The 53,101-nt window shown below is 64.8% G+C and carries 66 protein-coding genes (1 of these 66 cut by a window edge); 18 read left to right on the forward strand and 48 right to left on the reverse strand.

The window, feature by feature from the left end; all coding sequences use genetic code 11:
* From KAK11_RS15295 to KAK11_RS15430, 28 genes are all read right to left on the reverse strand, one after another.
* Positions 1-1,548, reverse strand: a 1,548-nt coding sequence (locus KAK11_RS15295) for a phage tail tape measure protein (RefSeq protein WP_210810086.1), incomplete at its 3' end; no start/stop codon positions are given.
* Positions 1,541-2,167 (reverse strand): hypothetical protein, encoded by a 627-nt coding sequence (locus KAK11_RS15300; RefSeq protein WP_210810087.1) that lies wholly within the window; start codon positions 2,165-2,167, stop codon positions 1,541-1,543. The genes KAK11_RS15300 and KAK11_RS15295, both read right to left, overlap by 8 nt.
* Before the next feature lie 168 nt (positions 2,168-2,335).
* Positions 2,336-2,698: a hypothetical protein gene (locus KAK11_RS15305; RefSeq protein ID WP_210810088.1), complete on the reverse strand. Its 363-nt coding sequence runs from the start codon at positions 2,696-2,698 to the stop codon at positions 2,336-2,338.
* A gap of 39 nt (positions 2,699-2,737) precedes the next feature.
* The gene (locus tag KAK11_RS15310; RefSeq protein ID WP_210810089.1) at positions 2,738-4,237 is read right to left on the reverse strand and encodes a phage tail protein; all 1,500 of its coding nucleotides are present in this window, start codon (positions 4,235-4,237) and stop codon (positions 2,738-2,740) included.
* Between the two features lie 48 nt (positions 4,238-4,285).
* Complete coding sequence (locus KAK11_RS15315) at positions 4,286-4,522, reverse strand: hypothetical protein (RefSeq protein WP_210810090.1); 237 nt, start codon at positions 4,520-4,522, stop codon at positions 4,286-4,288.
* A gap of 21 nt (positions 4,523-4,543) precedes the next feature.
* Positions 4,544-5,140, reverse strand: coding sequence for a hypothetical protein (locus KAK11_RS15320; RefSeq protein ID WP_210810091.1), 597 nt, complete (start codon positions 5,138-5,140; stop codon positions 4,544-4,546).
* On the reverse strand, positions 5,137-5,577 hold the full coding sequence (locus tag KAK11_RS15325; RefSeq protein WP_210810093.1) for a phage virion morphogenesis protein: 441 nt from the start codon (positions 5,575-5,577) through the stop codon (positions 5,137-5,139). Before KAK11_RS15325 ends, KAK11_RS15320 begins: the two co-directional genes overlap by 4 nt.
* A complete protein-coding gene (locus tag KAK11_RS15330; RefSeq protein WP_210810094.1) occupies positions 5,577-6,167 on the reverse strand; it encodes a phage protein Gp36 family protein in 591 nt (196 codons plus the stop codon). The genes KAK11_RS15325 and KAK11_RS15330 overlap by 1 nt, the downstream gene beginning before the upstream one ends.
* 14 nt (positions 6,168-6,181) lie before the next feature.
* Positions 6,182-7,996 carry a hypothetical protein gene (locus KAK11_RS15335; protein ID WP_210810095.1) on the reverse strand — a complete coding sequence of 605 codons (1,815 nt, stop codon included), beginning with the start codon at positions 7,994-7,996 and terminating at the stop codon, positions 6,182-6,184.
* Between the two features lie 62 nt (positions 7,997-8,058).
* Positions 8,059-10,533 carry a phage head spike fiber domain-containing protein gene (locus KAK11_RS15340; protein WP_210810096.1) on the reverse strand — a complete coding sequence of 825 codons (2,475 nt, stop codon included), beginning with the start codon at positions 10,531-10,533 and terminating at the stop codon, positions 8,059-8,061.
* A gap of 6 nt (positions 10,534-10,539) precedes the next feature.
* Positions 10,540-10,848 carry a hypothetical protein gene (locus KAK11_RS15345; RefSeq protein ID WP_210810098.1) on the reverse strand — a complete coding sequence of 103 codons (309 nt, stop codon included), beginning with the start codon at positions 10,846-10,848 and terminating at the stop codon, positions 10,540-10,542.
* Positions 10,841-11,362: a hypothetical protein gene (locus KAK11_RS15350; protein ID WP_210810099.1), complete on the reverse strand. Its 522-nt coding sequence runs from the start codon at positions 11,360-11,362 to the stop codon at positions 10,841-10,843. The genes KAK11_RS15345 and KAK11_RS15350 overlap by 8 nt, the downstream gene beginning before the upstream one ends.
* Before the next feature lie 93 nt (positions 11,363-11,455).
* Complete coding sequence (locus KAK11_RS15355) at positions 11,456-12,424, reverse strand: major capsid protein (RefSeq protein ID WP_210810100.1); 969 nt, start codon at positions 12,422-12,424, stop codon at positions 11,456-11,458.
* 42 nt (positions 12,425-12,466) lie between these two features.
* Positions 12,467-12,841, reverse strand: coding sequence for a DUF2190 domain-containing protein (locus tag KAK11_RS15360; protein WP_210810101.1), 375 nt, complete (start codon positions 12,839-12,841; stop codon positions 12,467-12,469).
* Between the two features lie 41 nt (positions 12,842-12,882).
* On the reverse strand, positions 12,883-14,103 hold the full coding sequence (locus KAK11_RS15365) for a hypothetical protein (RefSeq protein ID WP_210810103.1): 1,221 nt from the start codon (positions 14,101-14,103) through the stop codon (positions 12,883-12,885).
* 195 nt (positions 14,104-14,298) lie between these two features.
* Positions 14,299-14,805, reverse strand: a complete 507-nt coding sequence (locus KAK11_RS15370) for a hypothetical protein (protein ID WP_210810104.1) — start codon at positions 14,803-14,805, stop codon at positions 14,299-14,301.
* A gap of 26 nt (positions 14,806-14,831) precedes the next feature.
* The gene (locus KAK11_RS15375; protein WP_210810105.1) at positions 14,832-15,332 is read right to left on the reverse strand and encodes a regulatory protein GemA; all 501 of its coding nucleotides are present in this window, start codon (positions 15,330-15,332) and stop codon (positions 14,832-14,834) included.
* Positions 15,332-15,610 carry a hypothetical protein gene (locus KAK11_RS15380; RefSeq protein WP_210810106.1) on the reverse strand — a complete coding sequence of 93 codons (279 nt, stop codon included), beginning with the start codon at positions 15,608-15,610 and terminating at the stop codon, positions 15,332-15,334. Before KAK11_RS15380 ends, KAK11_RS15375 begins: the two co-directional genes overlap by 1 nt.
* Positions 15,611-15,745: 135 nt before the next feature.
* Complete coding sequence (locus KAK11_RS15385) at positions 15,746-16,369, reverse strand: DUF3164 family protein (RefSeq protein WP_210810108.1); 624 nt, start codon at positions 16,367-16,369, stop codon at positions 15,746-15,748.
* Positions 16,362-17,093: an HI_1489 N-terminal domain-containing protein gene (locus tag KAK11_RS15390; RefSeq protein ID WP_210810109.1), complete on the reverse strand. Its 732-nt coding sequence runs from the start codon at positions 17,091-17,093 to the stop codon at positions 16,362-16,364. Before KAK11_RS15390 ends, KAK11_RS15385 begins: the two co-directional genes overlap by 8 nt.
* The gene (locus tag KAK11_RS15395) at positions 17,084-17,320 is read right to left on the reverse strand and encodes a hypothetical protein (protein ID WP_210810111.1); all 237 of its coding nucleotides are present in this window, start codon (positions 17,318-17,320) and stop codon (positions 17,084-17,086) included. Before KAK11_RS15395 ends, KAK11_RS15390 begins: the two co-directional genes overlap by 10 nt.
* Positions 17,307-17,510: a hypothetical protein gene (locus tag KAK11_RS15400; RefSeq protein ID WP_210810112.1), complete on the reverse strand. Its 204-nt coding sequence runs from the start codon at positions 17,508-17,510 to the stop codon at positions 17,307-17,309. The genes KAK11_RS15395 and KAK11_RS15400 overlap by 14 nt, the downstream gene beginning before the upstream one ends.
* Positions 17,507-18,529 carry an AAA family ATPase gene (locus KAK11_RS15405; RefSeq protein ID WP_210810113.1) on the reverse strand — a complete coding sequence of 341 codons (1,023 nt, stop codon included), beginning with the start codon at positions 18,527-18,529 and terminating at the stop codon, positions 17,507-17,509. Before KAK11_RS15405 ends, KAK11_RS15400 begins: the two co-directional genes overlap by 4 nt.
* Positions 18,529-20,175 (reverse strand): Mu transposase C-terminal domain-containing protein, encoded by a 1,647-nt coding sequence (locus KAK11_RS15410; RefSeq protein ID WP_210810114.1) that lies wholly within the window; start codon positions 20,173-20,175, stop codon positions 18,529-18,531. The genes KAK11_RS15405 and KAK11_RS15410 overlap by 1 nt, the downstream gene beginning before the upstream one ends.
* Before the next feature lie 94 nt (positions 20,176-20,269).
* Positions 20,270-20,560 (reverse strand): hypothetical protein, encoded by a 291-nt coding sequence (locus KAK11_RS15415; protein ID WP_210810116.1) that lies wholly within the window; start codon positions 20,558-20,560, stop codon positions 20,270-20,272.
* Between the two features lie 16 nt (positions 20,561-20,576).
* Complete coding sequence (locus KAK11_RS15420) at positions 20,577-21,617, reverse strand: DUF1192 family protein (protein WP_210810117.1); 1,041 nt, start codon at positions 21,615-21,617, stop codon at positions 20,577-20,579.
* Positions 21,618-21,633: 16 nt separating this feature from the next.
* Positions 21,634-21,921, reverse strand: a complete 288-nt coding sequence (locus tag KAK11_RS15425) for a hypothetical protein (RefSeq protein ID WP_210810118.1) — start codon at positions 21,919-21,921, stop codon at positions 21,634-21,636.
* Positions 21,918-22,157: a BcepMu_gp16 family phage-derived protein gene (locus KAK11_RS15430; protein ID WP_310737816.1), complete on the reverse strand. Its 240-nt coding sequence runs from the start codon at positions 22,155-22,157 to the stop codon at positions 21,918-21,920. Before KAK11_RS15430 ends, KAK11_RS15425 begins: the two co-directional genes overlap by 4 nt.
* Before the next feature lie 210 nt (positions 22,158-22,367).
* Between KAK11_RS15430 and KAK11_RS15435 the strand changes: the two genes are divergently transcribed.
* From KAK11_RS15435 to KAK11_RS15445, 3 genes are all read left to right on the forward strand, one after another.
* Complete coding sequence (locus KAK11_RS15435) at positions 22,368-23,081, forward strand: XRE family transcriptional regulator (RefSeq protein WP_210810119.1); 714 nt, start codon at positions 22,368-22,370, stop codon at positions 23,079-23,081.
* Between the two features lie 142 nt (positions 23,082-23,223).
* Complete coding sequence (locus tag KAK11_RS15440) at positions 23,224-23,700, forward strand: hypothetical protein (protein WP_210810120.1); 477 nt, start codon at positions 23,224-23,226, stop codon at positions 23,698-23,700.
* Entirely contained in the window at positions 23,697-23,897 is a 201-nt protein-coding gene (locus tag KAK11_RS15445) for a hypothetical protein (protein WP_210810122.1), read from the forward strand. Before KAK11_RS15440 ends, KAK11_RS15445 begins: the two co-directional genes overlap by 4 nt.
* Here KAK11_RS15445 and KAK11_RS15450 read toward each other — a convergent pair.
* The 7 genes from KAK11_RS15450 to KAK11_RS15480 all read right to left on the reverse strand — a co-directional run bounded on the left by KAK11_RS15450 (position 23,887) and on the right by KAK11_RS15480 (position 27,816).
* Positions 23,887-24,486, reverse strand: coding sequence for a formyltransferase family protein (locus KAK11_RS15450; RefSeq protein ID WP_210810123.1), 600 nt, complete (start codon positions 24,484-24,486; stop codon positions 23,887-23,889). The genes KAK11_RS15445 and KAK11_RS15450 overlap by 11 nt on opposite strands.
* Entirely contained in the window at positions 24,477-25,610 is a 1,134-nt protein-coding gene (locus KAK11_RS15455; RefSeq protein WP_210810124.1) for an ABC transporter ATP-binding protein, read from the reverse strand. The genes KAK11_RS15450 and KAK11_RS15455 overlap by 10 nt, the downstream gene beginning before the upstream one ends.
* A complete protein-coding gene (locus KAK11_RS15460; RefSeq protein ID WP_210810483.1) occupies positions 25,607-25,804 on the reverse strand; it encodes a hypothetical protein in 198 nt (65 codons plus the stop codon). Before KAK11_RS15460 ends, KAK11_RS15455 begins: the two co-directional genes overlap by 4 nt.
* The gene (locus tag KAK11_RS15465; RefSeq protein WP_210810125.1) at positions 25,752-25,964 is read right to left on the reverse strand and encodes a Com family DNA-binding transcriptional regulator; all 213 of its coding nucleotides are present in this window, start codon (positions 25,962-25,964) and stop codon (positions 25,752-25,754) included. The genes KAK11_RS15460 and KAK11_RS15465 overlap by 53 nt, the downstream gene beginning before the upstream one ends.
* A gap of 118 nt (positions 25,965-26,082) precedes the next feature.
* Complete coding sequence (locus tag KAK11_RS15470) at positions 26,083-26,985, reverse strand: phage Gp37/Gp68 family protein (protein WP_210810126.1); 903 nt, start codon at positions 26,983-26,985, stop codon at positions 26,083-26,085.
* Positions 26,985-27,374: an ASCH domain-containing protein gene (locus KAK11_RS15475; RefSeq protein WP_210810128.1), complete on the reverse strand. Its 390-nt coding sequence runs from the start codon at positions 27,372-27,374 to the stop codon at positions 26,985-26,987. Before KAK11_RS15475 ends, KAK11_RS15470 begins: the two co-directional genes overlap by 1 nt.
* A gap of 1 nt (position 27,375) precedes the next feature.
* On the reverse strand, positions 27,376-27,816 hold the full coding sequence (locus tag KAK11_RS15480; protein WP_210810129.1) for a hypothetical protein: 441 nt from the start codon (positions 27,814-27,816) through the stop codon (positions 27,376-27,378).
* Positions 27,817-27,987: 171 nt separating this feature from the next.
* Between KAK11_RS15480 and KAK11_RS15485 the strand changes: the two genes are divergently transcribed.
* From KAK11_RS15485 to KAK11_RS15540, 12 genes are all read left to right on the forward strand, one after another.
* On the forward strand, positions 27,988-28,341 hold the full coding sequence (locus tag KAK11_RS15485) for a putative holin (protein ID WP_210810130.1): 354 nt from the start codon (positions 27,988-27,990) through the stop codon (positions 28,339-28,341).
* Position 28,342: 1 nt separating this feature from the next.
* The gene (locus KAK11_RS15490) at positions 28,343-28,951 is read left to right on the forward strand and encodes a transglycosylase SLT domain-containing protein (protein WP_210810131.1); all 609 of its coding nucleotides are present in this window, start codon (positions 28,343-28,345) and stop codon (positions 28,949-28,951) included.
* A complete protein-coding gene (locus tag KAK11_RS15495; protein ID WP_210810133.1) occupies positions 28,948-29,544 on the forward strand; it encodes a hypothetical protein in 597 nt (198 codons plus the stop codon). Before KAK11_RS15490 ends, KAK11_RS15495 begins: the two co-directional genes overlap by 4 nt.
* A gap of 69 nt (positions 29,545-29,613) precedes the next feature.
* Positions 29,614-29,904 (forward strand): hypothetical protein, encoded by a 291-nt coding sequence (locus KAK11_RS15500; protein WP_210810134.1) that lies wholly within the window; start codon positions 29,614-29,616, stop codon positions 29,902-29,904.
* A 28-nt stretch (positions 29,905-29,932) separates the two neighbouring features.
* Entirely contained in the window at positions 29,933-30,430 is a 498-nt protein-coding gene (locus tag KAK11_RS15505) for a DUF1804 family protein (RefSeq protein WP_210810135.1), read from the forward strand.
* On the forward strand, positions 30,427-32,082 hold the full coding sequence (terL, locus tag KAK11_RS15510) for a phage terminase large subunit (RefSeq protein ID WP_310737817.1): 1,656 nt from the start codon (positions 30,427-30,429) through the stop codon (positions 32,080-32,082). The genes KAK11_RS15505 and terL overlap by 4 nt, the downstream gene beginning before the upstream one ends.
* 14 nt (positions 32,083-32,096) lie before the next feature.
* Positions 32,097-33,701 carry a phage portal protein family protein gene (locus tag KAK11_RS15515; RefSeq protein WP_210810136.1) on the forward strand — a complete coding sequence of 535 codons (1,605 nt, stop codon included), beginning with the start codon at positions 32,097-32,099 and terminating at the stop codon, positions 33,699-33,701.
* On the forward strand, positions 33,698-34,012 hold the full coding sequence (locus KAK11_RS15520; RefSeq protein ID WP_210810137.1) for a DUF4406 domain-containing protein: 315 nt from the start codon (positions 33,698-33,700) through the stop codon (positions 34,010-34,012). The genes KAK11_RS15515 and KAK11_RS15520 overlap by 4 nt, the downstream gene beginning before the upstream one ends.
* Positions 34,012-35,202, forward strand: a complete 1,191-nt coding sequence (locus KAK11_RS15525; protein WP_210810138.1) for a phage head morphogenesis protein — start codon at positions 34,012-34,014, stop codon at positions 35,200-35,202. The genes KAK11_RS15520 and KAK11_RS15525 overlap by 1 nt, the downstream gene beginning before the upstream one ends.
* Positions 35,203-35,614: 412 nt before the next feature.
* Positions 35,615-35,989, forward strand: a complete 375-nt coding sequence (locus KAK11_RS15530; RefSeq protein WP_210810140.1) for a hypothetical protein — start codon at positions 35,615-35,617, stop codon at positions 35,987-35,989.
* 88 nt (positions 35,990-36,077) lie between these two features.
* Positions 36,078-37,457 carry a sensor histidine kinase gene (locus tag KAK11_RS15535; RefSeq protein WP_210810141.1) on the forward strand — a complete coding sequence of 460 codons (1,380 nt, stop codon included), beginning with the start codon at positions 36,078-36,080 and terminating at the stop codon, positions 37,455-37,457.
* Positions 37,454-38,848, forward strand: a complete 1,395-nt coding sequence (locus KAK11_RS15540; RefSeq protein WP_210810142.1) for a sigma-54-dependent transcriptional regulator — start codon at positions 37,454-37,456, stop codon at positions 38,846-38,848. The genes KAK11_RS15535 and KAK11_RS15540 overlap by 4 nt, the downstream gene beginning before the upstream one ends.
* Here KAK11_RS15540 and KAK11_RS15545 read toward each other — a convergent pair.
* Entirely contained in the window at positions 38,842-39,795 is a 954-nt protein-coding gene (locus KAK11_RS15545; RefSeq protein ID WP_210810143.1) for an NAD-dependent epimerase/dehydratase family protein, read from the reverse strand. The two genes, KAK11_RS15540 and KAK11_RS15545, sit on opposite strands and share 7 nt — an antisense overlap.
* Before the next feature lie 11 nt (positions 39,796-39,806).
* Positions 39,807-41,009, reverse strand: a complete 1,203-nt coding sequence (kbl, locus tag KAK11_RS15550) for a glycine C-acetyltransferase (protein ID WP_210810145.1) — start codon at positions 41,007-41,009, stop codon at positions 39,807-39,809.
* Positions 41,010-41,180: 171 nt separating this feature from the next.
* Between kbl and KAK11_RS15555 the strand changes: the two genes are divergently transcribed.
* Complete coding sequence (locus tag KAK11_RS15555; RefSeq protein WP_210810146.1) at positions 41,181-41,762, forward strand: helix-turn-helix domain-containing protein; 582 nt, start codon at positions 41,181-41,183, stop codon at positions 41,760-41,762.
* 13 nt (positions 41,763-41,775) lie between these two features.
* Here the strand turns inward: KAK11_RS15555 and KAK11_RS15560 are convergent, their stop codons facing one another.
* The gene (locus KAK11_RS15560; protein WP_210810147.1) at positions 41,776-43,011 is read right to left on the reverse strand and encodes a YihY family inner membrane protein; all 1,236 of its coding nucleotides are present in this window, start codon (positions 43,009-43,011) and stop codon (positions 41,776-41,778) included.
* Between the two features lie 10 nt (positions 43,012-43,021).
* Between KAK11_RS15560 and KAK11_RS15565 the strand changes: the two genes are divergently transcribed.
* Positions 43,022-43,468 carry a DUF2069 domain-containing protein gene (locus KAK11_RS15565; RefSeq protein WP_375140691.1) on the forward strand — a complete coding sequence of 149 codons (447 nt, stop codon included), beginning with the start codon at positions 43,022-43,024 and terminating at the stop codon, positions 43,466-43,468.
* Positions 43,468-44,874, forward strand: coding sequence for an FAD-binding oxidoreductase (locus KAK11_RS15570; protein ID WP_210810148.1), 1,407 nt, complete (start codon positions 43,468-43,470; stop codon positions 44,872-44,874). Before KAK11_RS15565 ends, KAK11_RS15570 begins: the two co-directional genes overlap by 1 nt.
* 66 nt (positions 44,875-44,940) lie before the next feature.
* Here the strand turns inward: KAK11_RS15570 and KAK11_RS15575 are convergent, their stop codons facing one another.
* From KAK11_RS15575 to nuoH, 10 genes are all read right to left on the reverse strand, one after another.
* Positions 44,941-45,411: a DUF1178 family protein gene (locus KAK11_RS15575; protein WP_210810149.1), complete on the reverse strand. Its 471-nt coding sequence runs from the start codon at positions 45,409-45,411 to the stop codon at positions 44,941-44,943.
* Between the two features lie 9 nt (positions 45,412-45,420).
* Positions 45,421-46,011: an NUDIX domain-containing protein gene (locus KAK11_RS15580; RefSeq protein ID WP_210810150.1), complete on the reverse strand. Its 591-nt coding sequence runs from the start codon at positions 46,009-46,011 to the stop codon at positions 45,421-45,423.
* Positions 46,004-46,315, reverse strand: a complete 312-nt coding sequence (locus KAK11_RS15585; RefSeq protein WP_210810151.1) for a DUF2818 family protein — start codon at positions 46,313-46,315, stop codon at positions 46,004-46,006. The genes KAK11_RS15580 and KAK11_RS15585 overlap by 8 nt, the downstream gene beginning before the upstream one ends.
* A gap of 13 nt (positions 46,316-46,328) precedes the next feature.
* On the reverse strand, positions 46,329-47,828 hold the full coding sequence (nuoN, locus tag KAK11_RS15590; protein WP_210810152.1) for an NADH-quinone oxidoreductase subunit NuoN: 1,500 nt from the start codon (positions 47,826-47,828) through the stop codon (positions 46,329-46,331).
* A gap of 18 nt (positions 47,829-47,846) precedes the next feature.
* Positions 47,847-49,322, reverse strand: coding sequence for an NADH-quinone oxidoreductase subunit M (locus KAK11_RS15595; protein ID WP_210810153.1), 1,476 nt, complete (start codon positions 49,320-49,322; stop codon positions 47,847-47,849).
* 21 nt (positions 49,323-49,343) lie between these two features.
* Complete coding sequence (nuoL, locus tag KAK11_RS15600) at positions 49,344-51,365, reverse strand: NADH-quinone oxidoreductase subunit L (protein WP_210810154.1); 2,022 nt, start codon at positions 51,363-51,365, stop codon at positions 49,344-49,346.
* Between the two features lie 22 nt (positions 51,366-51,387).
* On the reverse strand, positions 51,388-51,702 hold the full coding sequence (gene nuoK / locus KAK11_RS15605; RefSeq protein WP_210810155.1) for an NADH-quinone oxidoreductase subunit NuoK: 315 nt from the start codon (positions 51,700-51,702) through the stop codon (positions 51,388-51,390).
* Positions 51,699-52,337: an NADH-quinone oxidoreductase subunit J gene (locus tag KAK11_RS15610; RefSeq protein WP_210810156.1), complete on the reverse strand. Its 639-nt coding sequence runs from the start codon at positions 52,335-52,337 to the stop codon at positions 51,699-51,701. Before KAK11_RS15610 ends, nuoK begins: the two co-directional genes overlap by 4 nt.
* Before the next feature lie 65 nt (positions 52,338-52,402).
* Positions 52,403-52,900: an NADH-quinone oxidoreductase subunit NuoI gene (nuoI, locus tag KAK11_RS15615; protein ID WP_210810157.1), complete on the reverse strand. Its 498-nt coding sequence runs from the start codon at positions 52,898-52,900 to the stop codon at positions 52,403-52,405.
* Positions 52,901-52,916: 16 nt separating this feature from the next.
* Positions 52,917-53,101 carry the final stretch of an NADH-quinone oxidoreductase subunit NuoH gene (gene nuoH / locus KAK11_RS15620; RefSeq protein WP_210810158.1) on the reverse strand. 883 nt of this gene lie beyond the right edge of the window, so 185 of the gene's 1,068 nt are visible here — the last part of the coding sequence; its start codon lies off the right edge, out of view; its stop codon occupies positions 52,917-52,919.

The following is a 53,101-nucleotide window of genomic DNA, read 5'->3' on the forward strand; positions in this document are numbered from 1 at the left end:
GCTCGCCCCAGCGGCACCAGCGCCCGCGCCGGCTGCGGCGCCGGCCGCCGCTGCGGCCCCGCGCCCGGCCAGCAGGCCGCCCACTGCCCCGCCGCCCAAGGCGGCAGCGGCGGTGGCGAAGGCGCCCGTCAGGCCCACCGTGGCGGCGGCCAGGTTGGGGAACATGCGGGCCACTTCAGAGCCGCTCTCAAAGATGCCTTTGAACACCGGCTCCACGGCCTTGAAGGCGGTGTCTTGCGCAAAGGCCAGCTCGTTGGCGGCCTGCTGCTTAGCGAAGCCTGTCTCTTGGCTCATCACGCCAAAGGCGGTGTTGATGGCGCCGGTGTCTGCGCGGCTGCGCTGCATCACGCTCTTGATGTAGTCGCGCTGGCCCAGCTCGGCCACCAGGGCCATCAGGGCTTGGCGGTCCTGGATCACCTGCCCCACGGCCTTGCCCTGCAGCAGCTGCAGCACCGAGTTGGCGGCGTCGGCCTTCTCGCCCGCCGTGCCCGCTGCGGCCAGCTTGCGCTTGGCTTCGACAAAGGCCTTGTCGCGGCTGGCGACCTCGTCGACCAGGTCAACAAAGGCGTCCAGCGCGTTCACGCCCTGGCCCCGAGCCTTGGCCAAACGGCCGGTGAGGTCGATGCCTTGCTTGCTGAAGTCGTTGGCGGTGTCGCGGCTGTTGATCTTGGCCAGCAGGTTCACTAGGTTGTTTCCGGCCTCGTCCTTGGTGCCCGCCGTCGTCACTCCGGCCTGCATGCTGGCGAGCAGCCTGCGGAAGTCCCCCATGCCGCCCATGCCCGCAGTGCCCGCAGCGGCCATGGTTTGAGGCAGCCACTTGGCCATGTCGCGCAGCTCAAAGCCACCGGCTTGGCCTGCGGCCATGGCCTCATTGAGCACCTGGTCCATCTGCTCCATGGGGATGCGGAAGCTCTGAGCGCTGCGCACGCCGATCATGCCCAGCTCTGTGGGCGTGGCGCCGCTGGCGGTGCTGCCCTTCATCAGGCGTGGCAGCAGCGTGATGGCTTGCTGTGGGCTCATGGTGCCGCTGGCGATCAGCGCGTCCAGGGCCTCGGCGGCGCTGTCGCGGCTGCCGCCGCCCACGCGCACAGCCGCGCGGATGGCGGCGTCCAGCGTTTGCTTGCCGTAGATGCGCCCGGCCACGTCGCGCTGCGCGAAGGCGGTGTTTGACATCTGCGCCAGGCGGGTGGAGTAATCCATCGGCCGCTGGGTCATGGCGCCCACGGCATAGGCCCCGGCCGCGCCCCCGGCCATCACTTGCGGCGCAGCCTTGGCGGCGGCTTTGGCATAGCGCTCGGCGGCGCTGGCCACTTGGTCATAGCGCACGGCCAGGCGGGCCAGCACCATGGCCTGGCGCTCAGCGCTGGCGGTGCCCGCACCGGCCACGCGCAGCAGCACCTTTTCAAGGCGGCCCACTTTGCCCTCGGTGTCGCTCAGGGCCTTTTGCACGCGCTGCTGCGCCTCGACCATCGCCTTGGCGTCTTTGCCGCTCTGGGTCTCCAGGTTGCTCAGAAGCTGGATGACGTAGCGCAGCTTTAGATCACGCATGGCCTGCCCCGGCGGTCAGGGCTTGCTCTTGAGGCGCTGCAGCTCCGCCGCCATGGCCCGCAGCCGCGCCGTTGGCAGGCCCTCCAGCGTAGTCGGCGAGCAGCTCAGGGCCAGGCTGAGCCGCAGCAGGAACCCGTCCCACTCCCTCAGCCTGGCCCAGGGGCTGTGGGGCTTCTTTGCCCTTGCTGCTGGTGCCCGCCACGATGGCGTCAAAGTCTGCCTGGCTCATCAGGCCGTTGCGCACCTCGGCGGCCAGGGTCAGCAGGAACACCCGTTTCTCAATCAACCCCAGGTCATAGCTGCTGAGCTTGTCGATCAGCGGCAAGTCGATGATGTCTTGCCCAATGCGCACGCCGTCACACTCGAAGCACTCGATGTGCCGCACCGTGAGTGCGTGCTTGAAGTCCTCTTCACTCACCAGCAGCTTGGGCACGCCACCCACGGTGACCACCCGCTCTGCTTGGCGGCAGGCCCAGCGCTCGTCGCCCACGTTGGTGTCACGCAGGCGCACCAGGCGGTATTTGATGGCCTTGCCGCCGTGCGTGGTGGCGGGCAGGCCGTGCTTTAGCTCCAGGGTGTAGAGGTCAAGGCTTGGCGGGGTTTGTGTGTGTGCATCCATGCCCCGCATCTTCTTCGCCGGGGGGCACGCAGGCCCCTGTGAAGTGGTTCACAGCCCACCCTTGGGGCAGCCGAGCAGGCACAAAAAAGGGGCCAAGGTTTGCACCCCGGCCCCTGCTAAAAGCGCCCCTGCGGCGCTTGCCTTGCCTACCTTGCCAAACTCAAACGCTCAAAGCCATTGCGGCTCAGACAGCACCAAAAAGGTCACGTCCACGGGGCCTGCGCCCAGGTCGCCCATGCTTGCGAAGGTGCAGCGCGTCATCAGCACGCGGCGGCCGCTTTGGCTATCTCGGGCGGTGATCTGCTCGTCGCGGATGCTGCGCAAGTCGTCGGGGCTCATCTCCGGGCCAAACTGCACCTGCATGCGCAGGCTGCGCGGGATACGGGCGCGCTTGCTGAAGTCGTCGCCCAGGCTGCTGGGCACGGCGGTGTTCTCGTAGCCCGCAAAGCCGCTGCCCACCACGCTGCCGTCCACGGTGTTCAGGCCAATGCCTCGCGCCACCACCTGGTCAAAGTGAAGAAGCTGGTTCATCTCAAATCTCCTTGAATGTGTTTAGTCGCGGCGCGGTGCTTAGACCTGGCCCGCCACCACGTAGCTGGTGATCTCGGTGCCGTAGTGCTGTGTCACGATCACCGGCTCGTCCACGATCTTCAAGCGCCCATTGGGGGCGTCGATCTCAATCACCAAGGTGTCTTGGTAGTAGCTCGGGTTTTGGCAGATGCCGGCATCGCACAGCACCTTGTAGAGCCCGATCATGATCTCCTGCGCCAAGTCCTTGGTCATGATCTTCTGGCCCGGGATCGGCTCATCCAAGTACTGCGCCAGCTTGAAGCCCTGATACTTGATCTGGAACTCGGTGACGTGGAACCAGCGGTAGTAAGACATTGTCTTGATCCACGCCAGCTCGGCCATGCTGCGGTCTGCCGCGCCGTTGAGCGTCATCGTGTATGTCGTCACCGCGCGGCGCAGGTAGCCCGTGCCGTCCGTCGCCACTTGCAGGGGCATGCCGCCTAGCTGCAGCAGCGCGTTGGCCTCATCGTCACTCATGCGGCTGGTGTTGATCGGGCCGAGGTAGCCCGCCAGCTTGACGCCTGTCACGGGCAGCGTCGGGTCGATAGCGGCCAAGCTTTCGATGGCGGCGCCGGCCATCGCGGCGGTCAGCCAAGGCGGGGTCAAGTCTTGCCGGGTCGTGATGCAGTGCACATGCGGGCTGTTGCGCCCATTGAGCCAGGCGCTCAGGGCCGCCTCGTTGCCGCGCACGGCGGTGATGACCTGGCCGTCTTGCATGTTCTGCGCCTGCCAGCGGGTGTCCATCTCCAGCTCAAACACGCGCATGGACTCAGCGTCAGAGAAGGGGCAAACGATCTCGGTGGCCCGGTAGCCCACCAGGGCGGCGGAGATGCCGCTCATGCTGGGCAAGCCGGTGCCGCCCGTGGGGTTTGTCCAGGTCACGTTCAGCTCGTCTGTCAAGCGCTCTTCAGGGTAATAGCCTTCGCGCAGACTCAGGCTGTTGCCCGTCTCGCCGTCCCAGACCATGGTGATGGTCACATCGTTGGCGGGTGTGCCCACGGCGGCGGTGACGATTCGTGTGGGGTCGGCGTTGATTGCGGCCACCACCTTGGCGGCCAGCGTCACGGGCGTGTCCGTGGTGCCATAGCTCACTGCATAGCGGGTGTGGCCCACATAGACCACTGTGGTGCCGGGCACCGTGAAGGCGGCGCCGGGGGTCTTGGCGTTCTGGAATGTGAACTTGCCAACGGCTGGAGCTGTCGTGCCCGCGTTGAGCGCGACTGCAATGCAATCAATCGGCAAGCCCTGGCCCGCGTTGGCTTTGGCCGCCCGCCACATATGGGCCAGCATGCTGCGGGAGCCAAATTGGAGGTCGGCCTGCTCTTGGCTGTTGATGTTGATGATCGTGCCGAGCCCGGCGATGCCGGAGCCCGCCTTCATCCCGACAAGCAGCAGGCGGCGCGGCATGCCGCGCAGGCCACGGATAGCGCGGCTGAAGTCGTTCTTCTGTGCCACAAAGGGCAGCAGCCATTGCAGGCTGATGATGTTCGGGATAGCCATGGTGTGTGGGCTCCTTCTGGGGGTCTTTAAACGGGGTTTGCAGCGGCTTTAAGCCACCAGCACCAAGCAGCCGTCTTGCAGGCGCTGCAGGGTGTGGGCGGTCACGCGCTGGGGGGTGGGCTCACCGGCCGCAAAGCGCTGGCCGGTCTCCAGGTTCATCAGCGCGCCGGTCGGGTCCTGCACCGTCACTTGCTCGCCCAGGGCGGGCAGTTGGGGCGCGGCTGCGGGGCTGCTGGTGCCCTGCTCTTGCACTGCGGCGGGGGCGGTTTTGGCTTTGGCGTTCATGGTGGGCTCCAAGGGTTTGGCTTAGCGGGGGAACTGCACGTCCTCTTGCACTTGCAAGGGGTTGGGGTTGGGTGGCACGGGCGCCTCGGGGGTGGTGCCTTGCCAGCGGGTTAGGTCGGTGATGTGCACCGTGCGCAGGTCAAACAGCGCGCCGGGCGCGACAAGGGGCTTTGCCTCTTGCTGCCAGCGCAGCATCCACAGCGCCAGGCCGTGCTTGTCCAGCGCCGGGCCATAGAGGTTCTCGGCATCGGCCTCGTCGTTCAGCGGGGCCAGGGCCATGGTGGGGGCGTCGGTGGGCTGCCAGGCCTCCAGCAGCAGGCCCACCTGGTCGGCCAGGGCCATGCACTCAGACATGCGGGCCTCGCGGCTCTTGCTGTTCTTGGTCACAACAAAGGCGGCCATGCTCACCAGGCGCACGCGCCGCCCGCTCAAGCGCTGGGGCTCTTTGGCTTTGCGCCAGCCTAGGCAGGTGACGAAGACGGCCGGGCAGTTGAAGCCCACGCGCTCGATCTCCGCCGCGCTGAACTCGCCCGCGTACTCGCGCACCTCGGCCACCTGGCGTGGGGTGAAGCCGGCGCGCAAGTGCTCGACGGTGGCTTGCAGCAGCTCCACGCTCATGCTTGCGCCTTTCTGATCTCGGCCACCAGGTAGTCGCCAATCTGGCGTTCTGTGGCCTCTGTCATGCCCAGCACGGGGCGGGCGGGCAGCGTCACGCGCAGGCCGCGCCCCGCTTTGCCGCCGAAGTGGTGGATGGCCGCATACACGCGGTTAGAGCCCACCTCCACGCCGTCTGCCGTGAGCTGATAAACATAGCTGTCGCGCAAGTGGCCCTTGGCGATCAGCGTCTTGCCCTTGCGGGCAATGGCGGCCTTGCTCTGGGGCATGGGCTGGCCATCAAACAGCTTTTGCTCGTGCAGGGCGTCTTGCACGTTGGCCAGCATCGTCTCGCCGATCTCGCGCCGCGCGGCGGCAAAGTGCTGGCGCCCCAGCAGCGCCAAGCGCCCCATGTGGCGCAGCACCGGGCCGTTGTCAAAGCGGTAGACAACGCCTGCCATCACAAGCCCCCAAAGCGGGTCCAGTCGAACCCGCTCGCCGCTTGGCCGCTGCGCACACTGCGGCCGGTGGTGGTGGGCTGGCTGGGCTCTTGCGCGGCGGGGCCTGCCACCAGCTCCACGCGGCCGTTGGCCACGTCCACCAGCCAGGCGCGCCACAGCTTGCAGCATGCGTCCATGCGCTCGGTCGCGTTGTCGGCGTCATCAGCCAAGCCGCAGCGGGCCAGGGCCAAGCAGCAGTCCTCCAGCGTGGTGGCGGCGGTGGTGGCCGGGGCCAGGGGCAGCGCCACACGCTTGGCAATGTAGCCGTCGATCAGGTTGGTGCTCACTGTCAACTGGCGCTGCAGCCGCTCCACGGCGTTCATTGCGGCTGCTTGCTCCGGGCCGGTGGGGTTGCCGCCCCAGGTGCCGGTGCCTTGCACCACGTTTAAAGCGTCTTTGAGCAGGGCTTCAGTGAGCAGCCGGTCTTCATCGGCCAGCAGCTGCGTGGCCTCGGTGGTGCCATAGCGCTGCAAGTAGCGCTGGGCGGTGGCATAGGGGCCAACTGCGGGGGCGCTGCCGGGGGTGGCGTTGGGGTCAACGATGAGGGGCATGTTGCGCTCCGTCCTTACACCACGTTCAGCACCGGCGGGGGCAGCTGGCGCAAGGTCAGCAGGCTCCACTCCAGCGTGACGGTGCCGGCCGCAGCCAGCTGCAGCTTGATGGTGAAGCTCGCCTGCGTGCAGGCCGCACCAGGGGGCAGCACAAAGGGCTCAAACAGCGCGGGCTGGTCGTCCAGCACAAGCTCAAAGGGCGCGGGCTCGGCCACGTTTTGGTCTTGCGCAATGTGCGCCGTCAGCCGTGCGGCCACGCCGTCCACGGTGGCCTCGATGAAGTGCTCATAGCCGCCCAGCACGCCCGGCGCGCTTTGCTCCACCCGCAGGCCTGCGGCGGCTTCAAAGGGCAGGCCGTCAGCTAGTCGGGCTTGCAGCAGCGTCTTGAGCTGCCAGCTGCCGAAGCCCTCGTACTGCACCTGCCAGCCGTCGCCCGCAGCGCCCGTGATGACCATGCGCTGCACATAGCCCCGGCCGTCTGCGCGGGGCACCAGGCTGCACACCATGCTGCGCCCTGCGCTGCCCGTGGTGCCGATAAAGCCAATGCCTGGGTCCACCAAGCCGGTGGCCTTGTTGCCCGTGCTGGCGGGGGCCACCAGGCCGTCAGTCGTCCAGAAGCCCTGCACCAGCTGGCGGCTGGTGGCGCTGGCGCTCAGGCGGTCATGCACGCTGGCGGCGCGCCAGTCTGGCAGGCCGCCGCCCAGCAGCGGGCGCAGCGCGTTGGCGCAGGCCTCGCCCTTCTTGCGGCTGGCGCAGTGGTTGCTGTGGACGTTCGTTGGGTCAGCAAACCACTTGGGGTCGCCCATGCCCGTGGCGGGGTTAACGGTAAGCGGGAACTCGTCAACAAGCAGCAGGCGGGCGTTGCGCATGCGCTCTTCAAAAAGCCAGCGGTTCACCGGCAGCGCGTTGCTCATCTGCGTGGGTGTGAGCGTGGGCACCGCAGGCGGCAGGATCACCAGCACCCAAATGCCCTGGGCCGTGAAGTGCCGGATCATCTCCTTCATGCGCGCCTCAGACCCGGCCGTGTCGTTGCCCAGCACATCATTGCCCAGGCCCCACTCGCCGATCACCAGCTCGGGCGCCAGGGCGTCAATCTCTTGGTAGTACTGCAGCTTGCGGGCCGTGTTTTCACCGCCCATCGCAAAGTTGGCCACGAGGCGCAGCGCGCCGCCCAGGGCTTGGTTGCACGCCCGCCACCAGCTGGGCGCGGCGTGAAAGCCCAAGAAGCGCACATCAGTGCTAAAGGTGGCATTGGGCCGGCCCGGCGCGGGCATGGTGAAGGTGCGCGTGCCGGTGCGGGTGATGGGGCCGGTGACGCGCCACTCTTCAGCCGCCGTGGTGGGGTTCTTCAGGCCCACGCTCACGCGGTGGCCGGTGTGCGCCATATGGTTCAGCCCGGTGGTGAAAGTGGCCACGCCATTGCTGATCACCACATCGGCCCCCAGCACGCAGTGCACGCGCTGGCCGGTGCTGCTGGCAAAGATCACGCTGCGCAGCCCGCCGGGGGGCAAGCCCACCACCTTCTTCAGGGCCTTGGCCTGCTCCACCGAGACCGGCATGGCCTCGGGTGCGGTGTAGGGCAACACCTCCACCGCGCTGCGCAGCACGGCCCCGGTGATGGCGTCTCGCACCTCCACAGTGCCGCTGCAAAACGCCAGCGCCTGGCCGCGCGGGTCCGTCGTCACCACATTGCTGGCCAGCGGCTCCGTGGCAGTCAGGCTGGCAAAGAGCGGCACCGGGGTGCCATCTGGCCGCACAAGTGCCAAAGCCCGCGCGGGCAGTACGTTGCCCTCGGGGTCGGTGAGTGTGATGTCAAAGATGCCAGCCATGCCCGGCACTGTGCCGGGCATGGGGCTAGCGGGGGAGTGTGAAACGCTTCACAGCGTGGGGGTCACAGGGTGGAGAGGGCCTGGAGCTGAGCGTCTGAAAGACCGGATGTGGGGACGATCCAAACGCTCTTGATGAACATTGACCCTGCGCCTCCGGTGCCGTCGCGGCCAATCTGAACTGCTGTGATTCCTGGCGGCTGGGTGCCCGCTGTTCCGGCTGTCGCCAGCACGCCGTTAGAGGCCGCGCGGAAGGCCGCATCCCTCACGCGAAGAACAGACTTGGCCGCGCCTGTGCCACCAGACTGCTGGAGGTAAATGTCTGTCGTGTTCCGCACCAGGGCAAACTGTGACCCGTTGGGATGAACAAAGAAGCCTGTAGAAACATTGGACCCACCAGCAGCGCCGACTCGCAACTGAGCAACAGGAGGGTACTGGTTTGGCACCCGGTAGATAACCTCATACTCCATGCCAATCGCGTACTCAGCACCGAGGGTGATGCCCATGTCGGACAGCAGAGCGGAGAGGCTGAAATTGGGCACCGTCACAGCCGAGCCCTGCGCCACGGTGAACGGGACCGGGTAGGCGGTGTTTGTATGGTTTGCCCCGGCAAGCAGCACACCCTCAACACCATCGGACACGAATGCTGTAGCCGCGCCTTTAGCAAGATATAGGCGCGCTGAATATCCGCCCGCACCTGGCGCTGTCTCGCTCAGCGAAACCATCACCCACCCGTCAGCCAATGCAGTCACCACCGGAGTCAGGCCTGGCCCAATCTGCCCAACAATTGCACGCGTGCTGAGGTCAACAATTGCCCCCCGGTCAACGGCACCAGCTCCGGTAAATGCAACACCGATTTGCGTTAGCTCGGCCGGCTTAACAAGCCATACAGCGCTATATGCTTGCCCGGAAGTCGCGGAGATTACCGCCGTCTGCACTGCATGGCCTGTCAGCGTAGCGTTTCCAACAAGTTTGTAGGCCGCCCCAACACCAAGGGGGCTGGGCGCTGCGACAGCAACCACAGCAGCTTGGTTTTTAATCCAGTCCACTGCGGCAGGATTGGTGCTATTCGTGGCGTAGTTCACCCAGCCCGGATCAAGCCGCACACCGGTGGTGCCCCATGGCACTTGCGAGCCCGAGTAGGCCACCATCGAGCCGTCAGCCTGCGGCTCGTAGACCTCGGCGGCGCGGTTGAAGGCTAGGCCTGGGCGCATGTACCGCGTGCGGCTTTCCAGCAGGCTGACGGCTCCAACATCAGCCAGCGAGAGCCGGCTGAGGTCTTGAACCTGGGTGTCCGTGAGTGGCTTCGATGGCACCAGCCAGAGGCCGTGGACATGGCCAGAGAAGTCATTTGCCGGGCCGCCCCATGGCGCGCCTGCAAGTCGAATGTTTGTCAGGCCAACAGGCAGAGCACACGCAGCATCCTGCGGCGCCAAGATGCCATTGACGGCGGCTCTGCTGTCGTTTGCCTTAGCGCGCAAAACAGCACGCTGACGCTCGCCAACGCCCGCCGCATTTGTGGACATTCCCTCAAGCTGCGGCGTGCCGCCTGACAACATCGAGAAACTCTGAGCCGCCGAGAAGTTGCGCGGAATGACGTAGATGCTGTTTGCAAAGGCGCCAGAGGACAGGCCCATGACCACCTTGTCGGCGGCAGTTGTCAATGTGGTGTAGTCAACCCCCGCCGTGTACTCGGACCCCAGCGGCGTGCCGAGCGACGAAAGGAGTGCTGTGCAGTTGGCGGCACCGATAGTTGCTGCGCCGGCCGCAAGTGGGACCGAGTAGCCCGCATTGGTGACATTGGTAAGCCAAACGTCAAGCCCAGATGCGCCGTCCCCTGTGTAGTTGGCCGTCGCAGCCGCGAACGTGTTGGACAGTCGAACCTGGGTGTTGCTGGTGACGGTAGAGGTTGGCGTTGACACCATGTTGCAGCGCCAATAGCCGTCAGCGAGAGGCTCGGTGTTTGCAATGACACCGGCAGAGGCAACGCTTGCACCGTTGGCCAGATCAAAGCACGCAAACAGGTTTGTGCCGAACCCCGTCGAGGTCTGCACAAGCAGTAAATAACGCTTTGCGCTGCCGGCCCGCTCCTTGGCCACCACGCTGACCGTGTGCGCAACAGATGCGGTGTAGGCCGGGTTTGTGCTCAGGTTGTGAGCGCCTGCGCTGGTGTCCTCTGTGAGCGACCATGACTGAGTGAGCCGGTCTGGCCCAAGCGCGGACGGCACGACATTGTTAAAGCCGACCTTGCTGCGCAGAGACATATCGCGCGGATCAGGCCAAAGCTGGGTAAAGCTCGGGTCAAACCGAAACCCCCAGCGCCCATTGGCCCACTCTCGCGGGATCACATTGGCCGCAAAGCTGGACATCGAGCCGTCAGCTTGCGGGCACCACAAGTCAGGGCCGCTGCGCGTGTAGGTGAAGCCAGAGGCCAGCAGGCCGGTGGCGGCGTCGGCCAGGAACACGCGGCCGTAGGGGTCGCCGATGCCTCTACGAATCCTCCGCCCCCGCACCGGCCCACCCGCCACACGCAGCGTCATAGCGGCTTACTCCCCCACCCCAAAGTAGCACTCGATCTCTTGCGTGCCGCTGGCCACTTGCGCGCTGTAGTGCGTGGCGTCGCCGATGTGCCAAGAGCCCTTCTCGCCGGGCAAGATGGGCATGGCGCGGGCGTCACCCGTGGCCGTGGCCACGGCCAGGTCGCTGCGGCCAACGACCAGGCGCACCACGGAGGGGCCGGGGTTGTAGACCATCATCTCGGTGGCCCGGGTGGGGTTGGCGGGCAGCGCGGTGACGGCGGCGGCCGTGGATGCCGTCAAACCAAAGCCGGTGCGCCACAGGCTGAAGTTAGGCATGGGCTGCGCCCTCGTCTTCATCGGCAGCGGCTTCGGGCGTGTAGGGCTTGACGGTGTGGCCCAGCAGCGGCCCAGCGTCTTCATCGCTCAGCCAAACGCGGTCGCCAATCTCGTGGCGCTTGCCGTTGTTGAGCGGGCTCACCACTTCGTATTCCAGGCGGCCTTGCTCGTCCCGCACGGGGCCTTCTGGGGCGGCGGGTGCGGCTTGCTCTGTTGCGGCCAGCACTTGGGCCACAGTGGCCAGTGCTGCGGACGCGGCGGCGGCTGGGCCGGCGCCCAAGATCACCACGTCGGTGTTCGGGTCGTTGCCGACCTGGTCGCTCGCTGCGCCTTCGCCGGCGAGCTCGGCGCCCGTGCCGCCTGAGGATTGCCCGCCGCTCTCGGGCGCGGCGTTATCGGTGGCCGCGTCGCCTTGCGCGGCGGTCGTTCCCTGAGCATTGGTGTCTTGTTGGTCTTGCCCCTGCTCTTGCGCGGCGGGGGTGGTGCGTGGGCTTTGGGGCTTGGCTTTTGCCATGGCGGGCTCCGGTAGGTGTTGGCTGTGTGGGGGCGGTGGCCACGGCACCAGGTGGGCCGTGGCCGGGGGGCGCGGTGGCGCCCCAAGGCTTGCTTAGGCGACGGCGTTCTGGAAGTAGTAGCCCGCCTCTTGCATGGTCACCAGCTCGATGACTTGCTCACCCACGCGCACAATCTGGCTGCCACGCACGCCCTTGGTCGGCGCGTCGATGGTGCCCGCGATACGGCTGCCCCACTGTGCTGTGAAGCCGAAGGTGGGCATCGGGCTGCGGGTGTTGCGCACGGCGGTCTCGATCTTGAGCAGCGCGCAGTGCTTGCCCCACAAACGGCTGTAGCTGGCCGTTTGGCCCTTGTTGGCCGTGTTGGCAAAGGCCTGGCCCACGTGCACGCGGCGCAGCTCCAGCAGCGCGGCTACGGCCTCGCGGGTGGCGTAGCCACTTGCGGCCAAGCCGCCTTGGCCGCCCGTCATGTTCAGCACAGCGGCCACCACCTTGGGGTGCTGGCGGAAGGCCGTCCAGGTTGCCTGGCCAAACACGATGTCGGTGGGGCGCACCAGCATCTTGTCCATGGCGGCCAGGATGGCGGCGACGGGGTTGCTGTTGGTGTAGTCCGACCACTGGCCGACGCCGGAGAGGGTCTCGCGCAGGCTGGAGCTGTAGGTGTTCAGGTTGAACACCAGGTTGGCCACGCGCTGCTCGCGTGCCATCTCCAACAAGACCGTGGTGTTCTCGGCCGCGATGTCCAGCGGGTTGGCGCCGCTGTTGCTGTTCTTGGCGTTGTCCACATCCTTGTTGGGCACCAAGTCGTCCAGCGCGTGGTCTTCGGTGGCGGCCGTCACATCGACGCTACCAAACTCGACCTGGTTAGGCTCGCTGGTGCGGCCGACCTTGGTGTCGGGGATGGTGAACACCTCGGAGGTGTTGAACTTGGTGTAGACGAACTTCTCGCCGTCTGTCTGCACGCGGGGCAGCACGGCGTCGGCGATCATGCCCTCGGGCTTGATGGCCAGGGCGATTTGGGTCAAGCGCGGTTGCACTTGCATGGGGCTGGTGTTGCTGCTCACAGAGGGCTCCTAGTAGTTTGTTGAAGCGGTGCTGCCTGGGCCTTAGCCCTGGATGCGCATGGGGCTGACGAGCACTTTGATGATGTCGCCGCTCACACCGGCCGTTTCAGCCTGGCCGATAGACCAGACATTGGCGCCAGCGGCCGGGGCCGCCACCACCAATCGGCCGTTGGCGTCTGCCACCAGCGGGTCGCCGGCGGTTACGGTGCCGCCCAACTCGAACTCTTCAAAGCCCAAGCGGGTGACTTCGATGCGGTCGCCAGCCACGCTGGCGCCCAAGCGGCCGGAGCCACCGATCACCTTGTCTGCGGCGGCGGTGGCCAGAACCACGGCCAGCTTGGCGGTGTCGAACTTGACAGCGCGGTACGGGGGGACGACAGCCGAGGCGTCGTAGTTTTTGCGAAGGATGGAAGGCACGTTGCGCTCCTGTGTTGACCGGGGTTTGGGGGCAGCGCCGCTTACTTGGCAGCGCGTTGGGTGACGTGGTCGATGGCCTGGCCGATGCTGATCGTGTGGCCCTTGGCCGCTTCAGCGGCCTGGAACTGGCGGGCTTCTGCGGCCACCTCGGCGTCGGTCTTGTTTCCTTGGCCGGGCGCGGGGTCGCCGCCGTCCTCTTGCTTGCCCAGCTTGATCTGCGGCGCCAAGCGCCCCATGAACTCGGCAAAGAACTCGGCGGCCGGCTTCTTGGCTGGGGTGTCGGTGCCCGGCGCTGCAAAGGTCAGCTCAAAGCCGCCGTCTTCAATGGCGGCCATGAACTCGGCCAGGCCGGCTTCTTGCGCGGGCAGCAGCTTGCCCTCGGCCTTCCAGCCGGTGATCTGCAGCTTGATGCGCTCGCCTTGGCGCTCGCTCTTGAGCTTCTTCAGCTCTTCGGCTTGCGCGGCAAATTCGGCGGCGGCTTCGGCCTTGGCTTTGGCGGCGGCCTCTTGGGCGGCGCGCTCCAGGTCTGCGGGGGTGAGGCTCATGGTGTGGTCTTCTCCAGGGGTGGGGGCGGTGAACATGGGGCGGGGTGGTGCGTCTTCTGTGGCCTCTTTGCTGGCCAGCTCGCGCAGCTGGGCTGCGGCGGTGCTCACGCTGCTGATGCGCCACTCGGGCAGCAGGCGGTCGGCCTCTTCCAGGCCTTTGTCGGCAATGGTTGCTTCACGCATGGCGCGCAGGGTGGCGGCAATGTCATCAAGCGCCCAGCCGGTGATGCGCTCGTCGTCGCCGCTTGCAAACTCGTGCGCCTCGGCGTCCTCAGCCGCGCTGAACTGCACGGGCTTCAGGCCGTCAATGGCCGGCGGGGCGGCGCCCAGCCAGCCGATGTGGCGCACGCGCCAGCCGTGCTGCTTGTCTTTGACCACGGCCACGCTGCGGTTGCGATAGGCACCCTGCGCCACGCCCGCTTCAAAGCTGGGGTTCACGTCGTCGAACTTGGCAAACAAGCTCTCGCCGTCGCGCTTGAGCGTGGCCCAGCCGTAGGCCGGGGCGTCGTGCTTGGGGTGGCCAATCACGGCGGGGGGCTTGCCCAGGGCCACGTTTGCGACCATCTGATCCAGGTCAGCGGTGCTGAAGGCGCACTCGGTGCCTTTGCTGTCGGTGTGGGCACCGGCTTTGAAGACCTCGATCCAATCGGCCAGGCCTTTGAAGGCATGGGCGGCGGCATGGGCCGGTGGCTTGGGTGTGGGGTGCTTGTGTGGCATGCCGCCACTGTGCCCACCGCTGCCCGCTGGGGGCAGTGTGAAACGCTTCACAGCGTTGGGATGGGGGCTGAACCCCGAAGGCCTGTTTAAGCCATTTTTTCGACCCCGCCTGTCCACAGACAGCGGAAAACCGGACAGCAGGCCTTGTTGGGGCCGTTAAACGGCTCTAAAACATGGTCAGGCTTGCAGGCAAGCCTAGCGTTTTGCCAATCCGAAGGGGTTGTGGGCGGTGGGCGTGCCTTCGGCGCTGGTTTCGGGCTCGGCGTCTTCTTTGTCGAGCCAGTCGCGGAAGATGTCCATCTGGCCGGCGGCGGCGGCTTCGGCCTCGGCTTGGCAGATGGTGATCACATGGCGGCGGGTGTAGTTGGTCTCTACAGCAATCTCGCCTTGCGTCCAGCCCTCCCGAGCCAGGGCGTGCACGCGCTGGTGCCGGTATTGCTGCAGCACCTTGTCGTACTTGGGCAGCTCAAGGGTGATGCCCGCGCACTCGGCCACCAGGGCGGCAAAGGCGCTGTGGCCCACCACGTCATACAGCCAATGGTCGCGCCGCACCCGCACGGGCACCGTGAGCTGCGTGCCGCCCCGCTGGGCGGCCAGCTCCAGGGCCGGGCCTTCACCCATCACGCGGATGAGCAGGCGCAGCTGCGGCGGCAGCAGGTGCGTGTTCAAGCACTGGGGGGCGGGGCGCTTGGGGCGGGCCATGGGTGCGGTGGTTCCTGCTTGCTCAATCAGCCGTTGACCTGCGCGCCCACGCGCTGGCCCCAGGCTTTCATGCCTTCGATCAGCTCGGCCATCTGGTAGCCGGTGATGGTGGCCATGCTCTCCAGGCCTTTGACCTGGCGCAGCGCCCAGGCCTCTATGGCGGCGTTGCAGGCCTCGGCGTTGGGCGGGTGGCCCACGGCGTTCACAGCGGCCAGGGCGTACCACATGGCGCGCAGCTTGCGGTGCTGGGCCTCGCGGATGGTGTGCACCGCAGGCTTGGCATTAGCGCGGGGCTTGGGCGCAAAGCCCATGGCCTTGAAGCGGGCCAGCACGGCTTGGCGCTCGGCCGGGGTCATCTGCTTGGCGCTGCTCTTGCCTGTCACGCCCTCCAGCACGGCGCGGTATTGGTCTTCAGCCAGGCCCAGCACGCCACGCCCGATGTGGATCAGCTTCACCTCGATAGCGTAGGCGGGGTCGTCCGCGTGGGTGGTGTCGTCGATGACGACGGCCTGGGGGCGGGCGCTCATCACAGGGCCTCCACGGTGAAGGGCTCGCCGCTTTCAGTGCCCCAGTCTTGGGTGTGGCTCGTCAGCACGGCCAGGGTGCTGGTGTAGCCGAAGGGGCTCTTCTCGTGCAGGGTGAACATGGGCCTGGCGGTGCTGTTCTGCAGCCCGCACAACAGGCTCACGCAAGACATCATGCACACCTCCAGCTCGGCCCGGTTGGTGGCGGGCAAGGTGCCCAGGTGGTGCCGCCCTTGGCCGTCTGGCAGCTCGATGTACAGGCGGTAGCTCTTCATGTTCATTTGCTTGTTCTCCGGGTGTTTGCAAGGCTTGCTCAAACGCTCTTCACAGGGGCTTTGCTGAGCGTTTGAAAAAGCCCCCGCCATTACTTGCGCGGGGGTGAAAGGGGCCTCGTAACAGGCCAGGGAGTCGAGGGGTTAGACGGCAGCCAAGCTCAGCGCAATGGGCTGGTACTTGCCGTTGTCGTCGCGTTCGTAGAAGCGGATGTATGCGGTGGTGCTCACGGCCTTGCAGGCGTCGCTGATGAGGTTCATCGCGCGCTGCCACTGCTCGTCTTCGATCTTCAAGCTGCGCAGGCCCAGCACGCGGGCGGTGCTGATGTTGCCGGCCTTGTCGACCTGGAATGCCTGCTGCACCAGGGCCTGGATGTTCTTGTTCGCGCCCTTGCTCCAGGCGTGCACGCACTCGTCGATGATCTGCTTGGCCACTTGCAGGCGCTCGTCGAACATGAGCTGGTCTTGCATGGCGCGCTCAACCTTGAAGCGGGCGTCGAAGCTGGTCAGGCTGATGTTGCCCTTCTTGCCGCCCCATGTCACACCATGCTCGGCGGCGCTGGCGGTCACAAAGTCTTCCACCTCGCCCATGGCCAGCAGCTTGAACTGGCCCAGCGTCACTTCCAGCTCGCGGGCGGCCTTGATGAGCTTGCGCACGGTCTTGTCGCGGGCCTTGTCTACGGGCTTGACCTTGTCGGCCGGGATCAGGTTGCCGTTGCCGTCTTCCCAGTAGCCAGCGGGCACGGTGCGGGGGGTTGTTTCACTCATGGTTGTTCGCTCCTTCAGCGGTGGTGGTTGCAGGTTGCTCTGTAGTGCCGCCCTGGCGCTGGGCAAGGGTGGCTTCAATCTCGGCGCGCAGCTTCAGCGCGGCGCGGCTGGGGCCGGTGTAGGCCGGTGGTGGGGGTTGGGTCAGCGGCAGCGGTGCGGCCGCAGGCAGCTTGCCGCCCAGCACTGCCGCCTGGGTCACCGCCTGGGCCACCACTTGGGCCACGCTGGTGGCGCCTGGGTCGCGCCAGCCAGCAGCGCGGCGGTTTTGGCGCTCGGCCTCGGCGCGGCCTTCGGCGTCGCGCTCATGGCGGTCCACCATGCGCACGATCACTTCGTATAGGTAGGCGTTGCCGTCAAGGGGCAGTTGCAAGGTGCCTTTGTCTTTGGCCTCGTGCACTGCGGCCAGGGCCATGCGCCAGGTCTCGTGCCCGGCCTGCCAGTCGCGCCCCTTGCGGGTGATGGCACCGCGCTTGATGTCGGGCACCAGCTCGGCCAGCAGGGCGGCCACGCGGCTCATGCGCAGGCGCTGCTTGGCCGGCTTGTGCAAGCGCAGGTAGCGCACCACGTCGCCGCCCAGGGGCAGGCTGGTGGTCAGCACATCGGCGATCAGGCGGCGGGTGTCGGCGTCGTCGATCATGCGGCCCAGCAGGCCGTCCAGGCTCTCTTCAGCACCGCAGGCGGGGCACACGTTCACCAGCTCGGCGCTTGTGTTCGTCACAGCCATGGCGTAGCCCCCTTCAGGTAGCGCCACAGGGCACGCGCCAAGCGGCGGGTGTTGCGGCGCAGCTCGCGGGGCCAGCGCCGGCCGGTGCGGGCGGTGTAGGGGCCGTCGATCACGCCAGGGGCAAAGGGCCGTTGCAGGCGCATCACATGCTGGCCGCTGATGGCGGGGCAGTGGCCGCCCTTCTCGCACAGGCCGTCGCAGCAGGTGCGGTCGTCAGGCTTGCGCATGGTCTGCCTCCTTGGCCTGCAAGGGCTGCACTTCCACGCGGGCCAGGTTGTTGGCGCCCCAGCGCTCGATGGCGGCGTCGTAGGCGTCAAAGGTGGTGGGCACGGTCATCTCCACCTCAAAGCGGCGGTTGTCAACGGTGCGCACCTGCAGCAGCACGCGGCGGGGGGTGGCTTGTGGGGCGGTGTTCATGCGGCCCTCCCGGCTTTGGCGGCTTGGCTCAGGGGGCGCATGAAGAGCACCTTGGTGGCTACGGCCTCCACAAGCTGGGCGCTCAGGGCCTTGCCGCTGCCGTAGTCCTTGATGGCGGGCACAAGGCTTTCCATCAGCATGCGGGCGCTGCCGGCGCAATAGGCCCACAGGGTGTCCAGCACGTCGTCGGGCACGTCGCCAAACTCGGCCAGGGCTTCGGTGGCCATGGCGTCGGCGTCATCGCGGGTGATGCACTTCACGGTTTCGGGCCACATGCTCACGCGGCTGCGAATCTGGTCAAACTGGCCGGTCTCGGGCTTGAGCAGCTGCATCAGCTTCTCGGTGCCCACCAGCACGGTGCCGATTTCGGCTTTGTCGCGGATGCGGCGCACGTAGTGCAGCGCGGTGTCGTTCAGGCTCTCGGCCTCGTCAACGATCAGCAAGTAGTGAGTGTCCTTGAGCGCCTTCACCACGTTGTTGAACATTTGGTCAACGCTGATGGCGGTGGGGATGCCCAACTGGCCGTGCAGCTCCAGCAGCAGGCTCTTGGCTGTCATGCGGGGGTTGCTCTCGATCAGCAGGGTCTGGGGCTTCTCGCGCCAGTACTCTTTGAGCGTGCGGGTCTTGCCCACGCCCACGCGGCCACACACCACGCCAAAGTTGGCGTGCTTGCGGGTGCGGTCGCACACCACAAAAACCAGCTTGTGCACGCTGCCCTTCACATAGCCCGGCGTGCCGTCGCCCAGGCGCTCGGCCTCCAGGTGCACGATGGCCAGCATCTCGGCCAAGTAGCTGCTGGGGCTGCTGGGGTACTTCTGGTTCAGCACCTGGCTCACGGTGCTGCTGCTGATCTTGGTCTTCTTGGCCAGCCAGCTGCGCGGCAGGTCGCGGGCTTGCAGCCAGGCGATGATCTCTTTGGCGGCGGCGCGGTCTTGCTCCGAGTAGAAGCTCGGGGCCGGGCACACAAGGTCGGTGCCCGCAACAGCGATTTGGACGGGGTTATCGGCGGGGTTGCTCATCAGTCATTCCTCCAGGACAGGACGTCGATATCGATCACATTCGCGCCGCTGTTGGGCAGCGCGGGCTTAGGCGTGGCGGTTGTGGTGTTGGTGGGCTCGGCGGGGGGCAGCGCGGCGCGCTCCAGGTCTTCAATGGCCGCGACCTGGTCGGCGGTGGTGATGGCGTCCGCACGGCGGGCCTGGGCCTCTTCGTAGTGGCGCTCCAGGCGCTTGAGCTGGCCCTGCAGGCGCTTGTCGCGCTGCTCTTCAATGCGGCTTGTTGGCAGCACGCCGATGGTGTTGACCAGGCGGGCTTCGCACACCAAGCGGCCCTTGGTGTCTTGCACCCACACGGTTTTGTCGTTGTGGATGTCGTACTCCACCACCAGCTTCTTGCCGTCGTACAAGGCCAGGGCCTCGTGGAAGTAAAAGCGGTTGTGGATACGCACGGTCTGCCGCTGCACGGTGGCCTCTTTGCTGGGGCGCATCACTGCGCCAGCGTCCACCCCCAGGGGCACGGGCACCAGCTCTGCCCACACCTGGGCCGGGGTGCGCCCGCCCAGGCTGTCCATGGGCTCGTTGTGGTACTGGTCGAGGAAGGCGCGGAAGCTCTCCACGTACTGCGCAAAGCTGGGCAATGTGCGCTTGCCGCTGGCCAGCTCGGCGCTCAGGCGGCGGTTGATCTCGGGCGCCATGTCGTCGCCGCAATAGACCAAGCCATCAGCAAAGAACTTGTCGTGCTTGTCGCGGGCGGTGCGGAACCACCGCTCGATCCAGCCCTTGCCGTGCGGGTTGCCGGGCAGCGCACCGATGACGGCAATGCTGAACTTGCTGTACCAGCCCGTGGCTTCATCCGTCAGCATCTTGTTGCGGTAGCCAGCGCCTCGGTCGATGTAGAGCCATGCGGGCACGTGGTCGTTGCTGACCATGGCGTGGCTCAGGGCAAACATGGTGGAGAGGCCCGACTCACTCTCGGTGAAGTACCAGCCCGCCACGTACTTGCTCTTGATGTCGATGAAGGCGGTCAGCTCAGGCCGGAAGGGCTTGCCGGTGTTGGGGTGGGCCACGTAGCAGTCCACGGTGTGGCCGTCACCGGCCAAGATTTCGCCCACCAGCACTTCGTCCAGGTTGCGGCGCTGGTAGCCCTGGCGTGTCAGCTTGTGCAGGTGCTTGCCAATGCGGGCGGGGCTGTTCTCGCCCAAGGTGGCGGGCAGGGCCTTCAGGTAGCGCTTCACGCGGCTCTCTGTGGCCTCGGGGTGCCCCTCTTGGCGCAGGCGCCAGGCCACGTCGGCAAAGCCGGGCTTGCTGGGTTGGTTGTAGATGGCCACGGCCCGCGCTTCCCAGCCGTAGTCCTTGCGCACGCGGCCGGTGTGGGCGGGCAGCAGCGCGGCCTTGCCGCCGCTGATGTAGGCGCGCAGGTAGCGCTTGAGGGTGCTCTCTGAGCCGTCAGCCCCCAGGGCCTTCAGCACGTGGGCGGTGTTGGGGTCGAGCAGGCCGCCCTCGGCGCGGGCCAGGAACAGGCGCACGGCGTTGTTCTGGCTCACGCCGGTTTCCACCATCTTGGCCAGCGGGGCCACGATGGCGGCGCGCAGCTCGGCGGTGCGGCGCTTGTCCTCTGTGGCGGCGGCCCATGGGTCCGCAGTCAGTGCGGCGGGCAGGTCGCTCATATGACGGACGTTTGCGTTGACGAGTTTGAGTAGGGCGCCCATGGCAGGTGTTGTGTGTGTGTTGGGGGCGGCGTAGGGGATGGGCCTCTGGGGCTTACCAGGGGCGGCGCGGCAGCGGCGCGGGGCAAGTCACGGCAGGCGGGCGGCGCACTTGGGCGAAGACGTCGTACAGGCGGGGCCAGTCGGTGTAGTCGGCCAGGTCGGCGTCGTCGGGCACCAGCAGGGCCTGGCGCACGGTGTCCACGGCGAACATCTCCACCACGCCCCGGTGCGCGTCGCGCACCTCCAGGAGCGAGCCTTTGATCTCAGCCGTCACCTTGGGAGACCCCCCCATTCGGGGGAGGCGGTGTTGCTGGCCGGTGTGCAGGGTGATGAGGGCGTGCATGGGGGTGGGCTCCTGCTCAGGCCTTGCCGGGCGCCTTGGGGGCGTTGGTGGGGCGGCCACGGCCGCGCGGGCGCTCTTGCTCGCGCTGGTGGGCGCGGAGGTCTTGTTCGTAGGTGTGGGTCTGGGCCAGCACCTTCCAGGCGTCAGCGCACTCGGCCAGCTCCTGCTGGGTGAGGTAGCTGCTAGGCACCGGCTCTGGGCGGTCGCCGTCTGGCAGCAGGCCCACGTACTTGCGCAGCACGCCGTCGATCTGCAGGCGCAGGGCTGTCAGCCCGCTCACCGCCAGGCGCACAGTGCCGTCCACCCAGTCGTGGGCGGGGCCGCCGATCATCATGGCCAGCTCGGGGCCGATGGCCTCCACGCTCTTGAGCGCAAGGTCTACCTTGCCGGTGTTGGCCACAAACTCAGCCCGCAGGTCTGCCACGGCCACGGGCACCGCGTCTTCGCGCTCCACCGGGGTCTTGGCCAGCTTCTTCTTCAGGCCGGTGGCCTCGGCCTCGGCGGCGTCGCGTTGGGCCTGGGTGTCGGCGATCTCGGCTTCCAGGTCACGCAGGCGGGCGCGGAGGTCACGCACGCTCAGGGTGCTGATGTCGATGTCGCCGTCTTCCAGCATCTGGTCGACGACTTCGGGGCTCGCATTGCCCAAGGCCAGCACCTTGCTCTTGCCCAGGCTCAGCACCTGGTCGCGCTGGTCTTCAGGCAGGCGGGCGGCCAGGGCGGCGCCGTTCATGAGGGAGTAGGCGCGCTGCTTGTGCATGCCCCGCTCAGCCAGCAACTGCAGGAACTGCTCTTGCGACACGTCGCGCTTCAGGCTGGCAAGCAGGAGGCCGGCTTCGACAAGGCTGCGAGTGGCGCTGTTGTAGGCCACAACGGCGCGCTCGGCGCGCACATCGGGGGCGACGGTCAGGTCAAGGCCCAGGAAGTCGGCCAGGGCGGCGTCAGCCTCGCCAAAGGCGGCGCGGTCGCTCAACACCTCAATTTCTCCAGTCCGCACGTGCGGACTGGCTCCCTTTGCGGGCTCGATGACTTCGGCGGCGGGGGTGGCTTTCTTGCTCATGGCGTGGCTTTCGTGTTCAGTGGACGGTGGCGCCGCAGGCGTCGGCCTGGGCTTGCAGGGAGGCGATCTCTTCAGGGCTGGTGGCGGGCAGCTCGTTGCTCATCAGCACCAGGCGGGTCAGCACCAGGGCCATATCAGCGGGCGGCACGGTGGCCAGCAGCGCGGCGCACATGTCGTGCACCTCTTGCGGGCTCAGCTGGCCCGCAAAGGCGAGCTGCAGGCAGGTTTGGCTGTCGGTGCTCAACAGGCTGTAGGCGCGGGTGATGGCCAGCACCAGGGCGGCGGGGTCTTGGGGGCGGCTCATCGCTTCATCCCCAGGGCAATGGCGATGCGGTGGCCCATGCCGTAGGTGCCACGGTTGACGCCGCGCACGACTTGGCTCACGGTGGCGTAGGGGTAGCCGTTTGCCTCGGCCCATGCCTTGAGCGTGGTGCCGCGCTCGTGCAAACGGGTCTTGGCCTCTTCAGCGGTCAACAGTGCGCCGCTGGTTTGGGGCTTGGCAGGCTGGCGGGCCTTGGGGGCTTTGGCCGGGGTGCTCATATGCGATCAATCTCCGGTGGTTGGTTGTTCGATTCGGAGCGAATCATAACGCTCGATTTCGATCAACGCAAGCGCTAATTAATCGCATGCGAGTAAGACGACGCCCGAAACCGATCAAGCCCTCTTTCAGGTGCAAGCCGGGGGCTATCCGTTACCGGGTAAAGGCGGGACAATTCACTACGAATCGTGTTGTTTTGCGATCAAGGTTTTATGCACGCCCTCTCGACTTCAAGCACCCCGGACAGCGCGGCCGACAGCACGGCCATGGCGGAGCGTGTCCGTTCTGTGTTGCTCGATAGCGGGCTAGATGGCACCGTTTTTGCCGCGCGCTTGGGTGTGCCCTACAGCACCATGCGGGCCTATCTAAGCGGCGCTCGGGCGCCGAGCATCGAGTTCGTCACAGCGGCATGGCGCCATATGGGCGTGAACACGACTTGGCTGTTGACCGGCGAAGGCGCAATGAAGGCTGAAGAGGCACCCGCGCCCAGCAGCCACATGGCTGAAGCGTTTGTCTCTGTGCCCTTGCTGCCGGTGACGGCAAGCGCCGGCCCGGGCGTCGTCAACGAGCCCGCCGCGCAGTACCTCGTGCCGGGCTTGGCGTTTAGTCGCGACTGGATCAGCTCGCGGCGGCTGAACCCTCAAAACCTGCGAGTGATCGAGGTACGCGGTGCCAGCATGGAGGGCGTGCTTTCTGATGGCGACAAGGTGCTGATCGACATGAGCGACACGGCCCCCAAAAGCGGCTTTGTCTATGTCTTACGCCAGGGCGATGAGCTGCTGGTCAAGTACTGCCAGCTCCTGCCTGGCGGCTTGCTGCGGGTGAGCAGCGCAAACCCCACCTACGCTCCGTATGACGTAGACCTGGCCAAGACGCCAGATGTCCAGATCGTCGGGCGTGTGGTGGCTTCAATGCACGAGTGGTGAAGAGCCACGGGGAGGTTGAATGTTTGGGTACACCTTATCGAGAACCGGATGGGTCGTTCTTTGGGTCTTGTCGCTGCTGTTCACTTGGCAAGTCGCTCGGTCTACGGCACCGGCGGCAATAAAGCCGGGGCCTGAGCGCGTCATGGAACAGCGGCCACCGTCGGCAGGCATCGTCCCGCCTCCTAAGCCTACGCGCGCCCATAACTACGACTCGCAAGACGGTATCGCCTACGGCTACACGGCGGTCATCAGTCAGAAGCAACGAGAAGAGGGCCGAGCCGCCGCCAACGTGCTCATGTTCAAGTACGCGGGCAGCAAGAACGGAAGGCACCAGATTCACAGCAGGGATGGTGACTCCCTGGCCGCATATGAGTGCTCCGCGCCTTGTGACGTGATCAAGGTCATGCAGGTCACTGATGCGGACTACCTACGCAACAAGGTTTTCACCGAGCACATCCGTGCGGAGCCAAACGCCATTGCATCACTTGCGCTCGACGACGCTATCAAGGGCAAGCTCAAAGAGTATGCCGAGTACCACGGGGACATGATGGTCGGTGTTTGGGTTGATGAGGTTAAGGGCATCCAGCGGACCAAGCTTGGCCCGCGACCAAAGCTATGAGCGCCGCCCCCTGCTGGCACTGCATCAGCTGGGGCGGCTGGGCCTGGGGCGGCCCGCACAGCTTTTGCCGCGACCCGCGCTGCCCCAAGGTGCAGGCGTCGCCCGCAACGGGCTGCTGCAGCTTTGAGCGGGCGCCCGGTGTAGACGACGAGGCCGGGCCGCCGCCTTACCCGCCGCCCGCCGAGCTCAACCCTTGAGCCTCTTGCCCACCGCGTAGGCGGGCTCCCAGCTCGCCAGCGCTGGGTCTTGCTCATGCCGCTGCAGGCGGCCTTGGGCCAGCAGGCGCAGCGCGTCTCTCAGCAGCCGCACGCCCATGGGGCCTAGATCGCGCTCCCACAGGCTGCGGGCGTCATCACCCGGCCTTACCCAGCACCAGTCTTGCAAGGCGATGGGGCCGGTGTCGGCTCCGTCGTCCATCCAATAGACCGTGCCGCCAGCGACCTGGTCGCGCATGTGCAGCGTCCATACAATCGCGTCTCTGCCCCGGTGCCGGGGTAGCAGGCTGGGGTGGTAGCCCAGCGCCCCGTGGCGGGCCTTGGCGCGGGCCTCTGAGGTGATGAAGACATGGGCATGGGCACACACCAGCACGTCCACGCCGTCAGGCACCCACACGGGGCCAAGCGCGGTGGGCACTTGGCACACGGGCACGCCCAGCTCGTTGGCAAGTGCTGCCAGGCGGTCGTCGCTGCGCGGGGCGCTCACGGCGGCCACGTCGTGGCCCTCGTCTATGCACATGCGCAGCACTTCCAGGCCCAGCCACTTCTGGCCGATCAGCATCACCCGCATAGCGGCTCCCCCAAGTAGCGAAAGCCCTGCACGGCCCTGAAGTGGCCGCCGTGGCCCGCGCCATGCACGCCCGGCTTGCCTTTGCGGGCGGCGGACGCCTGCAAGGTCTGCATGCTTCTGGCCCTGTCATCGCCCACCAGGTTGGCCGAGACTTGCGTCCACTTCGCGCTGCGGCGCAGTGCCGCCGCTAGGCCAGGGTGGCTGGTGTGGAACAGGGTTTTCATGGGCTTTGAATAGCGGTTTTCGCCCTGGCGCCAGCGCTCGCACACGGCGTCCAGAAAGCGCAGGCCCACGCCCGCGCCTTGCCACTCGGGCATCACCACCAGGCGGCAAGCTCGGGCCTCTGCCAGGCCGGGCCGGGTGCTCACGGCCACATGGGCCACGGGCGCCCCGGCCACGCTGGCCACGTAGTTGGTCGCGGCAATCATGCGCGGCAGCTTCAGATAGTGATGCGGCTCAAAAGCTGGCCAATGCTCCCAGCCGGTTTGCCACAGCTCCACGTCGATGCGCGGCCGTCGCCGAAGCCACCCCCGTGAGAACTGGCCCGTGGCGGTGTCAAACACCCAGTCGGGCTGCACCCAGTCGAGGATGTCGTAGTGGCAACTCAGCAGCACAGCCCGGCCTTGGGTGCGGCGCCAGGCCTTGGCAAAGGCGCCCGCGCCGATCTGGGCGATCTGGCGGTCTACCACGCTGCTAAACTCGTCCAGCACGGCACGGGCCGGGGCCTCGGCGATCAGCCGTGCCAGGTTGGCGCGGAACTGCTCGCCGTTACTCAGCACCGGGTAAGGCCGCAGCCAGGTGGGCACGCTGCCCAGGCCCACGCTGGCCAGGGCGGTGGTCACGTCATCAAAGCTGCCCTCGGGGGTGATGGCGTCGATCAGCGGCTTGTCGGCGGGCCAGCTGGGCGCATAGACGGCCCCAGCGCCCCACAGGGCACGGCCTAGGCTCGTCTTGCCACTGCCGCTGGGGCCTACGATGACCCCAAGGCTCCAAGGCGCGCTGTCGAGGTCTAGCTCTGCGTCCAGGCTGAAGTTGGCGCCGCTCTCCACGTTGAACAGGCTTTTCACCCGGGCGGCGCGGTAGCTGTTGAAGTCCGCGCAGCTGTGTTGAATGGTGAGCTTCATACGCACACCACCTTGGGGGCGTGCCCCTGCTTGAGCAGCCGGTTATAGAGCCGCTGCTGGTCGGCCTCGGTGGCGCACTCCAGGATGATCCCGAAGCGGCGCCGGTAGGCAAAGCCGTTCTCGCCCGGCCGGGTGATGGGGTTACGGGGGTGCTTCTTTCGCGGGGGCGCTCCCCGCTGTGCGGTCGTGGTCATGGGTCAACTCCTCACGGTTTGACGCTCCACGGCGCTCAGGGGTGGGGCTCTCGGCCCTCAGGTCGTTCAAGGTGCCGCAGCGCGGGCACTTGATCTGCAAGCGGCGGTAGTCGCCCACCGCCAGTTTGCGGGCGCACTGCCCGCATCTGATTTCTTCCATGGCATCTCGGATAATGCGCCCGCCTGTACAGGTGGCAGGGCCTTAGGCTGATGCCGTGGCTACTCACGGCGGAGGCGGGTGTCCTGGTGTTAGCGCACCAGGGCACTCGCCCTGTTCTTTAGTCGGTGCTCTCCTTACAAGCGATGCGGGCCACAGCGGGAAACTCGGTGTGATCCACCCCGTCCAGCATGCGGCCGGCGGCGGCCTTGCCAATGCGGGCGCCATGCCACCACTCGCCCCACTGCTTGAACAAGAAGGGCACGTCCGCCCGGCGGCATTGGTCGCGCAGGCCACGCACCCAGTCCGGGTGCATAGGCCTTGCGCCTGGGCCTGACTCACCGCCCACGATGACCCAATGCACACCGCCGTCGTCAGGCTTGCGCAGCTTCATCTGTCGCAGGCCTCCACGGGTGCGTGTCTCCCCGGTCGGCACGCTGAAGAAGTGGAAGCGCAGGTCAACGGGGCCGAGTAGCGGCTCCACGCTCAGGAAGCGCACGCTTGCGGGCACCTCCAGCAGCTTGGGAATATCCCGATCCGCCTCGGCTTGGTTGCAGATAGTCGCGCCAATCCAGACGTTCGACCACGGGTTTCCGTCCCACTCGGCGGCGCCGACAAACTCGCCCGCAACTGCTGCGGCTGCGTTGTTCAGCATCCCGCGAGCGTTGCCGATGCGCTTCGTCAACAGCAGCCAGTCAAGGTGGGGTGTCACGGCGATCAGGCGGAACAAGTCCCATCGCCACCACTCCGGCACCTGGTTGTCAAACACATCGGCCAGGCTGGCACAAAACACCCTATAGCGCCGCCCCTCGGCCTGCGCTTGGGCGTTCCACTTCAGGGGCGCTGCCCAGGTGCTCTTGCTGGTGCGGCGGCGCTCGCCACCCCACACCACGCCCGCAGCCTTGCCCCCACGCTTGGCCCAAGCCTCGGCGTAGCAGTGGTCGCACGCGGGGCTTACTTTGGTGCAACCCACCCACGGGTTGAAGGTGTGGTCAGCCCACTCGATCTTGGTGTCTTGTGCCATCACAAGCCCCCCTGCGCGGGCTTTTCCCACTCCACCATCCAGCCCTCAAGCTGGCCCTGGTGCGCTTCCTGGAAGTAGCCGTACAAGTCCTCTAGGCATGTGAAGCCGTCTTGCTTGGCCAGGGCCACTTTCTCAGCCACGCCCAGCAGCTGGCCATCCACAACGATGCTGCGCTCCTCACAGTCGATCTGCACACCGTGCACAGCCGTGGCCGGCGTAGCCAGCAACAAGCGCGTGCCACTGGTGCGCAGGCCGGTGTAGAGCTTCAGCGTGTCGCCCGCCTTGGGGCGGCGGCCATCGGCCCGTTCTTTGCGGATGGTGCTGGTCTTTGTGCCCGCTTCAATCGCGGGGGCAAAGGCCTTCATGAAGTTGATCGTGAAGGTGGCCATCTCACACCCCCACGCGGGCGCGCCAGCCGCGCCACAGGGCGGTGGTGATGAGGCTGTTGTAGTCGCCAAGTGGGGCGCTGTCATTGCTCAGGTCATATCCCAGCGGCTTGGCCAACGCCTCAAAGGCTAGGCGCTCAGCCTCCAGCACCTCGGCGGGTGTCGCAAAGTCTTGGTAGGCAAACGGGCGCGGCTGCAGCGCCCAGCGCTGGGGCTTGCGGCCCTGCACGCCGCCCGCCGCCTCGCCTTTGTCTGCCAGGTAAGCCATGCCGCTGTCCTTCAGCTCTTTAAGCCACAGCAGCAGGGTGCTTTCATGGGCGCCCACCATCTCTTCCAGGTCTTGCAGGGTCTTGGGGCCTTTGGCCAGTGCGGCCACCAGCTCACACATCCGCACCACGGTGTCGAGCTTGCGTTTGCCCTCGGCGGGCTTTGGGTTTGAGGTCATGTCAAGGCTTTCTGTCGGTGTTGGTTTGGTGTTTTTCTATTGCACCGCCACAGCCGCTTTGCGTCCCCTGTGAACCGTTTCACAGGGGCCATATCAGGCCCATTCCAGACACTCAGGGCTCGTGCTTTTGCATGTCTCGCTTAGACCCTATTCACCCGTTTGGAGCCCTCTATGCCACGAATGTTCATCTGGTTGATCTTCACCATCTTCTTGTTCAGCGCCGCGCTGTTCGCACAGCACACACACCCTGGCTCGATCTTTGCTGTGAGCCTCTACAAGGCGCACCTGATGAGCTTAGGCGGCTGGGGCGGCTACTGGCTTGACCGGGCGCTGTTCCCCTATGCCCGGCCGCATGAGTACCTGCTGCTTGATGAGATCAGCATGGACCCGGAAGACTCGGCCAAGATCGCTGGCGCCGAAGGGCTAGACTTCTTGGAGGTCAGCTCAACCGCCTACCCCATGGCCATGATGCGCCGCGCGGTGATCGTCGTCGGCTGCCTCATCTGCGTCGGCCTGGGGGCCTGACATGACCCGCGCTTTTGCACGCTTCTTTGGCTATGCCGTTCTGCTGGCCGTGCTGTTCACCAGCGTGCTGGCCCAGGCCCAGCCCGCACAGGCCGAGCGCTACAAGCGCACGCTGCGCCAAGAGGCGCACTTGGCCTGGGGCCTGGGCGCGCCGGTGGCCACCTTTGCGGCGCAAGTCCACCAAGAGAGCATGTGGCGCGAGGATGCCCGCAGCCAGGTGGGCGCGCAAGGCTTGGCCCAGTTCATGCCCGCCACCACGCAGTGGATCGGCGGCGCCTATGCCAGCCTGGGAGAGCGAGCGCCGCTCAATCCCACCTGGGCGCTGCGCGCTTTGGTCACCTACGACAAGCACCTTTACAGCCGCGTTAAAGCGGCTTCGCACTGCGAGCAAATGGCCTTTGCGCTGGCTGCCTACAACGGCGGCTTGGGTTGGGTCTACAAGCGGCAAAAGCTCAGCCCCAACCCCGGGGTGTGCATGGGTGCCACGTGCGCCATCAACCCCGGCGTGAGCCCGGCCAGCCAGCGCGAGAACGAGCACTACCCGGTGGTGATCTTGCGCAAGTGGGAGCCGCTGTACGCAAGCTGGGGCATGGGGAGCTGCGCGTCGTGAGCCGCGTCTACCTCTTCAGTGCTGTATTCATGCTGCTGGCGGCACTTCTGCTGGGCGGCTTTGGGCTTGGCACATACCACGGCGCCCAAAAGTGCCGTGCCAACGCAGCCGCCACTGCGGCCACTGCCCAAGCCGCCCAGGCCACCGCCACCACCACCGCCGTGGTGCAGGCCGCAAGCGCTGCCCAGGCCACCACCGCTGCAGCCGTGGCCAGCGCTGCCCGTGTGGGCCAGCGCCGAGAGGCACACCGCGCCCAGGTCGATGCCTTCTTCACCCCCTTGCAGGAGCCCGCCGCCTATGCTTCCCAGCCCATCTCTGAACCGCTCTCTGCTGCTGCTGAGTGCAGCCTTGATGCTGACGGCCTGCGCCGCTGGGCCGCAGCCAATGCCGGACCCTGGGGCGGTGATGCAAGCCACCCGCCCGGTGCCGGTGCCGCCCCCGGCCAGCCTGCTGACGGTGCCGCCCACGCTGCCCCCACCGCGTTCGGGCTCGATGCCCGACCTGCTGGCCAACCACTTGACGGTGGCGCGCCAGTACCACCTTCTGCGCTCTCAGGTGTGCCTGCTGCTGGCACACCTGGGCGCGCCCACTGACGGCTGCCCCCAGTAGGCAAGACCTAGGCCGCCACCCACCACCACTACAAACCGTTCGGGACCACCACCATGTCGCAGTCAGACGCCGAAACAAACGCCAAGCTCTTGCAAGAGATTGCAGAAGTCCGCGGTGACCTCAAAACCATCACCGCGCTGCTGCAGCACCAGGCCGAGAGCAGCGAGCGGCGTCACGCCGACCTCAAAGAGCACCTGAGCCAGCGCCTGGACGGGCACGAGCGCCGCATCGGCAAGCTGGAAGACAACGAGCGCTCCACGGCGATCAAGGCCGCAGGCTTGGGCGTCGTCACCAGCGCGTTGGTGGCCGCTGGCATTGCCGCACTGCGCGGCGGCCTGAAGTAACCCGCCCGCTTTCAGCCCATAAGCCCGCATGGCCTACGACACCGCCACCCGCAACAAGCTGCGCGCAAAGTACGTGCAAGGCATGGCGCTCACCTCGGCTGCTGAAGCCGTGGGCGTGCCCTATGCAACATGCCGCACCTGGAAGCGCCAGGCCGCCGAGAGCGGTGATGACTGGGACGTGGCCCGCAACGCCCGCCGCATGACCAAGGACGGCGTGGCCGAGATGGCCAACCAGGTGATGCACGAGATCGCCGAGCAGTTCTTGGCCACGATTGAAGCGATCAAGGCTGACAAGAAGATGGGCGCCGAGGCCCGCGCCAAGATTCTGGTGCAGCTGATGGACGCCTATAACAAGGCCATCCACGCAACCGGCAAAGCCACGCCCCATGCCAACCGCCTGGCCGTGGCCATGGACGTGGTGCGATTCCTCACCCAGCGCATGCACGGCACCGCCCGCGCTGAGTTCTTGGCTGTGGTCGAGACGCTGGGCGACGCCCTGGTCAAAGAGTTCGGGGCGCAAGCGTGAGCCGCACCAAGGCCATCAACCCCAAGCTCTTCTTGGCCGAGCTGGCCGCGTATGCGGACGAGCAGCGCAAGCTGATCGAGGCCGACTGCGAAGGCTTCAGCACCGACCCCGCCGCCCAGGCTGAGCGCGTCAAGCGCGCCCAGGCCGACTTCCGCTTCTTCTCCAAGACCTACTTCCCGCACTACGTCAAAGGCTCAGAAAGCGCCTTTCACACTTGGTTCTATGACCGCGTGCCGGGCCTGATCGACGCGCCATCTGGCGCCCTGATCAACGTCTCCGCCCCACGGGGCGAGGCCAAGTCCACCTTGGGCACGCAGTTGCTGGCGCTCTGGTGCATCGTCACCGGCCGCAAGCACTTCATGCCCGTTGTGATGGACAGCTGGGACCAAGCCGCGACCATGCTTGAGGCCATCAAGACCGAGCTGACGGCCAACCCGCGCTTGATGATGGACTACCCCAAGGCCACAGGCGCCGGCCGCGTCTGGAACGCGGGCGTCATCCTCACGGCCAACAACGTCAAGATGCAGGCCTTCGGCTCGGGCAAAAAGATGCGGGGCCTGCGCCACGGCCCGCACCGGCCCGACCTGGTCTTTCTCGACGACATCGAGAACGACGAAAACGTCCGGCAAAAGGCCCAGCGCGACAAGACAGAAGACTGGGTGGCCAAGACGGTGCTGAACCTTGGCCCGCCTGACGGCAGCATGGATGTGCTCTATCTGAACACCATCCTGCACTACGACTCGGTGGCAAACCGCTATCACAAGAAGCCGCGCTGGGTGCGGGTCAAGTTCAAAGCCATCACCCGCTGGCCCGACAGGCTCGACCTGTGGGAGCAGTGGGAGCAGCTCTACCTGGCCGAGGCCGATGACGACGACAGCGGCCTGCAGGGCAACGAGGCCCCCACCGCCGCCGCGCAGTTCTACGAGCAGAACAAGGCCGAGATGGAGCGGGGCGCCGTCGTCTCTTGGCCCACCATGCGGCCTCTCTTGCGCCTGATGCAGATCAGGGCCGAAAACCACAAGGCCTTCGACTGCGAATATCAAAACGACCCGACCAACGACGAGACGGCCCTTTTCACGAACATGCAGTACTGGGTTGTTCCCTGCCGAGACTGGGTCTTCTATGGCGCACACGACCCCAGCCTTGGCAGGAACAACAAGGGCAACGACCCCATGGCTTGCCTGGTGGGCGGGTTCGACCGTGAGAAGGGCATCCTTGATGTGGTGGAGGCCCGCGTGGCCCGCATGGTCCCCAACAAGCAGATCGACCTGATCATTCAGTATCAGAGCGAGTACAACTGCCTGGCGTGGGCGTTCGAGGCTATCCAGTTTCAGGAGTTCATGCGCCAGATTCTGGTTGCACGAAGCGCCGCTGAAGGTGTCCCGGTGCCCGCATTGCCCGTGACACCGCACTCGGACAAAGACCTGCGCATTCAGGGCATCAGCCCCCATGTGTTCAATGGCCTGATCCGCTTCCGCCAGGCGCACACGACGCTCAACACCCAGTTGCGGCACTACCCCGAGGCCGACCACGACGACGGCCCAGACGCACTAGAAATGCTTTGGAAGCTCGCCGTCTCGCGCCGGGGTGGAACGCCCAAGATTCGCACCGGCAGGCGCCGCGCCCCCGCCTTGCCCACCCCGACCCACTGAGACCAAACCACGCCATGGCCCTCCTATCAAAACTCATTGGTGGCTTGCGCGGCATGCTGGGCAAGCCACAGGCCACGCCCGAGACAGACCCGCAGCTTTGGCTTAACGGTTTGCTGGCCATGCCTGACCCAGACCCGATCCTCCGAAGCATCGGGCAGGCAGAGCGTGTCTACAACGGCATGGTGCGCGAGCCCCACATCCTGGGCGAGATTCGCAGCCTGCGGGGAAACTTCCGCTCCTACAAGTACCGCCTGCTGCCGGGCAATGAGGGCGACGCGGCGAGCCTGCGCGCCCATCAAATCTGCGAAGAGTGGATGCGCAGCACCGCCCCCTGCGGTGTGGACACCAACGGCGTGCAGACCGACTGGATGGAGGTGATGTGGCAGATGGCCAGCTCGGTGCTTTACGGCTACCGCGCCCACGAGGTGGTGCCCGACCTGGTCAACGGCCTGTACCTGCCCACAGCCGTGGTGGATAGGCCCAACCGCCGCTTCACGTTCAAGGCTGATGGTTCACCGCTGCTCATCAGCAAAGGCAGCGGCCTGCAGGGCGAGCCTGTAGACCCATGGCGCTACGTCATCAGCCGCCACATGGCAGACGCCACCAACCCCTACGGCATCGCGATCTTGAGCGCGTGCTTCTGGGCTTGGACGTTCAAGACCGGCGGCTGGAAGTACTTCGTCAAGTACTGCGAAAAGCACGGCCTGCCGTGGCCCGTGGCCCGCTACCCCATGGGCACCTCTGAGGCGGACATCGACAAGCTCGAAGCCGCTATTGCCGAGATGGTGGAGAGCGGCTACGTCGTCACGCAAGAGGGTACGGGCCTAGAGCTGCTGGTGCCCAGTTCCTCTGGCTCTGGCAGCCTGCCGCAGCTTCAGCTTATCCAGCTTGCCAATGCCGAGATCAGCAAAGCGATCAACGGCCAGGCGATGGTCTCCGAGCTGAACGGCGTGGGCGCCCGCGCCGCCAGCGAGACGGCGGCGGAGCGCCAAGCCGCCATCAACGACAGCGACCGCGACACCGCCGCCGCTGGCATGGGCCAAATTTTCAAGTGGATCACCCGCTGGAACATCGGCGACGGCGTCGCACCGCCCACGCTGGAGTTCTTCCGCAACGAGAAGGCGGGCAAAGACCGCGCCGAGACTTACCAGATCGCCGTGGCCATGGGCGCGAACCCCAGCAAGAGCGCACTGCTGGAAGAGCTGGGCATCCCCGAGGCTGAAGACGAGGCCGACCGGCTCACCGCCCCCAAGGCAGCTGCCCCCGCGCTGCCCGCTCAGCCCTCAAAGCCCGCCCCTAAGCAGGGCGAGCCCACACCGCCCACCGAGCTGGAGCTTTCCGGCCTGGCCGGGCTCACCTTTGCCAAAGCGGCAGGCATGACGGAAGAGGAGGCCATCACCCTGGCCACCGAGGCGGCAGACCAGGCGATTGAAACGTCCATGATCGCCCCCGTCGCCCAGATGCTGGCCGACTACGAGGCCCAAGGCAAAACCCTGGCCGAGTTCAAAGCCGCCCTGGAAGACGTGGTGGGCGTCATGGACGACGAGGCCCTGCGCGAGGTGATCGAGCGCGCCTTGCAGTACTCCATCCTCCGTGGCTCGGCCACCAACGCAGCATGAGCACCAAGCCCCGCCTCTACGTCGCAGGCCCCATGAGCGGCCTGCCCGAGCTGAACTTCCCCGCCTTCCACCAAGCCGCCGCCGCCCTGCGCGCCCGGGGCTTTGAAGTGGTCAACCCGGCCGAGATCAACGTCGATCCCGCCGCTGGCTGGCTGGCCTGCATGCGGGCAGACATCGCCCAGCTGATCACCTGTGATGGCCTGGCTATGCTGTCCGGCTGGGAGAAAAGCCGGGGGGCGAAAGTTGAATACGAATTAGCCAGGGGCCTAGGGCTGACAGTTAAGTCCGTTCAGTACTGGATGGCGAAGTAATGGCCGTTGAGCCCTTCGGCCTACGCTTCGACGAGGCCATCCAATACCTGCGCGGCAAGCTGCCCGAGGCCAGCGTGCGCTGGGACGACCTGGCCGGGCCGGTCCACGGCAAGGTGTTTACGGTGGCCGGCGCCACCACGGCCGACCTGGCGCGCGACATTCAAGACGCCCTGGTCAAAGGTCTGGAGAGCGGCCAAACCCTCACCGCGTTTCGCAAGGACTTCGACCGCATCGTCCAAGAGCGGGGCTGGTCTTACAACGGCAAGCGCGGCTGGCGCACGGCGGTGATCTTCGACACCAACATGCGCAGCGCCCACATGGCCGGGCGCTGGGCGCAGCTCCAGGCCAACAAAGAGGCTCGCCCCTTCCTGCAATACCGCACCGCAGGCGACGCCCGCGTCCGCAAGCAGCACCGCCAGTGGGACGGCAAGGTCTACCCTGTCGACGACCCCTTCTGGTCAACCCACTACCCGCCCAACGGCTGGGGCTGCCGCTGCACCGTGCGCGCCTACAGCCAGGCCGAGATGGAGCGCAAGGGCCTGTCCCAGTCCGAGCCCTTCCAGATGCAGACCCGCGACGTGGTCACCCGAGACGGCGAGATCACCGACCGCGTGCCAGTCGGCATCGACCCTGGCTGGGATCACAACGTGGGCAAGAGCTGGATCACGCCCGAGCTGGCGCTCGGCGCCAAGATCGCCCGCCTGCCCAAAGAGCTGCGCGGCCCGGTGACCGACAAAACCGTTTCTCCGGCCTTTCAAACAGCCATTGAAGCCAATTGGAAAGCCTTTCAAAACAGCGGCAAAGCCGCCCAAGGCGACGCCCAAATCCTCGGCTTTCTGGATAGCGCCATGCTCGACGGCCTAGAAACCGTGGCCGCCGTGGAGCTGCGCGGCAGCGCCATCGCCGCCACCGCCGACTTGGCCAACGCCTGGCCCCAAGAACTGACCGACCGCGTGCCTTCGCTGCTGCGCGACTACCGCGCCGTGCTGTGGGACCGCCAAGCCGCCCAGTTGGTGGTGGTGCCCGACGTTGCCCGGCCCGCCCAAGGCCAAGCCCAGGTGATCCGCGTTACCCCCAACGTCAAAACCAAGTACGGCACCGCCGCCGTCGTCACCGCGCTGGAGGCCCACTCCACCGCCGACCTCGCCACCCAGCGCTACCAAGTCATCGCGGGCCGCGCCCCCCGCTGACCCCGGGCCGGCTCCCGCCGGCCCCAATTTCGAGCGCTTCCCAGCGCCGTCTGCATCACTCTCCAGCCCCGCCCCGCCTATTTTTCGACCCAAAACCGAGCTTTTTTCTAACTCCCCCTGGGTCAAAATAAACGTCTGAGCTTCTCCCCCGCTTTTTCCCTAAGTCTTTGATCCGCCGCCGTTTTTAGGCTTTTTTGGGCCGTCTGGTCTTTGGATCAATTCAAACGTCCCCCCCCTTTTGACAGGCGTCGTTGGGTCCTGCGACATCTACATCTCCCCAGGGAGAACTTCTATAAATGGTCGTTTTGCACATTCTGGCACGCTGCTTGCAATGTTGAAGGCAGGCCGGCCCATTGGGGGCAGGCCCCACTGGCAGACAAATCTGCCCTTCAAGACCTTCAGGAGAAGCATCATGACCAAACTGTCCAACACACTCATCGCTGTCGCCGCTCTGCTGGCTTTGAGCACCGCCGCTCAAGCGCAAAGCATTCGCGTCAAGTGCGAGAAGCGCGCCGACCGCTCCACCGCCTCCATCGACGGCACCAACCTGGTTCCCGGCACCTACAGCGCCGTGCTGACGTCGGGGCCCAACACGGCCCAAGCTGCCGCGCGTGCGAGCGTGGGCGACGAGGTCGGTTTTGACTTCTCCAGCCAGCAGCGCGACATCCGCCGTGGTGCCACACCGCTGTCCACCACCTTCATCACGGGCGGCCAAGCCACCGGGACCTTGCTGGATGCAAACGGCCAAGTCGTCGCCACCCAGACAGCACGCTGCCGCGTCCGCTGATCTCAGCAGTTTGAGGGCCGTCAAGGGCTTGCTCCATGCAAGCAGCGCAATGCCCTTGACCGCGCCCCATCCCTTACCATCTGCGCTGATGACAGCACGCCACCGCCCCTTGACGCGCCAGTTTCTGTTGCTGGGTGCTGTGGGCATGGCCTTGTTGGCGGCCGCCTTGGCCCAGGTGCTCACGGGCTTTATGCAAAGCCGACTGCTCGCGCGCGATGCGGCACTCAGCCAAGACTTTGTTCAGAGCGTGGCAGACACCCAGCATGTGGTGCCGACGTTTCGCCGTGGCTCGCTGGAAGGCGACGCTGGATTTCAAGAATTCCTGGCACACATATCGGCCATGCCGGATGTGCTGCGCATCAATGTCTACACCCCGGAGCGGCGTGTGCTGTGGTCCAGCCGACCTGAGCTCACCGGCCGGCAATTCGGCGCCAATCACGAGCTGGATGAGGCGCTCTCCGGGCAACTGGTGGCGCACTGGGCCGAAGATCATCACAACAAAGCCGAACACCTTTTGCTGGCGCCCTCACGCAGCGGCTTTGTAGAGAACTACATTCCCGTGAAAGACAAGGCAGGCGGCCAGGTAGTGGGCGTGATTGAGCTCTACCGCCAGCCGACCGCGCTGACCCAAACCATTGCCGAAGGTGAGCGGCGCTTGTGGCTGGGCGCGGCGCTGGGCGGCACTTTGCTGTTTGGCCTGCTGAGCCTGTTTGTGCTGCGCATCGAACGTGACCTGCGCGCCCAACAGGCCCGCTTGGTCGATGCCGAAGCTCTGGCCATGATGGGTGAGATCGCGGCCTCCGTGGCCCACAGCATTCGCAATCCACTGAGCTCCATCCGCAGCTCGGCTGAGTTGCAGTTGGCCCTGGGCAGCGATGCGCCGATGGCGCCTCAAACCATCATGCGAGAGGCTGACCGGATTGAAGCATTGGTGCGTGCTTTGCTCACGTATGGCAGCGAGCACACCACCAGTCTGGGCCGCTGCGACGTGGCCACGGCGCTGGAAGCCACCGAAGCGCGTTTTGCCACCGACTTGAAAAGCCAAGGCAAGCCCTTTGTCTGCGAATGGCCGGACGACCTGGGTGAGGTGAACCTGGACCCCGTGCTGATGGCCCAGGTCCTGGCCTCCTTGATGAGCAACGCCGCCGAAGCCAGCAGCCCAGGCCAGACCATCACCCTGTACGCGCGGCGCCAGGGTGCACAGGTGCGCATCGTCGTTGCCGACCAAGGCAGCGGCATCGCCAGCCACCACCAAGCCCAGGCGGGCCGTCCCTTCTTCACCACCAAGCCCCAAGGCCTGGGCATGGGCTTGCCCCTGGCTCGCCGCGCTGCCGAGCGTGCGGGAGGCACGCTGCATTTGGAGAGTGCGCCCGGCGCCGGCTGCTCGGCCATCCTGACATTGCCCGTTCGGCCCGCCCAAAACCCAGAGCCCAGCGCCAGTGCGACGCCACTGGCCCCCACGCCATGAGTCATGCGGTTCTGATCATTGACGACGAAGAGACGCTCGCCCGCAATGTCGCGCTCTATCTGGAGCGACAACACTATGAGTGCCGGGTGGCCAGCAGTGCCGAAGAAGGTTTGGGCCTGTTCCAAAGCTTCAGGCCCGATGTGGTGCTGCTTGATCACAACCTGCCGGGCATGAAGGGTCTGCAAGCGCTAGAGCACTTGAGGGCTCTAGACCCGCAGTGCTGCGTGGTGTTGATGACGGGCTACGGCAGCGTGGACCTGGCAGTGCAAGCCTTGAAGTCCGGCGCTGCGGATTACCTGACCAAGCCCGTGGCGCTGGCGGAGATGAAGCTCGTCCTGGAGCGCTTGCTGACCCAAGACCGCCTGCAGCGAACAGTGCGCTATTACGAAGGCCGCGCGGCCGCCAGCAGCGGCTTGGACAAACTGCTGGGCCAGTCTGCTGCGATGCAGGCCTTGAGGGCGCAAGTGGCCTCTCTGCTGGAGGCCGAGCGGAACTTGGCCGATGACCAGGCGCCGGCGGTGTTGATCCGTGGCGAGACGGGCACTGGCAAAGAGTTGGTGGCCAGAGCGCTGCACTTCGACGGCCCGCGCCAAGCCCAGCCCTTTGTGGAGCTCAACTGCGGCGCCCTGCCCGGCTCTTTGATCGAGGCCGAATTGTTTGGCTACGAGCGCGGCGCGTTCACCGGGGCCCAGCAGCGCAAGGTGGGCCTGGTGGAAACCGCCGAAGGCGGCACCCTGTTTTTGGACGAAATCGCTGAGACGGAACCGGGCACGCAGGTCAAGCTGCTGAAGCTGCTGGAAGAGCGGCGCGTGCGGCGCCTGGGTGGCTTGCGCGACCAAGCAGTGCGTGCGCGCATCATCAGCGCCACGCACCAGCCGCTGGAGACCTGGGTCAAAGAAGGCCGGTTTCGCGCTGACCTGTTCTACCGCCTGCGCATTGTGGAGTTGGTGGTGCCACCGCTGCGCGAGCGGGGCGACGATGTGATGCTGCTGGCCCAACGCTTTCTAGACCAGCAAGCCGCCCGTTATCGCCGTGAAGGCTTGTGCTTTGACGCCGGCGCGCAAGACGCGCTGTTGCGCCACCACTGGCCCGGCAATGTGCGCGAGCTGCGCAACACCATCGAGCAAGCCGTGCTGATGGCCCGCGGCGAGCGGGTGACTGCCGCCGACCTGGGCCGCAGCGCTGGCAGCAGCACAGCGCCACAGGCCGGGCCTGCAGCAACGCCCTCCACAGAGGAAGACCTCAATCTGGGCCGCACAGAGCGGCGCTTGATCCAGACGGCCCTGGCCCGCACCGAGGGCAATGTCACCCACGCAGCGCGGCTGCTGGGCATCTCACGCGATACGCTCAGATATCGCCTGGAGCGTTTGGGGCTGGGCGAGGCTCACTGAGCCTGCTGCACGGCGGCAAGCTGGGTCAGCATCTCGCGCACCATGGCTTGCAAGTCAAAGCGCTGAGCCCAGCGCCAGTCGCGCTGCGCGGCGCTGTCATCAATCGAGCGCGGCCAGGAATCCGCAATCGCTTGGCGGAAGTCCGGTGCGTAGTCGATCTGGAAGCCAGGCAGTTCCGCAGCAATGGCCTCAGCGATCTGCGCAGGCGTGAAGCTGATGCCCGCCAGGTTGTAGGAGGTCCGCTCCTGGATGGCATCGGCCGGCGCGTCCATCAGCTCCAGCGTGGCTCGGATCGCATCGTCCATGTACATCATGGGCAGTGCCGTCTCGGGCCCGAGGAAGCTGGTGTAGCGGCGTTCTTTGAGGGCCGCGTGAAAGATCTCCACCGCATAGTCCGTGGTGCCGCCGCCGGGGGGCGTCTTCCAGCTGATCAAGCCGGGATAGCGGATGGAGCGCACATCCACGCCATGCATGCGGTGGTACCAGGCGCACCAGCCCTCGCCCGCCAGCTTGGAGATGCCGTAGACCGTGGTCGGCTCCATGATGGTTTTTTGCGGGGTGAAGTCGCGTGGCGTGGTCGGGCCAAAGGCCGCGATGGAGCTGGGCCAGAACACGCGCTCCAGCTTGTGGGTGCGGGCCACTTCCAACACATTGAGCAGGCCCTTCATGTTCAGGTCCCAAGCCCACATCGGGTGCTGCTCGCCTCGTGCTGACAAGGCTGCAGCCAGGTGATAGACCTGGGTGATGCTGTGGCGCTCGACCACGGCGGTCAGCGCCGCGATGTCGGTCACATCCAAGGTCTCGTGCTGCAGGGTGGGCACGCGGCCCTTGGGCGACACGTCGCTGGTGATCACAGCTTGTGGGCCCAAGCGCTGCGCCAGGGTTTCGGCTAGTTCCGTGCCAATTTGGCCGTTGGCACCAATGATGAGAATGCGCGGGGTGCTCATGGGGGCGCTCCTTACTGAATCAAGCCCAGCTCGCGACCGGCCTGGGTAAAGGCCGCCACGGCTTGCTCCAGGTGCTGGCGATCATGCGCAGCGCTCATCTGGCAGCGGATGCGGGCCTGGCCCTTGGGCACCACGGGGAAGAAGAAGCCGACGGCATAAACACCCAACTCCAAGAGGCGAGCGCTGAGCTGCTGTGCCTTGACCGCGTCATAGACCATGATGGGCACGATGGGATGATCACCGGGCTTGATCTCGAAGCCCGCGGCTTGAATCGCCTCACGGAAGTAGCGGGTGTTGTCTTCGAGCTTGTCGCGCAAGGCGGTGGAGCCTTCCAGCAGGTCGAGCACGGCGATGGATGCGCCCACGATGCTGGGGGCCACGGTGTTGGAGAAGAGATAGGGGCGCGAGCGCTGGCGCAGCAGCTCGATCACCTCTTTGCGGCCCGCCGTGAAGCCGCCCGACGCACCGCCCAGGGCTTTGCCCAATGTGCCAGTGATGATGTCAATCTTGCCGAACACACCCCGGTGCTCATGCGTGCCCCGGCCGGTTTGGCCCATAAAGCCCGAGGCGTGGCATTCATCAATGCCGAGCAATGCGCCATAGCGGTCACACAGCGCTCGGATCTTGTCCAACTGTGCCACTGTGCCGTCCATCGAGAACACGCCGTCGGTAAACACCAGCTTGAAGCGCGCCCCCTTGGCGTCGGCTTCTTGCAAGCAGCGCTCCAGATCAGCCAAGTTGTTGTGGCTGTAGCGCCAGCGTTGAGCTTTGCACAGGCGAATGCCGTCGATGATGGAGGCGTGGTTCAACTCGTCGCTGATGATGGCATCGGCTTCGCCCAGCAGGGGCTCGAAGAGGCCGCCGTTGGCGTCAAAGGCGGCGGCATACAAGATGCTGTCCTCGGTGCCCAGAAAACGCGCCAAGCGGGCCTCCAAGCGCTTGTGAAGGTCTTGTGTGCCGCAAATGAAGCGCACCGAGCTGAGCCCATAACCATGGGTGCGCAGCGCCTCATGGGCGGCCTCAATCACGGTCGGATGGCTGGACAAGCCCAAGTAGTTGTTGGCACACAGGTTGATGACTTGGCGGCCATCGGCAGTGCGCACCACCGCGCCCTGCGGCGTGGCGATGATGCGCTCGCCCTTAAAGAGACCTGCATCCTTCAAGCCTTGCAACTCGGCTTGGATGTGGGTCAGAAAGTCGGTAGGTGTGCTCATGATGCGGCGCGGCTCTAGGTTGTGAGATGATCGCGCCATTGGACGCGTTCATTAGAAATGCGTTTGTTCGATATATCGAACACGTGCGCAGTATTACGAACAAGCTGTTGGCCGTCAAGCCCTTGTCCCCACTTTTTGCCCTCCTTGAGGTGATCCGCCCAAGGCTCTGCCATGAACCTGCCCCGCCCTGCCCCTGCCGAGCCACCCAAAGTCGGCCAGACCCTCGCGGGCCTGCGCCAAGCCAAAGCGCTGTCGCTGGATGAACTCTCGCGCCAAGCGGGTGTCTCTAAATCCATGCTCTCGCAGATCGAACGCAATCAAGCCAACCCAACCGTCGCGGTGGTTTGGCGCTTGGCGAATGCCTTGGGTGTGTCGATGGCCGACCTGTTGGGCGGCGACAAGCCCCCAGCACCGCCTGTCACCACGGTGGCCGCCCATGCCACGCCCTCCTTGCGCAGCCCGGACGGCCTGTGTGAGCTTCGGATCTTGGGGCCTATTGAGCTGGCAGGCGTGTTCGAGTGGTACGAGCTCGTGATTCAGGCCCAAGGCGCTTTGGCCTCGGACGCTCACGAGCCGGGCTCCCGGGAACACCTCACGGTGCTCGAGGGTGAAATGCAAGTCAGCACAGGCGGGGTCGACAGCCTGCTCGCCCCCGGTGACACCGCACGCTATGCGGTCGATCAGCCGCATGTGATCCGCAATCTGAGCACCGCACCGGCCCGCGGGCTGCTGGTGGTGTTGCACCCCGCCTGAGCGGCACTCGCCCTCAGTGGCGCAGCAGGTCCGCCAGCACCATACGGTCCAAACCAGCCCGCGAGCGGAAGGTCAGCAGTTCATCCTGTGGTGCCAGAAGCATGCTGTTGATCAAGGGCGCCGCCACCGTGTGCTCGGGCTCAGCCAGTAGCACATAGCGCTGGCCCCCGTCCTCGTCGAGCCGTGCCACCCAATCCAGGCCCATGAGCTCTTCGACCACCGGCTCCAGTTGGATAGGCTCAATGCGAAGCTGGGTGGCCAAATGCGCCATATCGAGGCCTCGCACACTCGCTGTACGGGCTTGGTTGAGGGCAGCCAAGACTTTGAGTGCAAGCGCAAAGCGCAAGCCCGGCGTGTCGCCCAAACGGACGACGCGCATCTGGAGGCTGGGCGCATACGCCGCCACCACCGCCCCTAGCAGCACGATCACCCAACTCAAGTACAACCACAGCAAAAAGATGGGCACGATGGCGAACGCGCCATAGATGGTGGAAAAGGAGCCAACGGAGCTGACATACCAGCTCAGTGCACGCTTGGCCAATTCAAAGCCCACCGACACAAAGATGCCGCCGGCAATGGCATGGCGCCAACGCACATGGGTGTTGGGGACATAGTGAAACAGGCCCGACATGGTCACCGCCAACAAGACGAACTCCACCACATCAAACAACAAGCGTGTGCCCCCAGCCATGTTGCCGACAAAGCCTTTGGAGGCCGACACAGCATAGGAGGTGAGGCTCAGACTGACCCCCAGCACCAAGGGCCCCAGCGTGGCAGCAGCCCAGTACACCAGGACCCGCTGCGCCAGTGGGCGAGGCTTGCGCACGCGCCAAATGCCATTGAGCGTGCGGTCAATGGTCAACATCAGGGCCAGCGCACTGACCACCAAGAACACCAGCCCGGCGGTGCCCAGCTTATGGGCTTTGCTAGAGAACTGTGTGAGCGCGCCCAACACCGGCTTGGCGATGCCGTCCGGCACCAAGCTTTGCAAAAAGTACTTCTGCAGCGAGTCTTGGAAGTTGGCGAACATGGGGAACGCCGTGAACACGGCCAGCATCACCGTGAGCAAGGGCACCAGGGCAATCAGGGTGGTGAAGGTCAAGCTGCCCGCAGTCAGCCCCAAGCGATCTTCTCGGAACCGCAGGCGCAAGGTCTTGACGGTGTCAAACCAAGGCCAGTTTCTGAGGGTCTCTAGGGCTTCAGCCAAACGCTGGCGTCCATCGCCGCGCCAGTCTCTTGTGGTGCTCATGGCGGCTATCATGCCAAAGATGTTGTCAGATTCTTCCGTCGTCGATGCTTCCGCTGAGGGCTCGCACCCTCCTCAACGCCCCAGCGCCAAGGTGCGCTGGACGCGAACGGTGGCCCTTTCCGCCGTTGTCGCCTTGATCTGCCTGGGCTTGGCCTGGGAGCTTTGGCTCGCACCCACCGGCCGTGGCACCTTGGCCATCAAGGTCATCCCTTTGTTTTTCCCGCTGGTGGGGCTGTGGCGCTATCGCCTCTACACCTATCGCTGGCTCAGCCTTTTGGTCTGGGTGTATTGCGGCGAAGGCTTGGTGCGTGCGACCAGCGAGACCGGGCTGTCCCAGATTTTGGCCATGATTGAGGTGGCCTTGTGTGTGGTCCTGTTTGCGGCCTGTGCGGCCCAGGTGCGGTGGCGCCTGGCACAGGGGCAAGTCACTGAATCGCCACCCTCCTCCGCGCCTTGATGTCCCGCTTTCACGAACTGCTCGCAGAGCTTAGCACCCTGTTGGGCGCCACCCAGGTGCTCACCGACCAAGATCTCAGCGCTTGGGAGTGGGATTGGCGCAAGCGCTATCGAGGCCGCGCACTGGCGGTGGTTCGCCCAGCCTCTACTCAGGAGGTTGCCGCTGTCGTCAAGGCCTGCGCTCAGCATGGCGTCGCCGTGGTGCCGCAAGGCGGCAATACGGGGCTGGTGGGCGGAGGTGTGCCGGATGAGTCGGGCCAGCAAGTGGTCCTGAGCCTGAGCAGAATGCGGAAGGTCCGCGCCTTGGATACCGCCAACCTCACGATGACCGTGGATGCCGGCGTGATCTTGGCGCAGGCGCAAGCCGCAGCCGCCGAGGCGGGCCTGCTGTTTCCGCTGAGCTTGGCGGCAGAGGGCTCGTGCACCATCGGCGGCAACCTAGCGACTAACGCCGGAGGAACTCAGGTATTGCGTTACGGCAATGCACGGGAGTTGTGCTTGGGCCTGGAGGTCGTCACCGCCCAAGGCGAGGTCTGGGAGGGATTGAGTGGACTGCGCAAGGACAACACCGGCTACGACCTGCGCGACCTGTTCGTAGGCAGTGAAGGCACTCTGGGCGTGATCACGGGTGCGACCCTCAAGCTCTTCCCTGCCCCAGCGGCCAAGGTCACGGCGCTGGCGGCCTGCCAAACGATTGATCAGACCGTTGCCCTGCTGCATCGCGCCCGGCAGCACTTAGATGCCCAACTGACGGGCTTTGAGATCATGGCTGAAGCGGCTTTGCAACTGGTGGCTCAACACTTCCCCGCTCTGAGCCAGCCCCTGCCACCTGCGCCGTGGTGCGTGCTGCTGGAGGCTTCTGGGTCTGAGGCTGCCTGCCGTTTGGCAATGGAACAGGTCTTGGAGTCTGCACTCGAGGCCGAGGAGATTCATGATGCCGCCCTGGCGGACAGCCTGGGTCACGCCAAAGCCATGTGGCATTTGCGCGAGTCCATCCCACTGGCACAAAGCCAAGATGGGCTGAACATCAAGCACGATGTGTCTTTGCCGGTGTCGGCCATCCCGGCGTTCGTGCGGTCCATGGGTCAGCGCCTGTCCGATGCGCTGCCGGGTGTGCGCTTGATCACCTTTGGGCATTTGGGGGACGGCAATTTGCACTACAACGTGCAGGCCCCCGTGGGCCAAGAGGCCGCGGCATTTCTGGCGCAGCATGAGGCCCCCATCAACGCTTGGGTTTATGACGAGATCATGCAACTCGGCGGGTCGTTTTCAGCCGAACATGGCATTGGTGCCTTGAAGCGTGAAGACTTAGCCACGCGCAAGTCGGCGGTGGCCGTGGACATGATGCGCGCCATCAAGCGGGCGTTGGACCCGCATGGCATCCTCAATCCGGGCAAGATGCTTTGACCTCCACGCCGCGCCACCAAACGCGGTTGCAAAGCAAGGCCGCAGACGCGCTGGGCCTGACACACCTCAGTGGGTCGGCCCGGTAAGGCTTTTGGGTGTAGGGAGCGCCACCACCTCAATCCCCTCCTCAGCCAGTTCGGCCCGCTCTTGCGCGCTGGCTTGGCCGCGAATGTTGCGGGCGGCCGCTTCCCCGTAGTGGATGCGGCGTGCCTCCTCAGGAAAACGAGTCCCCACATCTTCTGTATTGGCCATCACGGCCTTCACGGCCTGCAGCAGTCCGCCCTGCAGCGCCGCCAAGGCCTTGGCATGGTCATGCTGCGCTTGGGACACTGGGGCTTCAACGGGCGCGGAGACCTCGGGCCCTGCGGCTGCGCCCAAATTGAGCCTGGGGGCACTGGGCAAGCGAGTCACCTGCGTGTCCTCACACAGCGGGCAACTCAGCAGTCCGCGTTCTGTCTGAGACTGATAGTCGGCTTCCGAGCCAAACCACCCTTCAAAAGCGTGGCCATGCGCGCAGCAGAGGTTGAAGACTTTCATGCGCCAACCTTAACCCTGCGGCGCCTCAGTCACAGCCATCCAGTTCAGAGGCCATTGGCCACTCTGGGACTTTTGCAGCCACATCAGCGCGATCAGCGACTTGGCGTCGGTCAGCGCGCCCTCATAGGCGGCTGCATCCAGGGCCGCAGTCTCCATGGCCAAAACTTCGATGAACTCCCCTTCGTCCAAGCTGCGCTGGCCAAGGTAGAGGTCGCGGGCAAACCAAATCTCGATGAACTCTGTGGAGTACGCCACGGTGGGGTGCAACACGCCCGCACGCGCCCATTGCCGGGCTCTATAGCCGGTTTCCTCGGCCAATTCGCGCATCGCGCAGCGCTGTCCGGTCTCACCAGCGTCTAGCTTGCCGGCCGGGAACTCTAAGATGACCTGCTGCAAAGGATAGCGATACTGCCGCTCCACGATGACCCGACCATCGTCCAGGATGGGCACAACCATCACGGCCCCCGGGTGGACCACATACTCTCGCGTGGCCTGGCCACCATCAGGCAGCCCAATGGTGTCTCGGCGGACATCCAAAAAGTTGCCCCGCACCAGTTGCTCTGAACTGAGACGGGTTTCGACCAAGTGAGCGTCAGACATCAGCGCGCGGCTGCTTGCGGAGATAACGCCAAATGAAGCCCGGGAAGGCCAGGGTCACAAACAGGCACACGAACGCTGCGTAAAACTCCCAGCGCTGCGGGGCGATTTGACCCAAGCTCGATTCCAGCAAGCTGCCCGCCAGGAGCGTGAGCCCACCAAAAAGCACCAACTCAAGCAAACGCCACGCGAAAGACTTGGGCGCTCTTTTGGGGCCCACCAGCAAAACGCGCTCGTTGGCAAAGGGCAAGTTGGCGGCCAAGACCGCCAACACCAACACCACCCAAACCGCTGTGGCAGAGGTCATGATCGGCGGTGGCTCAGCTGGCCAGGGCCGCGACGATGGTCTGGCGGCACAGTGCCATCAAGCCTTCGGGCATCAAGCCCAGCCCCAGAGCAGCCAAGCCATTGGCCGCCAGCAAGATGCCAACAGGGCCTTGTGCGGGCACGGGTGCCGCGTCTTTGGGCTCGTCAAAGTACATGACCTTGACCACACGCAGGTAGTAGAAGGCACCGATCAAGGACAGCATCACCGCCGCGATGGCCAAACCGATGTACAGCGCTTCGTTCGTGCTGACCAGGGCTTGCAGGATCGCAAACTTGGCATAGAAGCCCACCATCGGGGGCACCCCTGCCAAAGAGAACATGAAGATGGTCATCACGCCCGCCAGCCAGGGATTGCGCTTGGCCAAGCCAGCGAGGTCCGACACCTCATCGCTCTCGAAGCCCTGGCGGGACATGAACATGATCAGGCCGAAGGTGCCCAGCGTGGTCAACACATAGGTGATCACATAGAACATCGCCGAGCTGTAGCCGTTAGCGGCATTCAGCGTGTTGTGTGCCACCACCGTGGGCGTGAAGCCCAGCAGCATGAAACCCAGCTGCGCAATACCCGAGTAGGCCAACATGCGCTTGAGGTTGGTCTGGGCAATCGCGGCCAAGTTGCCGACCGCCATGGAGCAGACGGCCAAGAACATGAACATCTGTTGCCAATCGTGGGCGACGCCGCTGAGGCCTTCGACCAAAATGCGAATCGTCACCGCGAAGGCCGCCAACTTGGGGAAGCCACCGATCATCAAGGTGATGGCCGTCGGCGCACCTTGATAGACGTCTGGCACCCACATGTGGAAGGGCACCACGCCCAGCTTGAATGCCAAGCCAGCCACGATGAACACCACACCAAAGGTGAGCACGGTGGGATTGATCTTGCCGGTCTGAATGGCATTGAAGACTTCGGGGAGATCCAGTGAGCTGGTGGCACCGTACATCATGGACATGCCATAGAGCAGGAAGCCGCTGGCCAACGCGCCCAGCACGAAATACTTCATCGCGGCTTCAGTCGCCACCGCATGATCGCGGCGCAGGGCCACGAGTGCGTAGAGCGACAGGCTCATCAACTCCAAGCCGACATAGATGACCAAGAAGTTGTTGGCCGAGATCATCACCGACACGCCCAGCAAAGCCAGCAGCGTCAAGACGTACAACTCGCCTTTGGACAGTTCACGGCTGCCGATGTAGGGCTGGGCATAGGCCAAAGTGATCATCACGGCCACACCGGCCGCCACCGCCAGCAAATGCCCCATGGGGTCAGACACCATCAGGCCCTGCAGGGCGTTGACGGAAGCCGCCGCACCCGTAGCCAAGCCGTTGCTCAGAAGGTTGGCATGCATCAGGGTGAAAACCGCCACGGATGCTTGCGACAGCCAGAAGGTCACGCGACGGCGTTCGTCCATGACCCACAGGTCTGCCAGCGCGATGACGCAGGCAGCCACGAGCAGAAAAATCTCAGGTGCGGCGACGAGCCAGTTCAATTCATTCATAGTGCTTTCCCGGCCGCGTCAGTTGATCTTGGACGCTGCCACGTGCTTGAGCAGCTCGGTGACGGACACATGCATCACATCCGTGAAGGGCTTGGGATACAGGCCCATGGCCAACACAGCCACAGCCAGGATGCCCAACATCACGAACTCACGCGAGTTCAAATCGGTCAGCTCGCGGACGTTGTCGTTCGCCACATCACCAAAGTAAACGCGCTTGACCATCCACAGGGTGTAGGCCGCGCCAAAAATCAGCGCCGTGGCCGCCAAGGCGCCAATCCAGAAGTTGTACTGCACGGCGCCCAAGATCACCATCCACTCGCCGATGAAGCCTGCCGTGCCTGGCAGACCGGCATTGGCCATGGAGAACAGCACCGCAAAGCCCACGAACTTAGGCATGGTGTTGACCACGCCGCCATAGGCTGCGATCTCTCGAGAGTGAACGCGGTCGTAGAGCACGCCGATGCACAAGAACATGGCGCCCGAGACAAACCCGTGCGAAATCATCTGCACGATGCCGCCCGCCATGCCCAACTCATTGAAGAGGAAGAAGCCCAGAGTCACGAAGCCCATGTGTGCAATCGATGAATAGGCGACCAGCTTCTTCATGTCTTGCTGAACCATGGCCACCAAGCCGATGTAGATCACGGCAATCAGGGACAGCGTAATGATGAGCCATGCGTACTCATGAGCCGCATCCGGGGCGATGGGCATGGAGAAACGCAGGAAACCATAAGCGCCCAGCTTCAGCATGATGGCGGCCAGCACCACCGAGCCGCCAGTAGGCGCCTCGACGTGGGCGTCCGGCAACCAGGTGTGCACTGGCCACATCGGCACCTTGACCGAGAAGGCTGCAAAGAAGGCAAAGAACAGCAAGGTCTGCGCCGACATGGGCAGCGGCATCTTGTGCCAAGTCTGGATGTCAAAGCTGCCACCAGCCTTGAAATACAGATAGGTCAAGGCAATGAGCATCAAGAGCGAGCCCAGCAGCGTATACAGGAAGAACTTGAAGGCCGCATAGACCCGACGCGGACCGCCCCAAATCCCGATGATGATGTACATCGGGATCAAGGTCGCTTCAAAGAAGACGTAGAACAGCAGACCATCGGCGGCAGCAAAGACGCCAATCATCAAGCCCGACAGGATCAGGAACGCACCCAGGTACTGGTGGGCACGGTCGGTGATGACTTCCCAGGCTGCGATCACCACAATGATGGTGATGAAGGCCGTCAGCAGCACAAACCACACCGAGATGCCGTCCACACCCAGGTGGTAGTTGACTTTGAAGGACTCAATCCAGGGCAGTTTCTCGACGAACTGCAAACTGGCTGATGCAGTGTCAAAGCCCGTGATCAGGGGCAAGGTGACCAAGAAGGACACCACGGCGCCCACCAAGGCCATCCAGCGGGCGGAATCGGCACGCTCGTCGCGACCGAAAGCCAGCAAGACGGTGCCGAATGCAATCGGCAACCAAATGGCAACACTCAAATAACCCATTCTTTTTCTCCGCCTGTCCGATCAATGGCCCATCAGGCTCGAAAGAAATGGCCACAACTGCCAGGTCATCAAACCGAAGATACCCAGCACCATCACGAGCGCATACAGCGACAAATAACCTGTCTGGAATGTTCTGACCACGCCAGCCAAGGCCCCAACACCTTGCGCTGAGCCATTGACCACAGCGCCGTCAATCAAGGCCATGTCGCCGCCCTTCCAGAGGCCAACACCCAGCTTGCGGGCACCAGCGGCCAACACATTCTCATTGAACCAGTCCATGTAGTACTTGTTCTCCAAGATGCGAACCACGGGCGACAAGGCGCGTCCGATAGCCGCAGGAATGGCCGGGTTGACCATGTAGAAGTAGTAGGACACCGCCACACCAGCCACCGCCAACCAGAAGGGCAAGGTGGACACCGCGTGCAGGGCCATCGCCGTTGCGCCGTGGAAATGCCCGGCAATGACCGACATGGCAGGATGAGCGGCCGCGTTGACCACGATGGCATCCTTCAGGAAGTCACCGTAGAGCATGGGCTGGATCGTCAGGTAGCCGATCAGCACAGAGGGAATAGCCAACAACACCAGAGGCGCGGTCACCACCCACGGCGATTCATGCGGCGCATGGTGCTCGCCATGATCGTCGTGATGATCGTGCTCACCAGGGAAGGGCTTGTGATGGAAGTGCTCCTTGCCGTGGAAGACCAGGAAGTACATCCGGAAGCTGTAGAAGGCCGTCACAAAGACACCCGCTACGACGGCGAAGTACGCAAACCCAGCAGCCGGCAAGGTGCTGGCATGCACCGCTTCGATGATGGAGTCCTTCGAATAAAAGCCCGCGAAGAACGGCGTGCCGATCAAGGCCAGCGAGCCCAGCAAGGACGTGATCCAGGTGATGGGCATGTACTTGCGCAGCCCACCCATGTTGCGGATGTCCTGATCATGGTGCATACCGATGATGACCGAGCCGGCCGCCAAGAACAGCAAAGCCTTGAAGAACGCGTGCGTCATCAGGTGGAAAACGGCCACGTTGTAGGCAGAAACACCCAGGGCCACCGTCATGTAACCCAGCTGCGACAGCGTCGAGTAGGCCACCACGCGCTTGATGTCGTTCTGGATGATGCCCAGGAAGCCCATGAACAAGGCCGTGATAGAGCCAATCACCAGCACAAAGTTGAGTGCCGTATCGCTCAGCTCAAACAGCGGCGACATGCGAGTCACCATGAAGATACCCGCTGTCACCATGGTCGCAGCGTGAATCAGCGCAGAGATAGGTGTTGGGCCTTCCATCGAGTCAGGCAGCCAGACATGCAGGGGGAACTGCGCCGACTTGCCCATCGCGCCGATGAACAAGCAGATGCACGTCACGCTCAACAGCGCCCAGTCAGTGCCAGGGAAACCCAACTTGGCCAGATCGCCCGCCTTGGCAAAGACTTCGGTGTAGTTCAGCGAGCCGGTGTAGGCCAAAACCAGACCAATGCCCAAGATGAAGCCGAAGTCACCCACACGGTTGACCAGGAAAGCCTTCATGTTGGCGAAGATGGCCGTGGGCTTCTTGAACCAGAAGCCGATCAGCAGGTAGGACACCAAACCCACAGCTTCCCAACCGAAGAAGAGCTGGAGGAAGTTGTTGCTCATCACGAGCATCAACATCGAGAAGGTGAACAAAGAGATGTAGCTGAAGAAGCGGTGATAGCCCGGATCTTCTTCCATGTAGCCGATGGTGTAGATGTGCACCATCAGCGACACGAAGGTGACCACGCACATCATCATCGCCGTCAGGCCGTCGACCATGAAGCCGACTTCCATCTTCAAGGGGCCAAGCGTCATCCACTCATAGACAGTGGCATTGAAGCGAGCGCCGTCCACGGCCACATCTTTCAGCACCATGGCTGAAATGATGAAGGCGATCAGCACACCCAGGATGGTGACGACGTGCGAAGCGCGCCGTCCGATGACTTTGCCAAAGAGACCGGCAACGATGGAGCCCGCGAGAGGCGCCAAGGGGACAGTCAGCAGCAGGGATTGGGAGAGTTGGGTAGACATTTCTCTGGGGCTCCGTGCGGGGTTACCCCTTCAGCGTGTCGAGCTCGTCCACCGCAATGGTGGAGCGATTCCGGAACAGCACGACCAAGATGGCCAAGCCGATGGCTGACTCAGCAGCCGCCACGGTCAGAATGAAAAAGACGAAAACTTGCCCAGCCATATCGCCCAGATAGTGCGAGAAGGCCACGAAATTCATATTCACCGCCAGCAGCATCAGCTCGATGGCCATCAGCAGCACGATCAGGTTGCGGCGGTTCATGAAAATGCCCACCACCGACAAGGCGAACAAGAAGCCGCCCAGGGTCAGGAAGTGATACAGCGAGACGCCCGTGCTCATGCCTGGCCTCCTTCTTGTTTCTGTGCCTCGGAGGGCTGGTCCACCACAGCCGCCATCTTGACGACGCGCAGGCGGTCCGCCGCTTTGACGCGCACCTGCTCAGACGGGTTCTGATACCGGCTGTCCTTGCGCTTGCGCAGTGTCAGGGCAATGGCAGCGACCATGGCCACCAACAGCAGCACTGCGGCCACCTGCAGCGGATAGAGATACTGCGTGTAGATCTCAACCCCCAAAGCGCGGGTGTTGCCCAGCTTGAGGACCGCAGGGTCCATGGCATCTGCGACCGGCAGATTGAAGCCCTGCTTCATGACCAAGGCCATCTCCAGCGCGATCAGCACGCCGATAAAGGCTGCCAACGGGAAGTGTGTCCAAAAGCCTTCACGCATGCTGTCCGTGTTGATGTCCAGCATCATCACGACAAACAAGAAGAGCACCATCACGGCGCCGACATAGACCAGCACCAAGGTGATGGCCAAGAACTCGGCCTTCAACAGCATCCACACACAAGATGCGTTGAAGAAGGCCAGCACCAAGAACAATGCGGCATGCACGGTGCTACGCGCCGTAATCACTCTGAAGGCTGAAAACAACAGCACACCAGAGAACAGGTAGAACAAAGCGGAGATGGTCGTCATAGGTAAAACGCGCCGATAAGTTGCTGCGCCTAGGTCAGCGGGCTACAAAGCCCGCAACGCCCGGCTTAGCGGTACTTGGCGTCAGCCTCCTTGTTGGCTGCGATGTCCTTCTCGTAGCGGTCACCCACTGCGAGCAGCATCTCCTTGGTGAAATAGAGGTCGCCACGCTTTTCGCCGTGGTATTCGAAGATGTGCGTCTCGACGATCGAGTCCACTGGGCAGCTCTCTTCGCAGAAACCGCAGAAGATGCACTTGGTCAGGTCGATGTCATAGCGCGTGGTACGGCGCGAACCGTCATCCCGCTGGCCGGCTTCGATGGTGATGGCCATGGCCGGGCAAACGGCTTCGCAGAGCTTGCAGGCAATGCAGCGCTCTTCACCGTTTTCATAGCGGCGCAGCGCATGCAGCCCCCGGAATCGCGGCGACAGCGGCGTCTTTTCTTCGGGGAACTGCACCGTGATGTTGCGGGACAGGAAATGTCGTCCTGTGAGGGCCAGGCCTTTCCAAAGCTCTAGGAGCAGGAAGCTGGAGAACAGGTCTTTGAGGGGAGTAGCAGCAGACATGGATGGGCGCCTTGCCTTACTTCCAAATGTTGAACGGTGACTGGATCCACAGGCCGACAACGACCAGCCAAACCAGGGTCACGGGAATGAAGATCTTCCAGCCCAGACGCATGATCTGGTCATAACGGTAGCGCGGGAATGAGGCGCGGACCCAGAGGAACATGGTGACTACGACGAAGGTCTTGAGTCCGAGCCAGATCC

The organism is Ideonella paludis (assembly GCF_018069865.1).
Classification (GTDB): domain Bacteria; phylum Pseudomonadota; class Gammaproteobacteria; order Burkholderiales; family Burkholderiaceae_C; genus Ideonella; species Ideonella paludis.

Bases quoted from the DNA above. Each gene is read 5' to 3' on its own strand.
- KAK11_RS15300 (WP_210810087.1), bottom strand. From the start codon at position 2,167: ATGGATGCACACACACAAACCCCGCCAAGCCTTGACCTCTACACCCTG.
- KAK11_RS15305 (WP_210810088.1), bottom strand. From the start codon at position 2,698: ATGAACCAGCTTCTTCACTTTGACCAGGTGGTGGCGCGAGGCATTGGC.
- KAK11_RS15310 (WP_210810089.1), bottom strand. From the start codon at position 4,237: ATGGCTATCCCGAACATCATCAGCCTGCAATGGCTGCTGCCCTTTGTG.
- KAK11_RS15315 (WP_210810090.1), bottom strand. From the start codon at position 4,522: ATGAACGCCAAAGCCAAAACCGCCCCCGCCGCAGTGCAAGAGCAGGGC.
- KAK11_RS15320 (WP_210810091.1), bottom strand. From the start codon at position 5,140: ATGAGCGTGGAGCTGCTGCAAGCCACCGTCGAGCACTTGCGCGCCGGC.
- KAK11_RS15325 (WP_210810093.1), bottom strand. From the start codon at position 5,577: ATGGCAGGCGTTGTCTACCGCTTTGACAACGGCCCGGTGCTGCGCCAC.
- KAK11_RS15330 (WP_210810094.1), bottom strand. From the start codon at position 6,167: ATGCCCCTCATCGTTGACCCCAACGCCACCCCCGGCAGCGCCCCCGCA.
- KAK11_RS15335 (WP_210810095.1), bottom strand. From the start codon at position 7,996: ATGGCTGGCATCTTTGACATCACACTCACCGACCCCGAGGGCAACGTA.
- KAK11_RS15340 (WP_210810096.1), bottom strand. From the start codon at position 10,533: ATGACGCTGCGTGTGGCGGGTGGGCCGGTGCGGGGGCGGAGGATTCGT.
- KAK11_RS15345 (WP_210810098.1), bottom strand. From the start codon at position 10,848: ATGCCTAACTTCAGCCTGTGGCGCACCGGCTTTGGTTTGACGGCATCC.
- KAK11_RS15350 (WP_210810099.1), bottom strand. From the start codon at position 11,362: ATGGCAAAAGCCAAGCCCCAAAGCCCACGCACCACCCCCGCCGCGCAA.
- KAK11_RS15365 (WP_210810103.1), bottom strand. From the start codon at position 14,103: ATGCCACACAAGCACCCCACACCCAAGCCACCGGCCCATGCCGCCGCC.
- KAK11_RS15370 (WP_210810104.1), bottom strand. From the start codon at position 14,805: ATGGCCCGCCCCAAGCGCCCCGCCCCCCAGTGCTTGAACACGCACCTG.
- KAK11_RS15375 (WP_210810105.1), bottom strand. From the start codon at position 15,332: ATGAGCGCCCGCCCCCAGGCCGTCGTCATCGACGACACCACCCACGCG.
- KAK11_RS15380 (WP_210810106.1), bottom strand. From the start codon at position 15,610: ATGAACATGAAGAGCTACCGCCTGTACATCGAGCTGCCAGACGGCCAA.
- KAK11_RS15385 (WP_210810108.1), bottom strand. From the start codon at position 16,369: ATGAGTGAAACAACCCCCCGCACCGTGCCCGCTGGCTACTGGGAAGAC.
- KAK11_RS15390 (WP_210810109.1), bottom strand. From the start codon at position 17,093: ATGGCTGTGACGAACACAAGCGCCGAGCTGGTGAACGTGTGCCCCGCC.
- KAK11_RS15395 (WP_210810111.1), bottom strand. From the start codon at position 17,320: ATGCGCAAGCCTGACGACCGCACCTGCTGCGACGGCCTGTGCGAGAAG.
- KAK11_RS15400 (WP_210810112.1), bottom strand. From the start codon at position 17,510: ATGAACACCGCCCCACAAGCCACCCCCCGCCGCGTGCTGCTGCAGGTG.
- KAK11_RS15405 (WP_210810113.1), bottom strand. From the start codon at position 18,529: ATGAGCAACCCCGCCGATAACCCCGTCCAAATCGCTGTTGCGGGCACC.
- KAK11_RS15410 (WP_210810114.1), bottom strand. From the start codon at position 20,175: ATGAGCGACCTGCCCGCCGCACTGACTGCGGACCCATGGGCCGCCGCC.
- KAK11_RS15415 (WP_210810116.1), bottom strand. From the start codon at position 20,560: ATGCACGCCCTCATCACCCTGCACACCGGCCAGCAACACCGCCTCCCC.
- KAK11_RS15420 (WP_210810117.1), bottom strand. From the start codon at position 21,617: ATGAGCAAGAAAGCCACCCCCGCCGCCGAAGTCATCGAGCCCGCAAAG.
- KAK11_RS15425 (WP_210810118.1), bottom strand. From the start codon at position 21,921: ATGAGCCGCCCCCAAGACCCCGCCGCCCTGGTGCTGGCCATCACCCGC.
- KAK11_RS15430 (WP_310737816.1), bottom strand. From the start codon at position 22,157: ATGAGCACCCCGGCCAAAGCCCCCAAGGCCCGCCAGCCTGCCAAGCCC.
- KAK11_RS15435 (WP_210810119.1), top strand. From the start codon at position 22,368: ATGCACGCCCTCTCGACTTCAAGCACCCCGGACAGCGCGGCCGACAGC.
- KAK11_RS15440 (WP_210810120.1), top strand. From the start codon at position 23,224: ATGGAACAGCGGCCACCGTCGGCAGGCATCGTCCCGCCTCCTAAGCCT.
- KAK11_RS15445 (WP_210810122.1), top strand. From the start codon at position 23,697: ATGAGCGCCGCCCCCTGCTGGCACTGCATCAGCTGGGGCGGCTGGGCC.
- KAK11_RS15450 (WP_210810123.1), bottom strand. From the start codon at position 24,486: ATGCGGGTGATGCTGATCGGCCAGAAGTGGCTGGGCCTGGAAGTGCTG.
- KAK11_RS15455 (WP_210810124.1), bottom strand. From the start codon at position 25,610: ATGAAGCTCACCATTCAACACAGCTGCGCGGACTTCAACAGCTACCGC.
- KAK11_RS15460 (WP_210810483.1), bottom strand. From the start codon at position 25,804: ATGACCACGACCGCACAGCGGGGAGCGCCCCCGCGAAAGAAGCACCCC.
- KAK11_RS15465 (WP_210810125.1), bottom strand. From the start codon at position 25,964: ATGGAAGAAATCAGATGCGGGCAGTGCGCCCGCAAACTGGCGGTGGGC.
- KAK11_RS15470 (WP_210810126.1), bottom strand. From the start codon at position 26,985: ATGGCACAAGACACCAAGATCGAGTGGGCTGACCACACCTTCAACCCG.
- KAK11_RS15475 (WP_210810128.1), bottom strand. From the start codon at position 27,374: ATGGCCACCTTCACGATCAACTTCATGAAGGCCTTTGCCCCCGCGATT.
- KAK11_RS15480 (WP_210810129.1), bottom strand. From the start codon at position 27,816: ATGACCTCAAACCCAAAGCCCGCCGAGGGCAAACGCAAGCTCGACACC.
- KAK11_RS15485 (WP_210810130.1), top strand. From the start codon at position 27,988: ATGCCACGAATGTTCATCTGGTTGATCTTCACCATCTTCTTGTTCAGC.
- KAK11_RS15490 (WP_210810131.1), top strand. From the start codon at position 28,343: ATGACCCGCGCTTTTGCACGCTTCTTTGGCTATGCCGTTCTGCTGGCC.
- KAK11_RS15500 (WP_210810134.1), top strand. From the start codon at position 29,614: ATGTCGCAGTCAGACGCCGAAACAAACGCCAAGCTCTTGCAAGAGATT.
- KAK11_RS15505 (WP_210810135.1), top strand. From the start codon at position 29,933: ATGGCCTACGACACCGCCACCCGCAACAAGCTGCGCGCAAAGTACGTG.
- KAK11_RS15515 (WP_210810136.1), top strand. From the start codon at position 32,097: ATGGCCCTCCTATCAAAACTCATTGGTGGCTTGCGCGGCATGCTGGGC.
- KAK11_RS15520 (WP_210810137.1), top strand. From the start codon at position 33,698: ATGAGCACCAAGCCCCGCCTCTACGTCGCAGGCCCCATGAGCGGCCTG.
- KAK11_RS15525 (WP_210810138.1), top strand. From the start codon at position 34,012: ATGGCCGTTGAGCCCTTCGGCCTACGCTTCGACGAGGCCATCCAATAC.
- KAK11_RS15530 (WP_210810140.1), top strand. From the start codon at position 35,615: ATGACCAAACTGTCCAACACACTCATCGCTGTCGCCGCTCTGCTGGCT.
- KAK11_RS15535 (WP_210810141.1), top strand. From the start codon at position 36,078: ATGACAGCACGCCACCGCCCCTTGACGCGCCAGTTTCTGTTGCTGGGT.
- KAK11_RS15540 (WP_210810142.1), top strand. From the start codon at position 37,454: ATGAGTCATGCGGTTCTGATCATTGACGACGAAGAGACGCTCGCCCGC.
- KAK11_RS15545 (WP_210810143.1), bottom strand. From the start codon at position 39,795: ATGAGCACCCCGCGCATTCTCATCATTGGTGCCAACGGCCAAATTGGC.
- kbl (WP_210810145.1), bottom strand. From the start codon at position 41,009: ATGAGCACACCTACCGACTTTCTGACCCACATCCAAGCCGAGTTGCAA.
- KAK11_RS15555 (WP_210810146.1), top strand. From the start codon at position 41,181: ATGAACCTGCCCCGCCCTGCCCCTGCCGAGCCACCCAAAGTCGGCCAG.
- KAK11_RS15560 (WP_210810147.1), bottom strand. From the start codon at position 43,011: ATGAGCACCACAAGAGACTGGCGCGGCGATGGACGCCAGCGTTTGGCT.
- KAK11_RS15565 (WP_375140691.1), top strand. From the start codon at position 43,022: ATGCCAAAGATGTTGTCAGATTCTTCCGTCGTCGATGCTTCCGCTGAG.
- KAK11_RS15570 (WP_210810148.1), top strand. From the start codon at position 43,468: ATGTCCCGCTTTCACGAACTGCTCGCAGAGCTTAGCACCCTGTTGGGC.
- KAK11_RS15575 (WP_210810149.1), bottom strand. From the start codon at position 45,411: ATGAAAGTCTTCAACCTCTGCTGCGCGCATGGCCACGCTTTTGAAGGG.
- KAK11_RS15580 (WP_210810150.1), bottom strand. From the start codon at position 46,011: ATGTCTGACGCTCACTTGGTCGAAACCCGTCTCAGTTCAGAGCAACTG.
- KAK11_RS15585 (WP_210810151.1), bottom strand. From the start codon at position 46,315: ATGACCTCTGCCACAGCGGTTTGGGTGGTGTTGGTGTTGGCGGTCTTG.
- nuoN (WP_210810152.1), bottom strand. From the start codon at position 47,828: ATGAATGAATTGAACTGGCTCGTCGCCGCACCTGAGATTTTTCTGCTC.
- KAK11_RS15595 (WP_210810153.1), bottom strand. From the start codon at position 49,322: ATGGGTTATTTGAGTGTTGCCATTTGGTTGCCGATTGCATTCGGCACC.
- nuoL (WP_210810154.1), bottom strand. From the start codon at position 51,365: ATGTCTACCCAACTCTCCCAATCCCTGCTGCTGACTGTCCCCTTGGCG.
- nuoK (WP_210810155.1), bottom strand. From the start codon at position 51,702: ATGAGCACGGGCGTCTCGCTGTATCACTTCCTGACCCTGGGCGGCTTC.
- KAK11_RS15610 (WP_210810156.1), bottom strand. From the start codon at position 52,337: ATGACGACCATCTCCGCTTTGTTCTACCTGTTCTCTGGTGTGCTGTTG.
- nuoI (WP_210810157.1), bottom strand. From the start codon at position 52,900: ATGTCTGCTGCTACTCCCCTCAAAGACCTGTTCTCCAGCTTCCTGCTC.